The sequence below is a fragment of the Agrobacterium sp. 22-221-1 genome (genome assembly GCF_053522445.1).
The window spans coordinates 1-57,671 of record NZ_JBNWCL010000018.1; the positions used below are offsets into that span (position 1 = coordinate 1).

At 58.2% G+C, this 57,671-nt stretch carries 44 protein-coding genes and 1 pseudogene (1 of these 45 running past the window's edge); 39 read left to right on the plus strand and 6 right to left on the minus strand.

From position 1 onward, the window contains the following. On the plus strand, window positions 1–201 hold a 201-nt coding region (locus ACQZ5N_RS21410), incomplete at its 5' end, for a helix-turn-helix domain-containing protein (RefSeq protein WP_448734042.1). Between the two features lie 23 nt (window positions 202–224). Here ACQZ5N_RS21410 and ACQZ5N_RS21415 read toward each other — a convergent pair. Together ACQZ5N_RS21415 and ACQZ5N_RS21420 are read right to left on the minus strand one after the other, a co-directional pair. Beyond that, window positions 225–1,499 (minus strand): HAMP domain-containing sensor histidine kinase, encoded by a 1,275-nt coding sequence (locus ACQZ5N_RS21415; RefSeq protein ID WP_448734043.1) that lies wholly within the window; start codon window positions 1,497–1,499, stop codon window positions 225–227. Continuing rightward, a complete protein-coding gene (locus tag ACQZ5N_RS21420) occupies window positions 1,499–2,182 on the minus strand; it encodes a response regulator (RefSeq protein ID WP_425644170.1) in 684 nt (227 codons plus the stop codon). Before ACQZ5N_RS21420 ends, ACQZ5N_RS21415 begins: the two co-directional genes overlap by 1 nt. A gap of 147 nt (window positions 2,183–2,329) precedes the next feature. On the opposite strand from ACQZ5N_RS21420, the gene ACQZ5N_RS21425 reads away from it, so the two are divergent. From ACQZ5N_RS21425 to ACQZ5N_RS21455, 7 genes are all read left to right on the plus strand, one after another. Next, on the plus strand, window positions 2,330–3,769 hold the full coding sequence (locus ACQZ5N_RS21425) for an efflux transporter outer membrane subunit (RefSeq protein ID WP_425644171.1): 1,440 nt from the start codon (window positions 2,330–2,332) through the stop codon (window positions 3,767–3,769). Then, window positions 3,769–4,842 carry an efflux RND transporter periplasmic adaptor subunit gene (locus ACQZ5N_RS21430; protein WP_448734044.1) on the plus strand — a complete coding sequence of 358 codons (1,074 nt, stop codon included), beginning with the start codon at window positions 3,769–3,771 and terminating at the stop codon, window positions 4,840–4,842. The genes ACQZ5N_RS21425 and ACQZ5N_RS21430 overlap by 1 nt, the downstream gene beginning before the upstream one ends. After that, window positions 4,839–7,925, plus strand: coding sequence for an efflux RND transporter permease subunit (locus ACQZ5N_RS21435; protein WP_425644173.1), 3,087 nt, complete (start codon window positions 4,839–4,841; stop codon window positions 7,923–7,925). Before ACQZ5N_RS21430 ends, ACQZ5N_RS21435 begins: the two co-directional genes overlap by 4 nt. Before the next feature lie 812 nt (window positions 7,926–8,737). Then, a complete protein-coding gene (locus ACQZ5N_RS21440; RefSeq protein WP_448734045.1) occupies window positions 8,738–10,939 on the plus strand; it encodes a TonB-dependent hemoglobin/transferrin/lactoferrin family receptor in 2,202 nt (733 codons plus the stop codon). 382 nt (window positions 10,940–11,321) lie between these two features. Next, a complete protein-coding gene (locus ACQZ5N_RS21445) occupies window positions 11,322–11,987 on the plus strand; it encodes an invasion associated locus B family protein (protein WP_448734046.1) in 666 nt (221 codons plus the stop codon). Between the two features lie 237 nt (window positions 11,988–12,224). Then, the gene (locus tag ACQZ5N_RS21450) at window positions 12,225–12,686 is read left to right on the plus strand and encodes a hypothetical protein (RefSeq protein ID WP_425644177.1); all 462 of its coding nucleotides are present in this window, start codon (window positions 12,225–12,227) and stop codon (window positions 12,684–12,686) included. Window positions 12,687–13,460: 774 nt separating this feature from the next. Then, window positions 13,461–15,161 carry a carboxylesterase/lipase family protein gene (locus ACQZ5N_RS21455; protein WP_448734047.1) on the plus strand — a complete coding sequence of 567 codons (1,701 nt, stop codon included), beginning with the start codon at window positions 13,461–13,463 and terminating at the stop codon, window positions 15,159–15,161. A 492-nt stretch (window positions 15,162–15,653) separates the two neighbouring features. Here the strand turns inward: ACQZ5N_RS21455 and ACQZ5N_RS21460 are convergent, their stop codons facing one another. After that, window positions 15,654–16,481, minus strand: a complete 828-nt coding sequence (locus ACQZ5N_RS21460; RefSeq protein ID WP_425644181.1) for a GntR family transcriptional regulator — start codon at window positions 16,479–16,481, stop codon at window positions 15,654–15,656. Between the two features lie 153 nt (window positions 16,482–16,634). Here ACQZ5N_RS21460 and ACQZ5N_RS21465 point away from each other — a divergent pair, with 153 nt between their 5' ends. The 11 genes from ACQZ5N_RS21465 to ACQZ5N_RS21515 all read left to right on the plus strand — a co-directional run bounded on the left by ACQZ5N_RS21465 (window position 16,635) and on the right by ACQZ5N_RS21515 (window position 29,261). Next, the gene (locus ACQZ5N_RS21465; RefSeq protein ID WP_425644183.1) at window positions 16,635–17,618 is read left to right on the plus strand and encodes an SIS domain-containing protein; all 984 of its coding nucleotides are present in this window, start codon (window positions 16,635–16,637) and stop codon (window positions 17,616–17,618) included. Window positions 17,619–17,816: 198 nt separating this feature from the next. Then, window positions 17,817–18,683, plus strand: coding sequence for a PfkB family carbohydrate kinase (locus ACQZ5N_RS21470; RefSeq protein WP_425644185.1), 867 nt, complete (start codon window positions 17,817–17,819; stop codon window positions 18,681–18,683). A 110-nt stretch (window positions 18,684–18,793) separates the two neighbouring features. After that, window positions 18,794–20,857, plus strand: a complete 2,064-nt coding sequence (locus ACQZ5N_RS21475; protein WP_425644187.1) for a hydantoinase/oxoprolinase family protein — start codon at window positions 18,794–18,796, stop codon at window positions 20,855–20,857. Further along, a complete protein-coding gene (locus ACQZ5N_RS21480) occupies window positions 20,850–22,550 on the plus strand; it encodes a hydantoinase B/oxoprolinase family protein (protein WP_425644189.1) in 1,701 nt (566 codons plus the stop codon). Before ACQZ5N_RS21475 ends, ACQZ5N_RS21480 begins: the two co-directional genes overlap by 8 nt. 156 nt (window positions 22,551–22,706) lie before the next feature. After that, window positions 22,707–23,720, plus strand: coding sequence for a TRAP transporter substrate-binding protein (locus tag ACQZ5N_RS21485; protein ID WP_425644191.1), 1,014 nt, complete (start codon window positions 22,707–22,709; stop codon window positions 23,718–23,720). 69 nt (window positions 23,721–23,789) lie between these two features. Beyond that, window positions 23,790–24,341: a TRAP transporter small permease gene (locus tag ACQZ5N_RS21490; RefSeq protein ID WP_425644193.1), complete on the plus strand. Its 552-nt coding sequence runs from the start codon at window positions 23,790–23,792 to the stop codon at window positions 24,339–24,341. A gap of 22 nt (window positions 24,342–24,363) precedes the next feature. Next, on the plus strand, window positions 24,364–25,668 hold the full coding sequence (locus ACQZ5N_RS21495; RefSeq protein ID WP_425644195.1) for a TRAP transporter large permease: 1,305 nt from the start codon (window positions 24,364–24,366) through the stop codon (window positions 25,666–25,668). Between the two features lie 32 nt (window positions 25,669–25,700). After that, a complete protein-coding gene (locus ACQZ5N_RS21500; protein ID WP_448734048.1) occupies window positions 25,701–26,141 on the plus strand; it encodes an NAD(P)/FAD-dependent oxidoreductase in 441 nt (146 codons plus the stop codon). Window positions 26,142–26,164: 23 nt separating this feature from the next. Continuing rightward, window positions 26,165–26,938 (plus strand): aspartate dehydrogenase domain-containing protein, encoded by a 774-nt coding sequence (locus ACQZ5N_RS21505; protein ID WP_448734049.1) that lies wholly within the window; start codon window positions 26,165–26,167, stop codon window positions 26,936–26,938. A gap of 62 nt (window positions 26,939–27,000) precedes the next feature. Beyond that, window positions 27,001–27,969, plus strand: coding sequence for a threonine ammonia-lyase (locus ACQZ5N_RS21510; protein WP_448734050.1), 969 nt, complete (start codon window positions 27,001–27,003; stop codon window positions 27,967–27,969). 50 nt (window positions 27,970–28,019) lie between these two features. Beyond that, window positions 28,020–29,261 carry a pyridoxal phosphate-dependent aminotransferase gene (locus tag ACQZ5N_RS21515; protein ID WP_448734051.1) on the plus strand — a complete coding sequence of 414 codons (1,242 nt, stop codon included), beginning with the start codon at window positions 28,020–28,022 and terminating at the stop codon, window positions 29,259–29,261. A gap of 262 nt (window positions 29,262–29,523) precedes the next feature. On the opposite strand, the gene ACQZ5N_RS21520 is transcribed toward ACQZ5N_RS21515, so the two are convergent. After that, entirely contained in the window at window positions 29,524–30,051 is a 528-nt protein-coding gene (locus ACQZ5N_RS21520) for a MarR family winged helix-turn-helix transcriptional regulator (RefSeq protein ID WP_448734052.1), read from the minus strand. A gap of 154 nt (window positions 30,052–30,205) precedes the next feature. Here ACQZ5N_RS21520 and ACQZ5N_RS21525 point away from each other — a divergent pair, with 154 nt between their 5' ends. The 12 genes and pseudogenes from ACQZ5N_RS21525 to ACQZ5N_RS21580 all read left to right on the plus strand — a co-directional run bounded on the left by ACQZ5N_RS21525 (window position 30,206) and on the right by ACQZ5N_RS21580 (window position 43,297). Continuing rightward, window positions 30,206–30,757, plus strand: a complete 552-nt coding sequence (locus tag ACQZ5N_RS21525) for a flavin reductase family protein (protein WP_448734053.1) — start codon at window positions 30,206–30,208, stop codon at window positions 30,755–30,757. Window positions 30,758–30,797: 40 nt separating this feature from the next. Beyond that, window positions 30,798–32,099 (plus strand): oxidoreductase, encoded by a 1,302-nt coding sequence (locus ACQZ5N_RS21530; protein WP_448734054.1) that lies wholly within the window; start codon window positions 30,798–30,800, stop codon window positions 32,097–32,099. Between the two features lie 296 nt (window positions 32,100–32,395). Next, on the plus strand, window positions 32,396–33,715 hold the full coding sequence (locus tag ACQZ5N_RS21535; RefSeq protein WP_448734055.1) for an MFS transporter: 1,320 nt from the start codon (window positions 32,396–32,398) through the stop codon (window positions 33,713–33,715). A gap of 32 nt (window positions 33,716–33,747) precedes the next feature. Beyond that, entirely contained in the window at window positions 33,748–35,127 is a 1,380-nt protein-coding gene (locus ACQZ5N_RS21540) for a carbohydrate porin (RefSeq protein ID WP_448734056.1), read from the plus strand. Between the two features lie 32 nt (window positions 35,128–35,159). Next, entirely contained in the window at window positions 35,160–35,567 is a 408-nt protein-coding gene (locus ACQZ5N_RS21545; protein WP_448734057.1) for a nuclear transport factor 2 family protein, read from the plus strand. A 30-nt stretch (window positions 35,568–35,597) separates the two neighbouring features. Then, a complete protein-coding gene (gene gstA / locus ACQZ5N_RS21550) occupies window positions 35,598–36,200 on the plus strand; it encodes a glutathione transferase GstA (RefSeq protein WP_425644217.1) in 603 nt (200 codons plus the stop codon). A 197-nt stretch (window positions 36,201–36,397) separates the two neighbouring features. Beyond that, window positions 36,398–37,297, plus strand: a complete 900-nt coding sequence (locus ACQZ5N_RS21555; RefSeq protein WP_425644219.1) for a VOC family protein — start codon at window positions 36,398–36,400, stop codon at window positions 37,295–37,297. A 58-nt stretch (window positions 37,298–37,355) separates the two neighbouring features. After that, window positions 37,356–38,915, plus strand: a complete 1,560-nt coding sequence (gene mhpA / locus ACQZ5N_RS21560) for a bifunctional 3-(3-hydroxy-phenyl)propionate/3-hydroxycinnamic acid hydroxylase MhpA (RefSeq protein ID WP_448734058.1) — start codon at window positions 37,356–37,358, stop codon at window positions 38,913–38,915. Then, on the plus strand, window positions 38,893–40,050 hold the full coding sequence (locus tag ACQZ5N_RS21565; RefSeq protein ID WP_448734059.1) for an MFS transporter: 1,158 nt from the start codon (window positions 38,893–38,895) through the stop codon (window positions 40,048–40,050). The genes mhpA and ACQZ5N_RS21565 overlap by 23 nt, the downstream gene beginning before the upstream one ends. Window positions 40,051–40,054: 4 nt before the next feature. Then, the gene (locus ACQZ5N_RS21570) at window positions 40,055–40,978 is read left to right on the plus strand and encodes an acetoacetate decarboxylase family protein (protein WP_448734060.1); all 924 of its coding nucleotides are present in this window, start codon (window positions 40,055–40,057) and stop codon (window positions 40,976–40,978) included. Between the two features lie 13 nt (window positions 40,979–40,991). Next, complete coding sequence (locus ACQZ5N_RS21575) at window positions 40,992–41,840, plus strand: fumarylacetoacetate hydrolase family protein (RefSeq protein WP_448734061.1); 849 nt, start codon at window positions 40,992–40,994, stop codon at window positions 41,838–41,840. Window positions 41,841–41,852: 12 nt separating this feature from the next. Further along, a pseudogene (locus ACQZ5N_RS21580) lies at window positions 41,853–43,297 on the plus strand (aldehyde dehydrogenase). A gap of 75 nt (window positions 43,298–43,372) precedes the next feature. On the opposite strand, the gene ACQZ5N_RS21585 reads toward ACQZ5N_RS21580, so the two are convergent. Beyond that, window positions 43,373–44,023 carry a GntR family transcriptional regulator gene (locus ACQZ5N_RS21585; protein WP_448734062.1) on the minus strand — a complete coding sequence of 217 codons (651 nt, stop codon included), beginning with the start codon at window positions 44,021–44,023 and terminating at the stop codon, window positions 43,373–43,375. Between the two features lie 171 nt (window positions 44,024–44,194). Between ACQZ5N_RS21585 and ACQZ5N_RS21590 the strand changes: the two genes are divergently transcribed. The 6 genes from ACQZ5N_RS21590 (at window position 44,195) to ACQZ5N_RS21615 (ending at window position 51,988) form a co-directional block, all read left to right on the plus strand. Beyond that, window positions 44,195–45,511 (plus strand): ABC transporter substrate-binding protein, encoded by a 1,317-nt coding sequence (locus ACQZ5N_RS21590; protein WP_448734063.1) that lies wholly within the window; start codon window positions 44,195–44,197, stop codon window positions 45,509–45,511. Further along, window positions 45,508–46,470, plus strand: a complete 963-nt coding sequence (locus ACQZ5N_RS21595) for a carbohydrate ABC transporter permease (RefSeq protein ID WP_448734064.1) — start codon at window positions 45,508–45,510, stop codon at window positions 46,468–46,470. Before ACQZ5N_RS21590 ends, ACQZ5N_RS21595 begins: the two co-directional genes overlap by 4 nt. Continuing rightward, window positions 46,470–47,324 carry a carbohydrate ABC transporter permease gene (locus ACQZ5N_RS21600; protein WP_448734065.1) on the plus strand — a complete coding sequence of 285 codons (855 nt, stop codon included), beginning with the start codon at window positions 46,470–46,472 and terminating at the stop codon, window positions 47,322–47,324. The genes ACQZ5N_RS21595 and ACQZ5N_RS21600 overlap by 1 nt, the downstream gene beginning before the upstream one ends. Before the next feature lie 42 nt (window positions 47,325–47,366). Continuing rightward, on the plus strand, window positions 47,367–48,410 hold the full coding sequence (locus tag ACQZ5N_RS21605; RefSeq protein WP_448734066.1) for a mannonate dehydratase: 1,044 nt from the start codon (window positions 47,367–47,369) through the stop codon (window positions 48,408–48,410). Between the two features lie 25 nt (window positions 48,411–48,435). Continuing rightward, the gene (locus tag ACQZ5N_RS21610) at window positions 48,436–49,509 is read left to right on the plus strand and encodes an ABC transporter ATP-binding protein (protein ID WP_448734067.1); all 1,074 of its coding nucleotides are present in this window, start codon (window positions 48,436–48,438) and stop codon (window positions 49,507–49,509) included. 253 nt (window positions 49,510–49,762) lie between these two features. Continuing rightward, window positions 49,763–51,988: a methyl-accepting chemotaxis protein gene (locus ACQZ5N_RS21615; RefSeq protein WP_448734068.1), complete on the plus strand. Its 2,226-nt coding sequence runs from the start codon at window positions 49,763–49,765 to the stop codon at window positions 51,986–51,988. A gap of 1,061 nt (window positions 51,989–53,049) precedes the next feature. Here the strand turns inward: ACQZ5N_RS21615 and ACQZ5N_RS21620 are convergent. Beyond that, on the minus strand, window positions 53,050–55,119 hold the full coding sequence (locus tag ACQZ5N_RS21620) for a TonB-dependent receptor (RefSeq protein WP_448734069.1): 2,070 nt from the start codon (window positions 55,117–55,119) through the stop codon (window positions 53,050–53,052). 298 nt (window positions 55,120–55,417) lie between these two features. Here ACQZ5N_RS21620 and ACQZ5N_RS21625 point away from each other — a divergent pair, with 298 nt between their 5' ends. Both ACQZ5N_RS21625 and ACQZ5N_RS21630 read left to right on the plus strand, forming a co-directional pair. Then, the gene (locus ACQZ5N_RS21625; RefSeq protein WP_448734102.1) at window positions 55,418–56,194 is read left to right on the plus strand and encodes an IclR family transcriptional regulator; all 777 of its coding nucleotides are present in this window, start codon (window positions 55,418–55,420) and stop codon (window positions 56,192–56,194) included. 1,075 nt (window positions 56,195–57,269) lie between these two features. Continuing rightward, a protein-coding gene (locus ACQZ5N_RS21630) for an efflux transporter outer membrane subunit (RefSeq protein WP_448734103.1) crosses the window boundary here: on the plus strand, window positions 57,270–57,671 show its 5' end (the start). The gene runs 1,011 nt beyond the window's last position; 402 of the gene's 1,413 nt are visible here — the first part of the coding sequence; the start codon lies at window positions 57,270–57,272; its stop codon lies off the right edge, out of view.

Below are 57,671 nucleotides of genomic sequence, written 5' to 3' on the forward strand. Positions count from 1 at the left end.
GCCCTCGCTGAAAACATGCGAGGGAAGGTTGGAACATGGGTCAATTCTCAATGGAAATATCACGCCACGCCGGGTCAGTTCTCAGTGGCAATCAACAATATAGCTATCAACTGGGGCTTTAACGACATCAGTCACTTCAATCGTTCTTTCAAGGCCGCGTTCTCCCTGACACCCACACAATGGAGGCGCGCGTCAGGCTGAGTCAAACCTCCATCACAGTTCTACTAAGAATTGCGGTTCCATCGGCGAAGTTCAAAAGCAACCGCCAAACCGCCCCCTTCAGCGATAGTAGCTGTGACACGTCCGCCGTGCCGTTCGACCGCCTGCCGGGTGATTGCGAGACCTAACCCGTGGCCGTCGAGGGCAATACCGTTTTTTCCGCGGCAGAACGGCTGAAATATTCGTTCGAGATCGGATGCAGGAATTCCTGGACCTTGGTCCGTAACGAGGACGTGCAGGGTGTCGTCCTTCACTTGCGTGCGGATGGAGACCCGTGAGCAGTCGAACGTAAATTTCACGGCATTGCGGATGATGTTTTCGAGCGCCCGATAGATCAATTCTCCGTTGACCTCGGCAACGAATGATGGCGCGCCCTGGTGAGTTATATCAATTCCGCGCGCCTGGGCCTCGAATGCCGCATCGGCGACGATGTCGTTCAGAAGATCGATGACATCGAGCGTCTGGACCTCCAGGCTTTCCTTCGACCTGTCCCTCAGCCGGGCGAGCGTGAGGATCTCGTCGACCAGTCCGTCGATGCGCTCGACCTCGCGCTCCATACGCTCCATCATGACGTCGAGCCTGGCCGGATTCTGCCGCAACACACCAATCGCTGCCTGAAGTCGTGACAATGGTGAGCGTAATTCGTGCGAGACGTCATGGAAAAGGCGTTCCTGGGCGCTCTGAAGCTCCTGGAGGCGTTCGGCACTGGCGTCGAAATCGTGCACAAGGGCAGCAACTTCATCCTTACGACCGTCTATCGTGTCGCCGATCCGGATATCGAAGCGGCCTGAAGCAAGCGCGCGCAGCCCGCTGCGCAGATGAATGACTGGCCGGATAAGATAGCGAGCGAGCCAGTAAGCCGCGACAGCAGCGGCGAGCAATGCGGAGATCCAGGGCGCTATCTTGGGCCAGGCTTGAGAAACGAGTCCTGGCTCTGGCCTGTGAAGCGCGATACGATAGCAGACGCCTTCGCTTTCGATAGTTCGTTCGTCCACACCCGGTTCGGCGGAACAGCCTGCGGACATTTCAATTCGCGATACCGACAAGTCAACAGGCATGGGAGCGCGCGCGGCTTCCCGCGTGAAGGCGCTGGCGGCATCCCTGCCGTCTCGCGTCAGAAGCTGCGATGCGACGTCGAGCGCGAAGGCCTGGCGTCCGCGCTCGATCTCACGCGAGAACGGCGCGAGCTCAAACAGGGTTGAAACCGCGAAGAGAACTGCTATCGATCCCGCCATGGTAAGCCAAATGATAATGAAGAACTTTCGGAACAGCTGTTGCATCATCGGTCCTGCAGTAGCTGGTATCCTTGTCCCCTTACCGACTGAATCCAAGATTGGCCATCTTCCCTGGTGCCAAGCTTGTGACGTACGCTACTGATGTGGACATCAATGCGGCGATCAAAAGCCGTCAGAGGCCGGCCAAAAGCGCGTTTTGAAATATCCTGCTTCGAAACGAGTTGGCCAGCGCTACGAGCCAGTACTTCGAGCAGGCTGAACTCGGTACCGGTGAGATCGAGTGGTTTGCCACGCCATTCGGCGGACCTGCTTGCCGGGTGCAGGACGAGGCCGCCGGCATGAAGGACTTCCGCCGCCGGTGCCGAGCGGCCGGCGCGACGAAGGATTGCGCGCAGCCGCGCCGCAAGCTCGCCGGGAGAGCACGGTTTTGGCACATAATCGTCGGCACCGAGGTTGAGACCGGCTATCCTGTCTGCGTCGTCACCCTTGGCCGTCAGCAATACGACAGGCACCGCACTCGTTCGCCTGATCCGCCGAAGTAGCTCGATGCCGTTCATGTATGGCATCATGATGTCGAGCACGATGATGTCTATGGCATCGGACGATGCCATCCCAATCGCGGCACGACCATCGGCGGCGGTCCGCACCTCAAAACCCTCCTCAGCGAGATACTCCTTGAGCAACACCGTAAGTTCGACATCGTCGTCGACCAGAAGAACAGTTTCCATCTTGTGCGTCCATTTTTCCTGCTACTGGCACATACAGAAATTCGCGCGGCGATGCATCGGATTTACATATCTTTACCTTATCTTGACGGCACCTTACGCTTGATCGGCTAAATCCGCCAAACGTTTAGTTAATCGCAAAGGTCCAGAATGGCGGCGGCACATCGCAGTATAGTCATCACGGTCGCAATTTGCCTGACCGTATCGGGCTGCGCCAGTTTCACGGAGCTGCGTTCATCTGATCTCAAGGTTGCCAATGTCTGGCATGCGACGCTCCCGCATGATGGCAGGACGTCCGATCTGGTCTCCTGGTGGTCGAGTTTTAACGATGCGTCGCTCAGCGGACTTTTGCTCGCGGCGCAGCAGGAAAATCCGGATCTGGCTTCGGCGGCCGCCGACATCGAAAGCGCGCGGGCGACGTTGGCCTCCTCACGGGCGAGCCTGTTCCCTGGAGTCGACGGTTCGGTCTCCGTGGAACGCTCCGGAACGAATGGCGACGCCGCCAACCGCGTTGCGGCGGCAACCACATCGAGCGGTGCTCTCGACGCCTCCTGGGAGATTGATCTGTTCGGCAAGAACAGGCAGACAAGCGAAGCGGCGCGCCTTCGGGTTCACGAGCAGATTGCCAACTGGCATGACGCGCGCGTCTCTCTCGCGGCCGAAGTGGCTGACGATTACATACAATACCGGGCATGCCGGCAGCTTGAACGGTCCTACAGCATCGAACTTGCCTCGCAACGGGAAACAATCCGGGCCACGGAAACTGCCGCCACTTCCGGCCTGACATCCAGTGCGGACCTCGCGTTGGCGCGGGCAAGTGCTGCTTCCTCCTCGTCGACGCTGATCTCGCAGCGCGCCGAATGCGAGCTCCTGGTCAAATCGCTGGCTCAACTGACTGGCGGCGATGAAACGCGGGTCCGGCAGCTTTTGTCCAAGGGCAAGACTGATATCCCGACACCGAAAAACCTGCGGATAACGTCTGTGCCGGCTCAAACGGTACGGCAGCGTCCGGATATTGGCGCTCTTGAGCTGGAGCTTGCAGCATCCATTGCCGACATTGGCGCCGCCAAGGCAGACCTATATCCGAGTTTGAGCCTCGGCGGTTCTGTGACGATCAGCAGCTCGACGCTGACCGGCCAATCGCTGCCATGGTCCTTTGGACCGGCACTCTCCATCCCTCTTTTCGATGCCGGATCGCGCCGCGCGGCGGTCAAGAGCGCGATCGCCGACTACGACAAGGCCGTCGCCAGCTACAAATCCGGTGTCCTGAATGCGATTTCGGAGGTCGAAACCGCCCTTGTGCGGGTGGATAGTACGCGTAGGCAGATTAGCGATGCAGTCACCGCGGCCCGCAATTACCGTATTTATTTCAACTCGATCGATACCAACTGGAAGGCTGGCGGCGCGAGCCTGCTCGACCGGGAGGAGGCCCGGCGCTCGGCGCAGTCGGCGGAGATCACACTGATCGAAACGCGTCGCGATGCAGTACGCTACTGGATCGCGCTCTACAAAGCCTTGGGCGGAGGCTGGAACGCCAAGATGGCTTTCCCGGCTCAAGGCCAGGCAAAAAAACAAGGAAATCTTCATTGATGCGGTCCGTATATCTTCTGGCTGCCCTGCTTGCCGGGGCGGGTTTTGTTTGTGGCGATAGAACTGCCCGGGCGCAACAAAGTGAAGTGGCTGCCCTTACCGTTGCCGTCACGAAACCTGCGGAACGCCAATGGGCCGAGACCGTGCCCGCGAATGGCTGGCTCAAACCATGGCATGAGGCTATCATCGCGTCGGAGATCGGCGGCCTTCGCATCACCGAGGTTCTTGCCGATGTCGGCTCGGTAGTCTCGAAGGGCCAGCCCCTCGTCAGGCTCTCAGATGAAACAGCCCTTGCCGATCTGCGCAAAGAAGAGGCGGAACTCGAGACGACAAAAGCAGACCTCGCCAAGGCGCAGGCAAATGCGGACCGGGCACGCCAGGTCAAAGGCAGCGGCGCGCTGTCGGATGAAAAGGTCACCGAATACCTGATCGCGGAGCAAACCGCTGTCGCCAGCCTGGATTCCGCCCAAGCTGAACTTGAAAGCCAGAAGATTCAAGTCAGCCAGACGACGATCATGGCGGTCGATGACGGATTGATCACATCCCGTTCGGCGCAGCTTGGCGCCGTCGTCTCGTCCGGCACCGAGCTCTTCCGGCTGGTGCGGCAGCAGCGCGTCGAATGGCAGGCAGAAGTATCGGCACGCTATCTCCCTCAGATTAAGGCAGGTCTCGGCGCCGCGATCATCGGCCCGGGCAAGAGGCGCATCGTGGGGACGGTAAGGCTTGTGGGGCCGACGATCAGCACCGACTCTGGCCGCGCGATCGTCTATGTGTCGCTGCCGCCAGAAGATCATCCGCCCGTCGGCCTCTATGTGTCAGGGCAGATCGAGCTTCAGACGACAAGCGCGCTGACCGTGCCGGAGACGGCGCTCGTGTTTCGCGACGGTATCAACTATCTCTTCACCGTCGGCCAGGATCGGCGCGTCGCGCGTGTCAGGGTCGAGACCGGCCGCCGCAACGATGGCGAAGTAGAGGTTCTTTCCGGCCTCGACCGATCCGCCGAGGTCGTAATATCCGGCGGCGCATTCCTGTCCGACAACGCCTTGGTAAAGGTGGAAGGAGAGGCGCAATGAACTTCTCCGCCTGGTCGATCCGCAATCCCGTTCCGGCGATCCTGCTCTTCGTCCTCTTGACTGCAGGCGGCCTGCTTGCCTTCGAACGGCTTGCGGTACAGAACTTTCCCGACATGGACCTGCCGACGGTCAAGATCACAGCTTCACTGGAAGGAGCCGCTCCGGCACAGCTCGAGACCGAGGTCGCGCGCAAGATCGAGGACAATCTCGCCTCGCTCAGCCTGCTCGACCATATCACGACGACCATCACGGACGGCTCGGTGTCGATCAGCGTGTCGTTCAAACTGGAGAAGGACAGCGAAGAAGCGCTCAACGAGGTCCGCAATGCCGTGGACAGTACCACGGACCTGCCTTCGGCGATGGAGTCGCCGAGCGTAACAAAGGTGACAGTACAGAGTTCGCCGCTGCTCACCTATGCCATCCGTTCGACACGGCTCAACGAGACGGAACTTTCCTGGTTTGTCGACAACGATATGACGAAGGCTTTACTTTCCGTCTCCGGTGTCGGCGAGGTGAGCCGGGTCGGTGGCATCGATCGCGAGATTCATGTTGATCTCAACCCTCAGATCATGGGGTCGCTCGGGATCACGGCGGCAACGATCTCGTCCAACCTGAAATCGGTTCAGGCGGACACTTCCGGCGGTCGCGGCGAGATCGGCGGCAGCAGACAGACGATCCGAACGCTCGGCGCCGTCGCCTCGCTGGAGGAATTGAAAGCTATCGCGATCCCGCTTTCGAATGGGGAACTTGTACGCCTCGACGAGATCGGCGAGGTCACGGACAGTTTTTCCGACCGTACGTCGCTCGCCTATCTCGACGGACAGCCGGTGATCGGCGTGCAGGTCAAGCGCTCGAACGGCTTTTCCGACACAGGAGTCGCCGCCGACGTCGAGGCCGCGATGAAGACGTTTGCCGCCGCCAACCCCGATGTCGAAATCGTCGAGGCCTACAGCACCGTCGGTCCGATCATCGAGAACTACGACGGCTCCATGCACATGCTCTACGAGGGCGCAATCCTTGCCGTCGTGGTGGTCTGGCTGTTTCTGCGCGATTGGCGGGCGACTTTTCTTTCGGCCGTGGCCCTTCCGCTGTCGGTCATCCCGACCTTCCTTGCGATGTATTTCGCGGATTTCAGTCTGAATACCGTGACGCTGCTCGCGCTCTCCCTCGTTGTCGGCATTCTGGTGGACGATGCGATCGTCGAGGTCGAGAACATCGCGCGCCACCTCAACATGGGCAAATCGCCGATGGACGCGGCACTCGAGGCCGCAGACGAGATCGGTCTTGCCGTCATCGCCACGACCTTCACCCTCGTCGCCGTCTTCCTGCCGACCGCCTTCATGAGTGGTATTCCCGGCCTCATCTTCCGCCAGTTCGGCGTCACCGCCGCGGTGGCGGTGCTGGCCTCGCTTCTCGTCGCCCGTCTGCTCACCCCAATGATGGCCGCCTATATGATGAAAGCCCATCCGACGAAGGAGACGGAGGACGGCCGCATCATGCGGACCTATATGGCGGTGATGAAAGTCTGCCTCGGTCACCGGAAGCTGACGGTTCTTGGCGTCTGCGTGTTCCTCGGCCTCTCGCTCTCGACGATCCCGCTGCTGAGTTCGGGGTTCCTGCCGGCCTCCGATGACGCGCAGACGAAAGTCACCCTCTCACTGCCACCCGGCAGCACGATTGAGCAGACGGACGCGGCGACGCGGCGTGCCGCGGACATCATCGCCAAGCTGCCGGATGTTACCCGCGTGTTTTCGGCGGTTGGAAGTGCCTCGTCCGGCGCCGGGATGGACTCATCGACGACAAGTGACGTTACTTCGGCGACGCTCGTCGTCAACCTGACTGCGATCGGCGACCGCGACCGCAAGCAGTCCGAGATCGAAAACGATATCCGCGAGGCGCTCGCCGTACTGCCGGGCGTTAGGGTCGAGGTTGGTACCGGTGGCAACGGGACGACGCTCGAAATCACGCTTGCCAGCGACGATACCGATGCTCTCGATCAGGCTGGCAGCGCGTTGGAAGAACAGTTGCGCACGCTACAGGGCATCGGCGCCGTCACCTCCAGCGCATCGCTTCAGGCGCCCGAAATTCAGATCGTGCCCGATTTTACGCGTGCGGCAGCGCTCGGCGTCACGTCCGAGGCGGTTTCCGAAGCGGTTCGCGTGGCCACCAACGGCGATTATTCCTCGTCGATGGCGAAGCTCAATCTGCCGCAGCGGCAGGTTTCCATCCGTGTGCGCCTGGATCCCGACAACCGGACGACCCTGGACGACATCGCCAGCCTCCGCGTGAGCGGCACGAACGGCAACGTCGATCTCGGCTCCATCGCAGACATTCGCATCGGCGGCAGCCCATCCCAGATAGATCGCATCGACCGTTCGCGAAACATCACCCTCTCGGTCGAACTCAACGGCCGCATCCTTGGCGACGTCAACCGGGAAGCCCAGGCGCTGCCCGCGCTCAAGAACCTTCCACAGGGCGTTCGGCTCGTCGAACAGGGTGAGCTGCAGCGCAGCTCCGAACTGTTCGAGAGCTTCGGGATCGCCATGGCGATCGGCGTCTTCTGCATCTATGCCGTCCTGGTCCTGCTCTTCCATGATTTCCTGCAGCCCGTGACGATCCTCATGGCTTTACCACTGTCGCTTGGCGGAGCCCTTCTGCCGCTCGTCATCACCAGTACGAGTTTCTCCATGTCGGCGGTGATCGGATTGCTGATGCTGATGGGCGTCGTAACCAAGAATTCTATTCTTTTGGTCGAATACGCCATTATGGCAAGGCGTGGTGGCATGTCGCGTTTCGATGCCCTCGTCGACGCCTGCCACAAGCGAGCGCGTCCAATCGTGATGACGACGATCGCGATGGGATGCGGGATGCTGCCGGTGGCCTTGAGCCTTACCGGCGGCGACGGAAGTTTCCGGCAGCCGATGGCGATCGTTGTCATCGGTGGGCTGCTCACCTCCACCTTCCTCAGCCTGCTCGTCATCCCCGTCATCTTCACCTTCGTCGATGACTTCGAGAAGCTCCTCAAGCGGCCGTTTCGCAGGGAGCAGATAGAAATAGAAGTCGTAGCTAAGAAATCGTCTTGAAAGGTAAGGCATACAGCGCAAGAGCTTTCGGAAAAGCCGTGAACTGGATTATGTGATGCAACACTAGCCTCAAAGCGAGCGGTACAATAAATTCCGTTTCGGAGAGCCACAAGTACCAGGACAATACACCCCAGCGCAGCGTATTGCCGCGCTGGCATCTGTCATGCCGGGTTGGAGTGGTATGGAACTCCTTTGGCTCAGACATCTTCCATGCGCTTTGGCAGAGTCGTTGAGGGCACCTTGGAAAAAGAAGTGAAAACCGGACGAACCGGTCAATGTCGCGGCCATCACAAGGATCGGGGTGCCGCGAAACTCCCGCCATGAATCGCTCAGAAGCAAGCCAAGATTGGTAATATCGTGGGGCGGGTGACTGTCATCAGCGGCTTCCAGGGTTATCGCGAAAGAGTGAATTTAAAGGCTGATTTCCTGCGCAATATTCCTACCTGTACAGGCATGCCCCCCGGCCGACTGTTGACCACCAGTGACGGGATTCTGCGAAAAGATCTTTCAGAACATTGTACTGTGTGCCTCATGAAAACGGCTTGCGGCGATGCCGATTTGAATATCGATCGTCTCGCAGATTACGGGAGTGCCCCGATATTTTCATCTGCACGTAGCGGGCATGTTGCGCCTCCGCAACAGACAGGATCAGGAAATATTTCCTAATATTTCTGCGGCGATTTATATCTTGAGGTTCTAAGTCATGTTTTCGTAGCTTTTTCAGGGGCCGCGCTGCAGCGACGCATCTGTTAAACCTCAGCCCTATCGTGGTCTCTCGAAACGCAATCTCCTGACGTCCGAAAGGAAATCCCATGTCGATCCAAAAGTCTCGTTCGAGACTGCTGACCTGCTGGGCACTTGCTCTTTTATTGTCACCCAGCCTCACCATCGCTCAACAGGCAGCTTCCTCAGATGAGGAGACCGTTTTGAAGCCGATCGTCGTCAAGGGTAATCGTGTCAGAAGGGGGGATAACGATCCTGCCAAGGGGACCATAGCCGATACGCCCCTTGCGACGACGACGGGCAAAAAGACGATCAATGAGAAGGATATTCAGAACCTCGACGATCTCGGCAACACAACCGAGCCCGGCGTCAGTTACGTCTCCGCCAGCAAGAGCGTCAATATTCGCGGGCTGGAAGATGATCGTGTGGTAACGACCGTAGACGGGATATCCATTCCTTACCTGCCGGACATGGTCTGGAACGCAGACGGGGGAGCCGATACCTACGACTTCACCTCTCTCGCAAGTGTCAGCATTCTGCGCGGCGCCGATTCCAGCCGCGCGGGATCGGGAGCCCTTGGCGGCGGTGTCGTGCTCAGAACGATTGAGGCAGAAGATCTGATCAAGCCAGGCAAGGATTGGGGAGGTTTCGTCAAATCGGGATATGACGGCTCCGACCGGTCTGTTTACGGCTCCGCGGCGGTCGCCAAACGGATTAACAATACCTCGATCCTGTTCCAGGGCAGTTACAAGAAGGGGCACGAGAAAGAAACCCAGGGTTCCAGCGATATCACCGGCAGCAGCCGCACGGTTGCCGATCCGGCGGACTACCATACGACAAACGTTCTCTTCAAACTTCGTCATGACATAGAGGGTGGTCATCAGATCGGCCTCACCGCAGAACAGTATCACACCGAAAAAGATACCGATAAACGCTCCTCCTATTCATCGACCTATACATCGTATGACTATCATACCGAGACGACCCGCCGCCGCATGTCTTTGGATTACAAGTACGATGCCATTTCGGAAGATGCCCTGATCCGGGATATCAAGGCATCCCTCTATTACCAGAAATTGCAGAAGGAGGAAGGTTATCTCGCCTACCGGACGACCAACCCGGTCGGCGACTATGGCAGAACCTCGGACACTGAGGAAAGCTCCGTCGGCTTTACGGGAACGGCAAGCGGTCTTTATGAAACCGGCTCTTTGCGCCACGACGTGAGGGTTGGGATCGATGCATCCTTCTTCTGGACCCACCAATATACGACCGGCATCGACAGTTGCTCGACCAACTATGTCAGCGCCTGCGCCTATTACCATACCAATCAATCCGACACGCCTGACGTCCAGGGTGTCAGGTTCGGTGCCTATCTGGACGACCGGATTGAAATCGGTGATAGCGGCCTGTCTCTCACACCAGGGATGCGGTTCGACTTCTTCGACTACCGGCCGCAGTCTTCGGCAGAATATGAAGCCAACGATGGTTACGATGGCTTGCCGGATGCGGTGAGCGACTTCGGCTTCTCTCCGAAGCTGAGGGCGGAATACGAATTGCATCCGGAGGTAACCTTGTTTGCGCAATGGGCGATGGCATTCAAGGCTCCAACCGTTGCCCAGCTTTATGGCAATTACGATAATGCGCCCTACTACAGGACGATCGGCAATCCTGACCTGGAAACGGAGATCGGAAACGGCTTTGAAGTCGGCGCCAACCTTGGGGACGAAGAGTTTGGCGGCCGTTTATCCGCTTTTTATAACCGGTATCGTAACTTCATCGACACCTCACTGACCGCGGAGTCCGGCTATTCTTACGGTACATACCGTTATTACAATCGAAACCGGGTGCGTATCTATGGCCTGGAGGCACAGGCGCATAAGGCATTTGATAACGGCTTCAGCCTTCGGGCCTCGCTTGCCTATGCGAAAGGGGAAGATTTGGATAGCGGAGAGGTGCTGGCATCGGTTCCGCCGCTCAAGGCCATCGTCGGCATCGCCTATTCCAGGGAAACCTGGGGGCTTGGCGCTGACTGGATCGGCGTCAAGGGTGTCGCGAGTGACTCGACCGCAAGCTTCAAGGCTCCGGGCTATGGGATTGTCAATCTGACGGGATGGTGGGCACCCGAACAACTGAACGGAGTACGCCTGCAAGCAGGAATCTACAATCTTTTCGACAAGGAATATTACGATGCGCTCGAGACAAAGGACGTGACCTCGATCACATCCACGAACCAGTCGTTCTATTCCGAACCCGGTCGTTATTTCAAACTATCGTTGATCAAGACGTTCTAATAGGCATTGCGGTGCGCGTGCACTCGGCACCGCGGACGCTGCAGCGAGGCGTATAGTCGGATCGGCCAGTTTTTCCAATAAGTATCCAGCAAAGCCGTCCGATAACGCAACTTACCCGGCACTTTCAACGGTGCTGTCAAAGAAGAAGGTTTTGTCAATCGGGCACGATAGCAAAGATTTGCATTATTTGTTTACAAAAAAGGGCTTTGCGAAACCGATAGACATGTCCCGGCCGCATGAAGAACACATGCGAAGCGTACGTCTTGTAGATGTTGCTTAATCTCTCGGCAATAGGTCTCGCCAAGGCGTCGCGCGTGCCCCCGCCAATACCGCCAGTGATAACCCATGCCACAAATCAAGCCTGCTTGAAACGGAAACCTTGATGAACAAACACGCCCGATTTCGAATAGCAGCCCAGATGATGGCGGTTCTGCTCCCGCTTCAAGGACTTGCCGTCCAGCCTTCGATCGCTTCAGCAGTCTACGGTAAAGTCGCCGACCTCAGCCCCGGGATCCTTGCGCAGACTTCAGTCGAGACCGACGGCGTGGGTGGCTCACAATCCGGAGCAATGGAGGTTTTGCCCATTCTGCCCCAGGGCGCAGATTCTCTCAAGGAAACCTACGGGGATTGGGCGTTGGAATGCAAGGCAGAGCAGACAGCGGTAAAATGCGCCGTGGGTCAGTTTCAATATGATCAGAAGAACGGTACCGCCGCCTTTGCCATGGAGGTATTTCTTGCTAGGAATGGCGCTATACGCATACAGGTTCTCGTACCGTTCGGCATGAAGCTTTCCGAGGGTATCCGTCTGCAGCTCGACGATGAACCGGATGAACGGCGGTTGGACTTCGACACCTGTGTCAGCGATGGATGCCTCACCTCGATCATGCTCTCAGGTCAGGACATGAACGCAATGACCAAAGCTCAAATCCTCAAGGTTTCCGGCGTTCACTACACGAGAGGTCAAAACCTGACTTTCCCGACATCGCTCAAGGGATTTTCCGCAGCGATCGCGCGCCTGGAAAGCTTCCGGAAGGCGACCGGTTTTTGACGCGGGGTCGCTTCGTGCATCAATCCATAAGAGCGCCTCTGTCTAAAGCAGGCTCTTCGCTTCTGAAAACAGGCTGCTGGCAACATGTGCTTCCATCGGGGGTGCGGCCACCTGAACAGTTGCCTCAAGATAAATCTCTTCCACGTTCTATATCCTCGCCAGCCTCGGGCAGTGCCAGGTTCTAACCGGTGGGTTAGTCACGGACTGCCTCGGTCAATTCAAAAAAGGAACACTATGATGCGTCGCTACCTCTCCGGCCTAGCCGTCCTGTTCGTCATGATGACGCCGCAAATGCTTGCCGCGCAGGAGACAGTCGGGGGCAACCTGTCGGCCCAGGCGGCTGCAATTGTACGCCAGCTCGGTCTTTCCGATATCGACGTCTACAACAATCCCGGCCACGGTGAGCACGTCCGCGGCAAGCTACCGGACGGAAGCTGGGTGAAAGTCGATTTCGATCGCCGACGAGCGCTTGAAGAAGTGGAAAGCGACGACCATACCGGGTTCAAGGCGAAAGCGGTGGAGTCGCTCATTCCCGCCGCGGTTCGCGCCAGCCCTTCCTATCCCGCGGATGCCCTGTTGTGGAAGGTGGAGTTCGATGATGACGACCGCATCGAGATGAAGGGGCGCCGCACGGACGGAATGCGGTTTGAGGCGGAGTTCACGACCGACGGGCGCCTCGTGGAGATCAAGAAGGATTGAAACCGTCGCTGATACAGAAGTTTGCTGGAGGAGCCTGTAAGGTGCATCTGATCTTCAGAATGGAGATCGAAATGTTGACGAGACGAGAGATCCTGAAGATTGGCGGGGGTGCAGGGCTCGTGTATCGCGCCTCCGATTTTTCGAGCCCGCTTTCCCTCGATCGGATGCCCTGATGTTCGACAAGGGCAAATACACCGAACTCGCCACGAAGGCCTCCACCGGTGCCGGGGGGAAAACAGGTCGCCTACCGATTCTTCAATGCGCTTTTCTATGTCGTGCGTCCGGTCTCCCGTCTATCAAAGCCTCACCGTTAGCGTCCCGGAGAGCATCGACGGTAGATTAATCGACTCCACGGATGCTGCACTGAGCCTGTTCGATATATGGCGGCTTCCGCGGCTGAGGCGACCGAAATAGACGGAGCCTCGCATGACCGGCATGGCGGGCGGTGCGTCCATTCCGGCACGGGCGACGCATCAGCACCCGCTGTCGCCTGACGGCTGCCATCCCTACACCGTATTTCTCCAGTCATTCGCCGCATTCGGCCCCGACATAACGCGGATCGTTATACGACAGGGTGATGTTGTCTCGTTCCTGTCCGGTCGATGCCGCGCTGGTATAACTGATTTGCCTTCCGCAAACTTGCGGGCGCGTGTCGTGTTATTTAAGATTTGTTTGTGCTGCCGGTTTCGGGCGTGCATCGTGCCGGTGACGTGAGAAAAGGACGCTGTACCGTTTCCCGTCGAAACAGCAAAGAAGTCATTCCGGGAGGATATCGTGGATGAAAAATCAAGTTTGAAACAGCCTATTCGACATTGTAGGGCGGTAGTTGGCCTTCTGCTTGGCGCGGTCTGGGTGCTGGGGCAGGGTTTGAGCGGGACAGCGAACGCCGCGCCGATCACCGAGGCGTCCGTGACCGGCGGAAAAGTGCAAGGGGTAGCGAGCGATACGGCGGGCGTGACGCAATTCCTCGGTATTCCCTTCGCCGGCGATGTCGGTGGAGAAAACCGCTGGAAGCCGGCACCGCCAGTGAAGCCTTGGGAAGGTGTTCTGGTCGCCGACAAATGGGGCAACCAGATACTTCAGGATCTCAACAATTTGAGCGACGCGCCAATTAGCGACAAGGGCTTGAACCTGACGGTTTGGACGCCGGCCCAAGACACCGACGACAGGCTGCCTGTCTATATGCTCATTCACGGCGGCGCCAACCGGTTGGGTTCGGCCGCTATGAAGGATCTCTATGCAGCACAACTGGCCGCGAAGGGCGTCGTCGTCGTTTCTGTCCAGTACCGTCTGGGTGCGCCCGGATGGTTGTCTCTGCCGGAGATGGCCAAGGAAAATCCGAACGGGCCAAAGGGTAATTTCGGCGTTCTCGATCTCGTCGATGCACTGAAGTGGATACAGACGAATATCGGCGCCTTCGGCGGCGACTCCGGCACCATTACGATCGGCGGACAGTCGGCGGGTGGCGAAAACACGGTGGCACTGCTGAGGACACCCTTAGCGAAGGGCTTGTTCAAGCGGGCGTTCATCCAGTCGAGCTTCACCGGCTTCCTGCCCGGTAAGATCGTCGATTTTTCCAAGAAGTCGCGGGACAATCAGGAGGCGCTGAACAAGGTCTTCGGCAAGGAGACGACCCTTGCCGATTTGCGGGCTATCGGCAGCGAGACGTGGCTGGAAAAATGGAAGGGCGGAAAGGAAACCCTGTTCGGGGTGATGGCGGGCACCGTGGCCACGAACCAGTTCTACACCATCGATGACTACGTCTTTACCAAGGACTCCGTCAACCTGTTGCAGCCCGGGGATTTCGATGGCCTCGACATCATCATCGGCCAGACGGCAGATGAATATACCAGCCTGCGGCCGAACGACTTGAAGATGACGCGGGAAGAGCAGCAGAAAGCCATGCTCTCGGCCATTCGTCCCCATCAGGCCGGGAATGTCGATGAGAAAGTCTTTCCTCTTTACGCAACCGACGATCCGACCGAAGCCTATCGTCTGTCGCTGCGAATGCTCAACGACTATATGTTCGAATATGTGCGAGTGGGCGCGGAGTTCGCCAAGTCGCACAGCAACGCCAACGTCTATCTCTATTATTGGGATCACTGGCCGCCGGGAAAGGACCAGGGTTTTCGACGGGCCTGGCATGCCGCGGACAACTGGTACTTCAACGGCTCGATCCGTGAAGGAAATTCCACCCAACTACCATGGACCGACCCCGATTACGCCGTGCGGGACATCGCCGTGACCTATCTGGCAAATTTCGTCAAGACCGGCGACCCGAACGGATACGACGTACCACACTGGGGCCAGGTGACGGCGAAATCAGGCGGGCAGTTCCTTCGTTTCCATGAGGGCGAAGCGACGATGCGCACCTCGACGATCTACCCGACGAGAGACGCCTATCTGCGAAAGAAGGTTCTCGAAGGTTTAGGCATGACAGAAGCGGAACTGGACGGCGAAGCGAAGCACCCTTAACGAGGGGGATGGGATGAATAAGATCCAGCCGCTACATGATGGTCATGATTCCGACGATCCTGCTGGCGGCTTCTGCCGCCGGTCAGACTTTCGTCAACCGGATCATCCCGTACTGAAATGCACGATAGCTTCCGAATCTTGCGATCCCCGACGTCGGCAAGGACAGGGTTTGGCCATGGTATCTTGCGGAGTGAAAGATCGGAAAGATCTGCGTCGCATTCACTCCCTCCAGCGGCCGCAAACCCGCATCCTGTGCCGGCGATATTATGTCGAGGAGTTCACCGACGAAAAGATAAGGTCGCGCTGGCATAAGTTCCGCAAGGACGGCGTCTGCGCGCGTTGTGGCAAAGGCTACCTCGAAGAAATCCAGGGTATGGGAGTGTCGCGGAACCTGATCTCGGCGGTGACCAACCAGTGCCCGGATCAGTATGTGAATCAGGCGCCGCCTCCTGCCTGCCGTATAGGTTCGCAATCTGCAGGGGAAACACACGGCTATCGACTGGATCGCTCCTTTTCGTTGGTTCGGAAGACAACTAGTTTTGGATTGTTCAAAGAGTTCATGTACTCAATCGCTCGTCCATCGCTCGTTTCCACTTTCAGACGGAGCGAGAGGGCGGCCGAGCCGGAGGGTAGGTCCAAGAGCCTGCTCTCAAGATCATTGAGGTAGGATATCGTGATCGTCCGCTCGGCATTGATGGTTTCGTATCCATAGCGGCTCTTCAGCAGTGCGTAGAGCGACTGGCTCGCGACGAGATCTTCGGCGGTGAGATCCGGCACCAGTTTGGTGACTAGATAGCTCTTCTCGATGCAAAACGGCTTGTCGTTGATGCTCCACAGGCGGCGAAGTATCGTCACCTCGTCGGCCTCATCGATGTGAAGGCGCTCCGCCATGCGTGCACCCGCCTTCTCGACATGGAAATGCAGCAGCTTATTGCTTGGCACGCCACCTTCTTCCGTAATCACCCTGCCGACACCCATGGAACGGTAGATGTCGAGTTTGCGCGCCACCTTGGCGGCGGCAACGCGTGTACCGCCTGTGCCGCTGCCTTCCAGCAAACCGCTCTTGATGAGATTGTTGACTGCCCGCCGGACAGTCGCTCGGTTTATACCCAGCGTTTCGGCAAAGTCGCGCTCTGAGGGGATACGATCCCCGGGACCATATTCCGATGACGACAGCAGCGATTTGATGTGCAGCTCGACCTGTTTGAACAAGGGTCCGCGATCTGCGGAGTCGCCCTCAGCGGGTTTCAGGATTTTGTGTTTTCGTGCCAGCTTCAGGTCGGTCGCTGTCAATGGGTGGCCTATCGATGGTTTGGTCAAGATTCACCCTGTTACAATGGTTGTCGATGCCGACGATGTCAATAAATTGCAAATGGCACGAAATCTGGTCTAGTATATGTTGATCTGGATTATAATCTGGTATATTAATAGCGCATTCCAACAAACGATCGCCTCTAACCAACAGGTCGAACAATGCAACCAAGCCAGATAGAGACTGCCATTCAAGCTTGCCTGTCGGCAGTCGCCGAACGCGAAACGGTTTCAACGATCTATTTCGTCGCCTGCGGCGGCTCGTTCGCGCAGATGCACTTGCCGAAATACGCTGTAGACCGGAATTCGTCGACCATCGTCGCAGAAACCTACAATTCGGCCGAATTCATTGCGCGGAACCCGGTTCGCCTCAACGCTTCGAGCGTCGTCATCCTGTGCTCCAGTTCGGGCAATACTCCGGAAACTGTAGCGGCCGCAGCCTTTGCCCGAAAGAAGGGCGCCTACACGATCGGCCTCACGACGAAGCCGGAATCCGAGCTCGCGCAGGTTGCCAATTCCACCGTTCCCTATGTGTCGACCCCGCTTATCGGTAACCAGGATGCACCCTCGGGAATTATACTGCGGATCGCGTTCGGCATCGTTCACGCCCGTGAGAATTCACCGAAGGCTACCGCGCTTCTTTCCGCCTTGGGAAAAGTCGGAGACATCGCCGCGGCCGCGCAAACGGCCCATGCCGAGGTTGCTCGCGAATGGGCAGAACGCAACAAGCGCGAAGCAACGATCTACACGATGGCTTCCGGCTCCAACTGGGGTGTTGCGTATTCCTTCTCCATCTGCATTCTCCAGGAAATGCAGTGGATCAACTCGCAGGCGATCCATTCCGGCGAATATTTCCACGGGCCGTTCGAAATCACCGATTTTGACACCCCCATTCTGCTTCTGGTCGGGCTTGGCCCGACGCGACAGATGGACGAGCGCGCCCATCGGTTTGCCGAGAAATATTCCAGGAATGTCCTTGTCCTTGATGCCGCCAAAATCGACATGTCCGGCGTCGATCCGGATGTCGCGGAATATATCACCCCGCTTATCTTCCAGCCGCTCATGCGCATCTATGCAGTCGAACTTGCGGAGCGCCGCGGCCACCCGCTGACCGTTCGTCGCTACATGTGGAAGATGGAATACTGATTAATATGGGTGTCGGCCGCCTCGCGCGGCCGACACGTCTTTGATTTGCATGCGGGCCTGGGCCGCCGACCGTCGAACCGGTGAGTTTTGATCTTGATCTGGCTTAAATTTGAATATACCAAGTTAGGTGTCGTAATTAATCTGGATCGCTAGTAACTGGACCAGATTGACCGCTGAGGTAAGAGGATGGATGCCTTCATGCGAGACGGTGTGCCTTCGCTTCTGGGAATTGGTGACAACACTGTCGATGTCTATGTCGACAAGGGCTGGATGTTTCCTGGCGGAAACACGGTCAACGTGGCGGCGATGTGGGCACGCCTTGGCGCCGCTGCTGCTTATCTCGGGTGTCTTTCCTTCGATCGGTATGGCAGCCTGATCTACAGCGCCCTTGCCGAAGAAGGCGTCGATCTCTCCCATTGCCGACGCGCTGAAGGCCCTAATGCCTGTGCTCTTATCGGCCACGATCACGGGGATCGAATGTTTCTCGGCTCCAGGCCGGGTGTCCGTGGCGACTTTGCGCTCACGGAAGACGATTATCGCTATATGTCGTCCTTCAATGTCGTTCATACCAGTATTCACAGCGGGCTTGACCAGCATGTCGCGGCGATGGCTGACTGCGCCTCGCTGCTTTCCTACGATTTCTCCAACCGATGGACCGATGAACACCGCGACCGGATGGCTCGTCATGTCGATATTGCCTTCCTGTCTCTGGGTTCGATGGCGCTGAGTGACTGCGAGCTCGCTTTGCGGCGGTGGGCCGACGCCGGTTGCAAAACGGTGGTCGGGACACGCGGCGCGCAAGGATCGCTGGCGCTTCATGATGGACGCTTGCACGCTGCCGCAACCAAGCCTGCTTCTGTTGTCGACACGCTCGGTGCGGGTGACGGTTTCGTGACCGGGTTTCTTCTGGAGTGGGCAGTTTTGTCCGACATTACGCGCGCATTGGATCGCGGTGCCCGGAATGCTGCGATGACTTGCAGTGTCATGGGTGCGTTTGGCCATGGCGTGACCTTCTCGACATTGCCGGACGACCTTCCGCCCCGTCGCGCGATCGCGCGGGCATGACTTCGCTAAGCGGACCGGCGTTGGGGCTGGTCCGAAGGCGGTGAAAACGATCGATAAGCCGGAGCAGCTTTTGATGCACGCATCCAGCACTGATAAAAAGGGGTCCCTCATTGAACTGGATTATCGGTGTAGACGTCGGCGGCACGTTTACGGATTTTTTCGCTTTCAATGCCGGTAGTGGCGAGAGCCGGTACTGGAAGCGTCCATCGACGCCCGATGACCCCGCCCGGGCGATCATCAGAGGCCTCGATGAGTTGAGCCGTGCGCACGGTATCGATCTCACCACGGTCTCACGCCTCTGCCATGGCAGCACGGTTGCTACCAATGCCCTCATTCAGCGCCGGGGTGCGCCAGTCGGCCTTGTGACGACCAAGGGCTTTCGTGACGTTCTGGAAATCGGCCGACAGACCCGTCCGGCAATCTTCGATCTCCATCTGGATCAGCCGGCTCCCCTCGTTCCGCGCCGTCACCGTTTCGAGATCGATGAGCGCATCATGTCGGACGGCACGATTCACAAGCCGGTCGACCGTGAAAGTCTCGCGGATGTGATCGAAAAGATTCGCCGCGAAAACCTCCCCGCCATCGCCGTCTGCCTGCTCTTCTCGTATCTTAACCCGGACCATGAGAGACAGATCGGTGCGGCGATCAGCGCGGCGCTACCGGATGTCGCCGTCTCGCTGTCCAGCGAGGTCCAGCCGGAATTCCGCGAATTCGAGCGCTTCACAACCACGGTCGTCAACGCCTATTTGCAGCCACGGCTTGACGCCTACATCACGACCCTCATTGATACGCTCGGCAAGGCGGTTCCAAATGCGAGGGTAGGCATTAACCAGTCGAGCGGCGGCCTGATGTCACTGACGACCGCACGTGCCTTCCCTGTCAGAATGGCCTTGTCAGGCCCGGCGGCGGGAATCGTCGGCGCCATAGAGATCGCCAAGGAGGCCGGATATCCGCACGTGATCACCCTGGATATAGGCGGCACCAGCGCCGACGTCGCTCTTATTCGCGACAACGCGGCCGACCTTTCGAATGGCCGTGACGTCGACGGGTTCCCGATCCGATTGCCGATGATCGACATCGCCACCGTCGGTGCAGGGGGCGGCTCCATCGCCTGGTTCGATACGGACGGTCTATTCAAGGTCGGACCGCAAAGCGCAGGAGCGGTTCCCGGCCCCGCGTGCTACCAGCGCGGCGGTACTCTGCCGACCGTTTCCGACGCAAATCTGATCCTCGGGCGTTTGCCGGCGACGCTAATCGACGGCGAGATGACGCTCGACCGCGGGCTTGCCGTGCAAGCCTTGAGAACAGTCGCCGATCCAATGGGTAAAACCGTCGAGGCAACGGCGCTTGGAGTTTTGGAAATCATGACCGGCAACATGGTGCGCGCTATTCGCACGATGTCGGTTGAACGGGGCCACGACCCGCGCCGCTTTGCCCTGATGCCCTTTGGCGGCGCCGGCGCGCTGCATGCCCGTGATGTCGCCGTTGCACTTGGCATCGGCGAGATCATCGTGCCTCTGGCTCCGGGGATCGTCTGCGCCCAGGGGCTGACGGACGCGAAGTTGCAGGAAAGCTTTGTCGTCAGCAATCCGGTCCTTTGCGATGATGGGGCTTCGGAGCCTGTCGCCTTGATCGTTGGCGAGCTTGTCAGCGCCTGCGGCGCGTGGTTCGAACGCGAACAGATCGCCCATTGCGACAGAAGCATCGATCTCACGGTGGATGCTCGCTTCAGGGGACAGAACTACGAACTTAACATCACGCTTGGGCAAACCCGCTGCGCCGGGGCACTGGAGATTTCCCAGATGGCAGAAATCAAGCAGCGCTTCCTTGTCGCCCACGAACGGGCATACGGTTTCGCCGACCGGCAGGGCGTTGTCGAAATCGTCAATTTCAGGGCTGTGGCGCATGCGCCGCTCGGCGTCGCCCGGCCGCCCAGGAAAGCGATAACCTCCGAGCGCCGCCCAAAAGCGGCACAATCCCGCGACGTCTGCTTCGCAATCGGCAGGACCATCAGTACTCCGGCCTTCCATCGCGCCGACCTCGAACCCGGTGATATCATCGACGGGCCGGCAGTCATCGATCAGATGGATGCGACCACCGTTATCTTTCCGGGCGATGTCGCTCATGTCGATACGTTCAGCAATATCATCATCAAGGTTGGCCAGGATGTCTGAAATCGAGACCGCGCTTCACGATCCCATCACGCTGGAAATCCTGTCGAATGCCTTGCGTTCGGTGGCGGACGAGACCTTCGCCGCCCTTCAGAAAAGTGCCTTTTCCACGAACATCAAAGAACGGCACGACCATTCGACAGCACTGTTCGACGCACATGGCCGACTGATTATGCAGGCCCAGAAGTCCCTGCCGCTGCATGTCGGCGCCATGTCCGGCACTGTCGCGAAGATCGTTGAGAAATACGGCGGCGACATTCATGAAGGCGACGTCTTCGTGGCCAACGATCCGTATGCCGCGTCAGGCACGCACCTACCCGACATCTGCATCTCGTCTCCCGTTTTCTTTGATGGTGAACTTATAGGATTCAGCAGCACGACTGCGCATCACGCCGACATTGGCGGTGCCAGCGTTGGCGGCTCGTCGGCCGGTATGACGGAGATTTTCCAGGAAGGGCTGCGGATCCCCATGCTGCGCCTGTTCTCCCGAGGAGAACTCAATCATGAGATTTTCGAGTTATTGCTGCTCAACGTGCGCCGTTCGGAAGAGCGTAAAGGCGACTACAATGCCCAGTTCGCAGCCGTTGCACTCGGCGCCAAGCGCCTGAAGGAAATGTGTCAGCGATACGGGGTCCGGTATGTGGTGGCCGCGTTCGATGAGATCATCACACGCACCAGCCAACGTATGCGAAAGGCGATCGAAGCCATCCCCGAAGGTGAATACAGTTTTTCCGACGTCGTTGATGACGATGGCATGGGTAACGAGAACATTCCCCTGTCGGTACGGATCGTCAAGACATCCGACCGGCTGCTCGTGGATTTCGAAGGATCGGCCCCACAGACCGCTGGCAACATCAATTCGCCTTGGGCCGATACTGTCGCGACCGTCATCTACGTGCTGAAATGTATTCTGGATCCGCAGATCCCCAGTAATTATGGGCTTTTCTCGACGGTTGACATCGTCGCTCCCAGCGGTTCGATCGTGCGTGCCGAGTTTCCCGCCTCGGTTACAAACCGATCGACCACCGACCAGCGTGTGGTCGACATCATGATCGGTGCGCTTGCGCAGGCCTTGCCGGAAAAGGTGGTCGCGGCCTCCAACGGCGCCAATACCGGCGTCTACATTTACGGCACCGATCATCGTACCGGCAAGCCGTTCTACTTCTTTGAGACGATGGGTGGCGGATTCGGTGCGCGCCCTGACAAGGACGGCAAGGATGCGGTCCAGGTGCATACGACCAATACCGCCAACACGCCGGTGGAGGCGCTGGAACGGGAATTTCCGTTGCTCGTCGAGGAATATGCCGTGGTGGAGAATTCCGGCGGTGCGGGACGCTATCGGGGCGGCTGCGGCCTTCGGCGGGTCATTCGACCTCTCGGTCAGGCCTGCACATTCGGCGGAACGGGCGAGCGCTTCACGAACCACCCCTGGGGGGTGTTCGGGGGCCAGCCCGGTGAAATGGGCGGCTTTTCGATCCGCAACGCTGACGGAAGCTCGACCCGCCTGCCGAACAAGATCCCGAAAGTGACTGTCGGAACCGATCAGGCAATCGTCATGCAGACGGCCGGTGCAGGCGGCTATGGCCACCCGTCCGGGCGTCAGACGCAGGCTGTAAGGACGGACATGCTCGACGGGCTTTTTTCGCGCGAATACCTGGAAAGTCACTATCCGGCGCAGTTGGAAGAGATCGAGTGAAGGCGGTCTTTTGAAAGCAGGCCAGTACTCCCAAGAGCAAGAAACAAGAGGTGAATTGAAGAACCAGTCATCATCCAGTTCAAGGCCACAAGTTCAAATTTCAACCGCGGCATAGCTTCTCCTTGCGAGAGCTTCAGACCAATAAGGGGAACGGAAATGAACATTCACAGAAGGCAAATTCTCAAGGTTACGGCCAGCTTCGCGGCCGGCATGGCCATGTCGTCACTCCCGGGCTTCGCACAAGGGGCCAAGAGGACCTGGGATATGTCCGACGAGTACAACCTCACCGGCATGACCGGGCAGGTCAGCACTTTCTTCGTCAATGAGATGAAGAAGCGCGTCGGTGATGAACTCGAAATCGTCTATCATGGTGGCAAGACGTTGGGCTTCCGCTCCGTCGATCATTTCGACGCTGTCCAGGACAATTCTGTCCCGTTGGCGATTACCCAGACGAGCCAACTCGGTGGCCAGAATGCCCTGTTTGAACTGACCTCCATCCCTTTTCTCGTCAAGGACCTGAACGAAGCACGGCTGCTTTGGAAGATTTCCAAGCCGGAATTCGCAAAGCTCTTCGAAGACAATGACATGATCGTGCTGTTTGCCGTGCCGAATGCACCAAATGGCGTTCATTCGAAAGTTCCCCTTGAGACCGTTGCCTCGTTGAAGGGGCTGCGGCTGCGCACCTACGACGCTATCGGAACGAAGACTTTCGCTGCAGCCGGCGTCTCTCCCCTGCAGATCGCTTTCGGGGATCTCATTCCGCAGCTTTCCACCAACGGTATCGACGCGGTGCTGTCGTCGGCGGAGGCCGGCGTGCAGTTAAGCCTCTGGGACTATCTCAACACATTCACGGCACTCAACTACGTCATGCCGCTCTTCATGGCGCATGCAAACAAGGATGCCTACGGCGAGCTTTCGCAAAAGGCACGCGATGCGTTTCAGGACGTGTCCGCCCTGACGGACGATTACGCCTGGACGCTCGTCAACGAGAGCATCGAGTCAAGCTATACCAAGCTGGAAGCCCATAAATACAGGGTAGTTCGTACAGCGTCTCCCGAGGTGCTCGCCGCCCTTCAAAAGGCCGGGGAGCAAACGAAAGCAGACTGGCTTCAAAAAATGGGCGATCGGGGCACAAAGATCCTGGCTGCTTTCGATGCGGCAAAGGCCTGAGCGGGAGAGGGCAGGCGTCGATCGAGACGACCTGCCCTGGCCTCCTTTTGCATAACCAAGGATCAGACTATGGCCACCGATAACTCCCAACCCTTCGATCATTCACCCCCGTGGTTCGCTGCACTGAGGGCCGTGTCGACCGGCTTGAACCGGATCGGGGCAACCATAGCGGCGGTCATACTCGTCGGAATGGTTCTGCTGATATTGACCGAGGTCGGACTGCGGTTCTTTTCGCGTTCCACTTACATGACCGATGTGCTTGTCGGTTACGGGCTTGCAGCAGCGACGATGCTGTCCATGGCCTGGGCAACGGAAAAAAGCTCAATGATCCGCGTCACCATCGTGCGACGGAACGTAAGCAGGCGAGGCAAGTGGATCCTCGATTTCTTCTCGGTCCTGTTCACGATTTTCATGTCCGGCCTGCTGGTCTTTTATGGCTATCGCAGCATGCTGCGCAATTTTATTGGCGGACGGCTGAGCGAGCACTTCATCCCGATCCCGCTATGGATACCCGACGTTATCTTCCTGAGCGGCTTCGCGTTGCTGATCTTTCATCTGCTCGTGCGTCTGATTGAGCTCTTCACCGACGGCGTGTCGGAAGAGTCTGACCTGGAACTCTGAATCACGCCGTTGAGGAACCAACATGACACCGATCGTCGCTTCGCTTGTTCTTTGCGTGGTTATCTGCCTCGTGCTCGCCACGGGCGTGTGGATCTTCTCCGGTCTGTTGCTGACCGGTTTCATTGCGCTCTATTTCATTCAGGGGTTTCCGCTCGACCGGGTGGGCTCCATTGCCTTCCGGGTCGTGTCGTCAGGCGCCATATCCTGGGAGCTTGCGGCCGTGCCCATGTTCATTTTCATGGGCGACGTCGTGTTTCGCACGGATATCTCGCAACGCCTTTTCAACGGAATTGCGCCGCTGACCAGGCTTGTTCCGGGCGGCTTGCTGCACACCAATGTCCTTGGTTGCACGCTCTTTGCCACTATCAGCGGTTCCGGGACGGCAACGACCGCTACGGTCGGACGGATCACGATCCCTGAACTGATGCGCCGCGGCTACGACGTCACGCTTGCTTCCGGGTCGCTGGCGGGAGCCGGCACTTTCGGACTGATGATCCCGCCCTCCGTTGCGATGATCATCTACGGCGTTCTCGCCGAAGTGTCCATCGCCAAGCTCTTCGTCGCCGGTGTGCTTCCAGGTATCATGCTTGCTGCTCTTTACTCGGGCTACATCATCCTGCGTGTTCTGATCAACCCGAAGCTGGCTCCGGAAGCTGCTTCCGAGGACGAGGCTGGCAGTATCCTGGAAGGCATTGCCAAGCTGATGCCTTTCCTCATCCTGATCTTCATTGTCCTGGGGTCGATCTATTCCGGCCTTGCGACCCCTTCCGAGGCAGGGGCCGTAGGTGCTGCCGGCGCCATCGTTGTCGCGATGGCAACCCGACAGTTTTCTGTCGCCATGTTTGTCGAGGCCTTGTATTCGACAGTGCGCATGTCAGCGATGATCAGCGTTCTCGTCTTCGCGTCAGGTTTCGTTTCAGCCACGATCGCCTATCTGCATATCCCCGAGGCACTGACCGCATATATTGCCTCCTTTGACCTCGGCCAATACGGGCTGCTCGTCGTCCTCGTCGTCTTCTATATCATCCTGGGGACTTTCCTGGACGGCCCGTCGATGACCGTGATGACGGTGCCAATCGTCCTCCCGATGGCCGTGAGCGTAGGGCTCGATCCGATCTGGTTCGGTATTTTTCTGGTCATCATGATCGAGTTGAGTTCGATCACCCCACCGGTTGGTCTCAACATCAACATTCTGCAGGGGCTCACGGGACAAACGTTCGAGCGCACTCTCTCTGCCGCGATGCCGTTCTTTGCGCTGCTGTGCCTGGGAACCGCCATTCTCGCGGTATTCCCTCAGATCGCTCTCTGGCTTCCGAGCCTGATGTAAAGCCTCGCGGCATTCTATTGCGGATAGCGAATATGCCCGTCTACCCGGATCGGACTGAAACGGACGTGACGTTGCCGAAGCGGAGCGATGTTGCTGTTATCGGAGGCGGCATCATCGGTCGAGAGATCGCGCATCATGGATCCGCTCCCTCACGTTGGGTGATCCGAAGTGCCTGGCGGACGGCGGCTCAGACGTTTCCGCGGATCGCCGAGCTTACAATGCTGGAGAACTGGGTGGGGTTGATCGACGTCACTCCCGACGCCGTGCCGGTGATTTCGCAAGTCGAGGCAACGCCAGGGTTGCTGATCGCCTCCGGCTTTACCGGACATGGCTTCGGCATAGGACCGGGCGCTGGCCATCTGGCGGCCGACCTGGTGACGGGTGACCGGCCGATCGCCAATCCGATCCCCTTTCGGCTGGAACGGTTTCGGCACCGGGCGTACGCCGTGAACAACCATACGGCAATACAGTAGTAATCGGACGGAAGGTGAGAGCGATGGACAAGACACGTTATCGGGTAGGGATTATCGGCGGAGGAACTATCGGCCGGGCAATATTGGAAGACCTGGTCACATCGAGGCTAGCCGAGGTTGACTACGTGCTGGTTTCCGGTCGGCGCGGCGACCGCGATCTCGGTTCCTTTTCGGGGGCAGTCCTGACTGATGTCGACGAAGCGTCAGCGCGCCCGGTGGATCTGGTGATCGAGGCGGCATTGCCCGAAGTACTTGCCCGCGTGGCGCCGACCATGTTGCAAAACGGCAATGTCTGCGGCTTCAGTTGCACCGCATTGGCTGATCGGGGCACCGAAGCGGCGATCCGGCGGGCGAGTGGCACGTCCGGCTTCAGTTACTACGTTCCGCATGGAGCGATTCTGGCGCTCGACGGTCTTGCCGACGGGCGTGACGTCATAGAGACGGTCACGATCACCACGGCGAAGAGCGGCAAGAGCCTCGGCATGGATGACGCGGTCGAAGGTGTCGTCTTCGAAGGGGCGGCACGCGATGTCTGCGCGCGGTTTCCGCGCAATGTGAATGTTCATGCTGCGATCGCACTTGCCGGGATAGGTTTCGACAGGACCGTCAGTCGGGTTGTCGCCGTCCCTGGTCAAGAAGCGATGGAGCACCGTGTTGAGGTGACGGGGCAGGGGTTCACATGGGATATCCGCGTCTCGTCACAGTCGCTTGGTGGCGTTACCGGTGCCTACACACCTCGTTCGGCCATCGGCTCGGTGCGGCGCATCCTTGCGCGTGGCGGCCTGACGATCGCCTGAGCGCCCTTTGCTTTGGCGTGTTCTGCGCCGAGCTTTTCCAGCGTCGACAGAGGAACGAGAGTTTGACAGATATAGCATTGATCAAGGCGGCGGCCGAAAGCATCAAGGGAAAGGCACGCCTCACGCCGCTCCTTAACTCGCCGCTGCTTGATGAAGTGGCCGGAAGGCGAGTATACGTGAAGGCCGAATGCCTGCAGAAGACAGGTTCCTTCAAGTTTCGTGGCGCGTGCTCAGCCGTTTCCGCTCTCCCGCAGAATACCCGCTACCGTGGTGTCATCGCCTTTTCCTCCGGTAATCACGCCCAGGGTGTTGCGCTCGTCGCCAGGATGCACGGCATCCCCGCCGTCATCGTCATGCCGGCCGATGCGCCAAAAACCAAGATCGCCAACACCCGCGCCTATGGGGCCGAGGTCGTGCTTTATGATCGCAAGGCGGAAGACCGTGAGTCCTTAGGACGACGGCTCGCCGGTGAACGCGGCCTGACGCTGATCCGCCCCTTTGACGATCCTCAGGTGATCGCGGGCCAGGGCACGATCGGACTTGAGCTTGCGTGCCAGCTCAAAGCGGAAGGTGTCCATGCCGGTGACGTCCTTGTGCCGTGCGGCGGAGGCGGCATGAGTTCCGGCATTGCGTTGGCGCTTGAGCAGGCTGCACCCGATCTGAGGGTGCGCACATGCGAGCCGGAAGACTATGACGATGTGGCCCGCTCACTCGCCGCAAGGACGCTCCTTGGCAACGAGGGATATCCGCCGTCAATCTGCGACGCCATCGTGACGCCCCGACCAGGAGAGATGACCTTCCCGATCCTGCAGCGGTTATGTGGTCCGGGCCTTTCCGTCAGCGATGAGGAAGTGTGTGCCGCCATGATGCACGCCTTCACGCATCTCAAGATTGTCGTAGAGCCGGGCGGCGCGGTCGCATTGGCGGCCGCGCTCTTTCGCAAGGACCTGATCGCCGGCGACGCCATCGCCGTGGTCGCGTCCGGCGGCAATGTGGACCCGCAATTCTTCAGGACCGTGTTGCCCGTCTGAGCGCACGGAACCGGCGCAAGGAACCCGTCAACACCCAAGGAACCGACCCTATGACTTCAGTTATTGAAAAATTCGAGAAACTGGCAACCGACAATGCCCCGGGCCAGGAGGTCCGGCAGAAGCCGGTCGCGCTCGACAGCCTGCTCAGGGGCGAAAAGCTTGTCGGCCGGTTGGTCGATTTCTCGCACGGCGATGTCGACGCATTTTCGCCGACACCTGGCGCCTTCGAGCGCTTTTCCAACGGCGTCAGGGAAGGAGGAAAACAGGCTTACACGGAATATCGCGGCAAGAAGGAGATCCGTGAGACTCTTGCCGAACGGCTTGCCGCGTTTACCGGCGCCCCTGTCCACGGCGGCGATGAGGTCATCGTCACACCCGGCACGCAGGGCGCATTGTTTCTGGCGGTTGCCGCAACTGTCAGCGCGGGCGACAAGGTGGCGATCGTCCAGCCCGACTATTTTGCCAACCGCAAGCTCGTGGAGTTCTTCGACGGAAAGATGGTCCCCGTTCAGCTCGATTATCTGAAGGAAGAAAGTCGCGCTGGTCTCGATCTCGATCAACTGGACGACGCTTTCAGGTCGGGTGCCAGGGTCTTCATATTCTCAAACCCCAATAATCCGACGGGAGCGGTCTATTCTCCCGAGGAAATCGGTCAAATCGCCGCACTCGCGAGCCGTTATGACGCGACGGTCATCGCCGATCAGCTCTATTCGCGGCTCGTCTACAATGGTGGCGGCTACACCCATCTGCGTGCCGCTGACAGCGTCAACCCTGAGAATGTCGTGACAATCATGGGACCCTCGAAGACGGAGTCGCTCAGCGGCTACAGGCTCGGCGTCGCATTCGGAGCATCGCGGATCATCGAACGGATGGAGCGGCTGCAGGCGATTGTCTCGCTGCGCGCGGCAGGCTACAATCAGGCGGTCCTCAACACTTGGTTTGCCGAGCCGGACGGCTGGATGGACGAGCGCATCAGACTGCATCAGGCAATCCGCGACGATCTTCTGGGGCGGTTCAGGGCTGTTGATGGCGTACGCGTCCGTTCTTCTCAAGCTGGAAGCTACCTCTTCCCGCAATTGCCGCCGCTTTCGGTCTCGCCTACCGACTTCGTGAGAATCCTGCGGTATCAGGCGGATGTCATCGTCACCCCGGGCAGCGAGTTCAGTCCGCACACATTGACCAGCATGCGGCTCAATTTTTCGCAAGATCATCCTGCAGCTGTGGCTGCCGTGGACAGAATTTCCAATCTCATTGTACGGTACGGGTGCGCGTCCAAAAGGTCGACCGGCTGAGCAGGTTGATGAAGTTGTGCATAAAGCAACACCCGGGTTTGAAAAACCTTTCGCGAAGCGCTGCGCGGATGCTCACCAAGCTGGCCGGGACGCTCTTGCTATCCTGTCCCCGCCAGGATTCACCATCATTGCTACTTGTGGACCTCGGCAATGCCAATCCATCAGCGGATTCATATCCCGCCACGCCGGGGACAGGATCGGGAATCCTCTCCCCGGTTTGCTTTGCTATCGCCCCACGCGATTGGATCCCTTTCCACGAAACTTAGGATGGCAGAATGGAAATCAACTTCGATAGTGTTTTGATGAGGTTCTGGCGTTCTGAGTTTTCCAGCGCGCGAATCCCCTGAAGAAGATGGGACTCCCTCGCCACTTCCGCTCTCGTTCGGTTTAATAGCTCCCGGCCAGCCTCGGTTATCTCGACGTAGATCGTGCGTCTGTCGGACGGATGGGGGACACGAGTGAGGTAAGATTTCTGTTCCAATCGGGCCAGTCGTCCAGTCATGGCGCCGGTTGTCACCATACAAAGGCTCGCCAGATCGCTCGGCCGCAGCGGACGGTTCTCGGGGCGCTGAGCGAGATGAGTGAGAACGTCAATTTCCCCAACTCCGACATCGAATGGGACAAGGATCATCTGCAACGATTCCTGATCCAACAAATATAAATGTCGTATTCGCATGGCGATTGCTATTGGTGAACTGTCATCACCGGGAAAATCACTTTCCCATTGTCGCACAAGATCATCAAAGACCTTCTGGGCCTGGGGACTGGGCGGGTCACTCGTATCAAACATCTAAGGTAAATCTCCGAACGTTCCCAGTCGTAGCAAAGCCGAGCACCATGCGCAAATCACCGACCGCCCGACGATGGCTATTGCATGCGTTGAAGAGCGCTTGACAGAAGATATTTTAGCACTAAGCTACATGTAAGCAACATGGGAGGTGTTGATGAGATCAGAGCAGTGTGCAGTTTCCGGTGATCGACAATACGACCCGTGTTTAGAAGGGTCTCCCAATAAGGAACTGCTGAAAGCAGCCTTTGGAAGGCTGCCTTCCGGCGTCGTGATCGTTACAAGCGTATCAGCTGACAATCAGTTCACAGGCGCAACGGTCAGTTCCTTCAATTCTCTCTCTCTTGATCCGCCATTGGTCGCTTTTGGTCTCACGCAATCTTCGAAGACATTAGCCGCCATTTTGCGATTTCAGCACTTTGCAGTACACATTGTATCTGAGCCAAACCGTGATCTCGCACTGCAATTTGCATCGGGATCGAGGACCAAGTTCGACGGCGTTCCCTGCAGGCTTTCTGCGACCGGCGTTCCGATCCTTTCGGGATTTGACGCTTCATTCGAATGCATTCTCGATACCGCACAGGTAGCCGGAGACCATCAGCTTCTCATTGGCCGAGTTCTTTCGGCGTCGGTAGAAGATGACTGTGGGGCGCCGGTGGCTTGGCTTCGCCGAGACTTTCATTCGTGCTTGCCGCTGTCCACAGTTTGACCGCAGGCAAGCAGCGGCCATATCAAAATGAGGGAAAATCATGAATATGACCATCAAATCGCTCGATCGATGCGCGAACTCAGGCGCATTAGAATCTCCGTATACCACTGACGTGGGTCGTGAGATCCGCAAAAAGGCGGCCGACCTTGTTCCTCTTTTGCGCAAGAACGCCCTGGAGGGGGAAGCGCTTGGTGCGCTGACGCGGGAAAGCCTGGAGGCGCTCAATGGGATCGGTGCCTTTCGCCTCACGCTTCCGAAGGACGTTGATGGTTTTGCACTCGGTGCGCGCGATGTGGTGGAAATTGTCAGCGAAGTCGCACGCGGCGACGGAGCTGCTGGCTGGATAATATTTGTGGCGGGTGGGTTGCGCAACATCCTCGCCTTTCCGGATGATGCCGTAAAGGAGATATTCGACTGCGGTCGCGAATGGATTGGACCACTTGCAGCGGGAGCCTCGATCTTCGCGACCAAGGTGGGCTCCGCGCGCCGCGTCGAGGGCGGCTGGATGGTCAGTGGTGCGTGGCATTTCGGTAGCGGCTGTAAGCATGCCAAGTGGATTGCCGTTGGCGTCGACTATGAACAGGTGCCGGGCCAGTCGAGCCGCGCGATGGCCATCCTGAATGCCGATCAGGTTGAGATCATCGACAACTGGCATGTGATGGGCATGAAGGCGACGTCATCAAACAGCCTGACGGTCAAGGAAGAGCAGTTTGTACCGGACCGTCGCTTCATGGACATGCGCGACTTTCCGGTGCGGATGGATGAGACCCGTCGGCGCTACAGCGGATTCGCCAGCAAGTTCGGCGCACGCGGCCTCATGCTTTTAACCAATCTTACGCATATGGCTATTGTCCTTGGAATGGCCCGAGGAGCGCTGGAATGCTACATCGAGATGGCCAAGAAACAACAGCCATTCAATCTACCCTATCCGCGAGTCGCCGAAATGGCATCGACGCAGGTATGTGCAGCCAAGGCCTACGCCATGATCAAGATGGCGGAAGCAGTCACCTATCGCAACGCCGACACGCTTGATCGCCATGCCCTGGAGTGCATCGAGATTTCCCCCGAGCAGGAACAGGCAATGATGATGGAAGCCGTCTATGCCACCAATTCGCTCGACGGGGTGATCGGCATGCTTCAGCTTAGCATCGGTTCGGCGACCGCTAGCGAAAATAATCCAGTACAGCGATTTGCTCGCGACGCGCGCGTCGCACTGCTTCACGGTGCCGTTCGCCTCGATCCAACGGCAGAAATCTTCGGGCGACAACTCATGGGAATAGCATCGTTCCCGATGTTTGCGGGCGGGCTGCCCGACCGGGCGCAGTCGGCGCCGGTGCCCTAAGTTTGTACCCGCGCGGTTGGAGGCTGTGCGGGTCATTCAAGAAGGAGAGAGGCCCGCAACAGGGAGTATGGTGAAATCCATCGACGCGGTTTGCCCGCGACCTACGCAATAGCTTGCGCGACGGCATCATCATCTATCTCGATCCGGCCGCGGAGATCTTATGCGACGGATCATGGGGAACCGTTCCCGGTGTTTGTGAGCGGCCAGTCCGGCCGGTCGCAGACAACCGCGGTGCTTTAAGTCCCTATCCGCGCAGTTGGAGGCTGCGTGGGCTTACTTGAAGAGGAGGAAAGACGTTGGAACAGGGAGTGAGGGTGCATGCCGTCAATAGGCCGGCGGCACGAGGTTTCGAATACAGCGCTGACGCCTGGCGAGTGTTAAGCGCGCTGTGGCTTGTAGTGCTTCTGGTCGTGGCGGTGCCGAGCGCCGGCATTTCCGTCATCAATGCCCAGATGATCGTCGATCTCAATCTCGATCGCTCAGTCTTTGGATTGGGTTTCGGCATGTTCGTCATGATGATGGGCTTCCAAGGCCCGGTCGTCGCAATTTTCATACGGAAGTTCGGGTATCAACGCACAGTCACGTTCGGCTGTACCGTTCTGCTTGTCGGGTCTGTCATCATGGCTGCGTTCGTCAACACGGGCTGGCAATATGTTGTCGCTTTCGGTGTGATCGTCGGGACCGGCGTGTGCGTCGCGGGCATGCTGCCGGCCCAGGCGGCAATCGCCCGGTGGTTTCATGTTCGTCGGGCGCTTGCGGTTTCGGTGGTGCTGTCGGCGATTGAGTTCGGCGGCTTTCTGTCGCCGCCCGCGCTCGATCGACTGCTGGCAGTGTCGAACAACAATTGGCGTCTTGGCTGGTGGGTCATTGCGGGACTTTCGGTGATTGCCCTTTTGACGGCACGCTTGGTTCTCAACGAGCGACATGTCGAGCGCCTCATCGCCCATAATCCGACAGGAACTGATATGCCGGGCGACACGAATGTTTTCAAGAGCCGGATTCACTGGACCTTGAAGCAGGCGGTAAAGACGAGATCCTATTGGCTCATACTTGCCTATATGAGTGTCGCGGGTGTCGCCTGGGTTTTCCTGATGGCACACGGGGTCGTCCATTTACAGGATATCGGCTTTTCCTCTACCGAAACCGCGATGGCGATGGCGATCACTATCATTGCATCGTTCATCGGTAATATGACGGCGGGAATAATGGGAGACCGCATATCGCCGGCAATCATTGCCGCTGGAGGCATGGCACTGGTCGCGGTCGGGTTTTTCCTGCTGATGCACCCCCAGGGATTCACCGGAATCTGGTTATACGCTATCCCCGCCGGCGTCGGTTATGGAGCTTCGCAAGTCTGCCTTATGGCGTTGCTGGGCAACTATTTCGGCAGGGAATCCTTTCCGTCGATGTTCGGCTCGATGATGCCGGTATCCACTCTGTGCGCAGCATCGGGAGCCGCCGGTGCCGGTGCGATTTTCGACCAGACAGGATCATATGGCTTGATGTTCAACGTCATCCTCGGGCTCTGCGTGGTTGCGTCACTCGGCATTTTGCTCGCCTCGCCTCCAAAACTTTCGAACACCGACAGGAACCAGGCCGGAAAAGTGGCCGGCTAATGACACAGGTCAATCATCCTTGGGAGGGGAAAATGCGCCTTCGGTTCAGCTATGCCATACCGGCTGTTCTTATGAGTGTGGTCACGGCGTCAGCAGACGACGCCGGCCTTGCGATCACCGTGCCGGCGATCAATCCAATCGGTGGGATTCAAGAGCCTGTCTTCGTCGGCCCCTTATCGACGACCGGTCAGTGGCTTCACGACAATGGCATCGATATCAACCTTGATTACGTGAACATCTACCAAAAAGCTCCGTCCTTTGGCTTCGAAGGAGGATCTTCAGCGAATTACGGCATGTTCATCTTCGGCGCTACAGGGAACCTGACACCCGATCTCAGGGTTAAATGGGTGGAGACGATCAACTACCCGTCCTACAACGTCGACAACTACCTGTTCGACCTGTCGAATGCATTCTTTCCCGTCCCGGTCGTCGACTCTCGCACCGATCTGACGCGGCTGACGCTCGAAGCGGATTTCATGGATGACCGGCTTCAGATCGAAGCGGGTAGAATGGGCTTGTCCCAGGACTTCATGAAGCGCGGGTTCTGTGGCGGGTTGGGGTGCCTGAATTCTACACTGGCGATCACGCTCAACATGCCAGGAGAATCGTTGGCTGTCTGGGGCGGGCGAGCAGCCTACAAGTTCAACCCCAATACGGCTGTGGGCTTTGGGATCATCGAGGACAATCAGGATAACTGGCAGGAGGGAAGCGGTTGGGATTGGAGTAAAGGCGATGCGGACGGCTTCATCGCCGTCGCGAACCTCACCCACGAAGAATCGTTCTTCGACAGCCCCAAGCCATTGAAGTACGAGGTGGGTGCTTATTATCGTTCCTCGCGATACGAAGATGCGCTTTACAACTCCGGTTGGGGTAATCCAACCTTTGGCGCCACGCCGACGATCGTTGAACATGAAGGTACCCCTGGCGTCTACGGCCAGGTCCGCAAGGTGGTCTGGAGCGCACCCGGCACAGACCCCATTCCAGAGCACATCGCGCTGTATGGTGGGGTTTTTCATACATTCGGTGATGGTCAGGCCTATCCGTGGGAAGCCTATGCAGGCGTCGAATATTCCGGCTTCTGGTCGCAAAATCCGCTCGCCACCATCGGCGCATCCATCCACTATATCGGACTGAGCGAGAAGCGTGCGCAATACGAGCGAAACGCGCGACTATTCTTTTCCGGCATCGATGAGGAGCAGCCCCGTGACACGTTCATGTTCGATGTCCATGGAAGCATTGGGCTCTTCGAACGGGGAATCCTCGACATTGGCGCTGCATACATGGTGAACCCTAACACTTCCGCGCTCGCGGACTATTCCACCAGCCGGCAGAAGGACGGTTTCGTGTTTTACGCGACCCTTGCCTTCGACATCAGCGGAGGACTCGGGCTCTCCCCATTGCGCCGACCATAAAAGTCGTGCGCGCACACGAACAGGACGAAAATATGGAACAGGAAAATAAGGAACAGCTGGAACGCAACAAGCGCCTCGTTCGGGATTTCTACCGCCGTGTTTTCGACGGCCAGAATCCAGACGCGGTGAGGGACTTCGTTACCGAGGACTATCGCCAGCACTGCGATCACATTCCGAGTGGTCTATCCGGGCTCGAAGACTTCGTCAGGACCATCTTTCCCGACGGCCCGATTCCCGAGCCTGAAGAGATGCGTATTTCTCCGGCCTTCATCATCGCCGAAGGAGACATGGTGGTCATCGCCGCCCATCTTCCCCAGCCCGAGCCGGATGGCAGCGGCAGGATGTACGACCATTTCGTATTTGATGCCTTCCGCATTCGCGACGGCAAGCTGTCCGAGCACTGGAGCAGCGTCAACAAGATCGCGCCGCCGCAACATTGATACCACAAGAAAGATAACTGGAGTGAGTACATGAAACTATACCAGGTTCCCGGAGCCTGCTCGACCGCCTCGCGGATCGTTCTGGAAGAAGCAGCCATACCCGTAGACCTCGTGGATGTTGATCTGCGGACAAAAAGTCTCGGGGACGGAACGAGCTATCTGGACGTCAATCCCAAAGGACAGGTTCCCGCGCTTGTTCTGGACAATGGCGAGGTCCTCACGGAGGGCGCGGTGATAATGCAATATGTTGCCGATCAGGTGCCGGCCTCAGGATTATTGCCGCCCCTCGGCGAATTTGACCGCTATCGCGTGCTCGAATGGACAAACTACATCGCCACCGAGTTGCACAAGACGTTCTCGCCGCTCAATCGGCCTAATACGCCAGCGGAGTATCGCGATTTGACAAGGACGATGTTCCTTCCTCGGGTCTTCGGGGTGATCGAGGGCCGTCTCGCCAATAGCCCTTATCTGGCCGGCGAGGCCTTCACGATTGCCGACGCCTACGCTTTCGTCGTGCTGGGCTGGGCGGACAGAGCCGAACTCGATCTCTCGGCTTGGCCGGCAATCGTCGCCTATTTGAAGCGGATCGGCGAACGCCCATCGGTCCGAAAAATACTGGACGCGGCGATCTGAGACTTTTTGATCTTCCGATTGGTGAGCCGCATGGCATGCGGCTTTGTTACATGGGGGCTGAACCTGCTTGCCCAGACCATCTCCGGAAACAGTCTACAGCCCAACAAGGTGCGGGTCAGGGCCGTTTGCGAACTCGAAAGAGAAGAAGGCGGAGCCGGGAGCCGGGAACGAGCATTCATTCAAGAGTAGGAACCGAAATGACATACTTAATTCGACAGATGGGACATGTGGTCATCTCCTCGCCCGATCCAGTCGGTGCTGCTAAAGATCTTTGCGACGTCGTCGGCCTTCGCATCACCGAGCAGGAAGACGACACGGTTTATCTCTCGAGCAACGATCGCCATCACGAGGTGACTTACGTCAAGGGCGACGGCAAGGCGGTCGCCTGCGGGCTGGAGGCGGTCGGCAGCGATGCTGTCGACGAAGTAAAGCGCCGTGCCCTGTCCGATGGTCTCACGGTGCTCGACGACAAGCCGCTCGGAAAGCATTATGAAAAGGCCGTGCGCCTTGTCGCGCCGGGCGGTACGATCTTCGAGGTTCACACGCCGATCGCCCGCAACCAGCCGCGCCGCTACAATTATTCGACCCCGGGGGCGCGCCCCCGCCGCATCGAGCATATCAACGCTTTCGCGCCGGATACGCTCGCCTTCGGCGAGTTCTGCGAGAAGGTTCTCGGCATGAAGCTGTCCGACCAGACCAGGGAGGACGGCCTGCGCTGGTATCGGGCCGAAGACGGGTTTCACCACACGATCGCCATGGGGCCGGGCGAGAGCGGATTGCACCATTACGCCTTCGATCTCCATTCGCTTGAGGATCTCGCGGCAATCGCCGACAATCTGACGCTGAAGGACAGGGCCCTGGTCTGGGGGCCCGGCCGACACGGAGCGGGCGGAAACATCTTCACCTATTACGCCGATCCGCATGGCTGCCTGGTTGAAAATTCTATCGAACTCGACCGTATCGACAATGACTCGACCTACGAGCCCCGGACCTGGGACATTTCTGAAGGACTGGCCGGTCGCTGGCTTAATCTCTGGGGCACGCCGCCGACACCCGGCTTCCTGCGTCCGGGCATCGCCTTCGATCCGGACTTCTGAACGCGCGGCGTCCGCAGCGGCGCGGTCTGTCGGGACCGGTTAAAAGGGAGGAAAAGTCATGACGCAATACGACGTCATCATTGTCGGCTATGGACCTGCGGGAAAGGTACTCGCCCGACAACTCGTCGATGGCGGGCACACGGTGGCTGTGGTGGAACGCTGGCCGGAACCCTATCCGCTGCCCCGGGCGATCGGCTACGACCACGAGATAAAGCGCATTTTTCATGCGCTTGGTATCGCCGACAAGGTCGCCGCCATTTCCCGGGAAATGGGACATTATGTATGGTACAACGCCGACTGGAAGGTGCTGATCGATATCGACGAAACGCGAGACTCGATCTCCGGCGGCCCGACGGGATATACGTTCAACCAGCCTGAGCTGGAGCAGATCCTTCATGATGATCTCCGACATCGCGACGGGATATCTTATTATCTCGGCATGGAGGCGGTCGCGGCGCGCGATACGGGTGATCGCGTCGAGGTTGGGATAGCCCGCTTCGACGCGCAAGCCCTGACCGTCGATCGCTCCGAAACAAGCTGGCTTTCAGGACGCTACCTGGTGGGGTGTGATGGAGCCAGTAGCTTCGTGCGCCAGCTAATGGATGCGCCGGTGACCGACCATGGCTTCGATGAAGCATGGCTGGTCGTTGATGTTAGACCGAATGACCCGGAAAAACTCACCATCCCCCATGCCGCCCAATGGTGCAATCCGGCGCGCCCAACCACGATCGTGCCGAGCGGCGTTCTCAACAGGCGCTGGGAGTTCATGCTACATCCCGGTGAGACTCCTGCCGACATGTGCCATACGCAGAGGGTTTGGGAACTTCTCTCTCCATGGCTCTCACCTGACGATGGCGAGCTCATTCGCAGCGCCAGCTATCGCTTCCGTTCGCTTCTGGCGCGAGGCTGGCGCAAAGGCCGGATGCTGATTGCCGGGGACGCCGCACATCTCATGCCGCCGTTCATGGGACAGGGAATGTGCGCCGGGCTGCGTGACGCCTGGAACCTCGGCTGGAAGCTCAACCGTGTTCTGGATTTCAGCGCCGCCGACAGCCTGCTCGACACCTATGAGGCCGAACGCTCTCCCCATGTTGACGCGGTGATCAGGATATCGATGGCCATGGGTCAGGTGATCTGCGTGCCCGATCCGGAGGCCGCTCTCTCCAGGGACAACGCCTTCTTTGCCGGCATCTTGCCGCCTCCACCCGTTTTTCCGCCATTGTCGGGCGGCATTACGGCCCGCGATTCCGATGGCGGGCCGATGGGCTTTGCCGGCGAGCTTCTGCCGCATGACGATCTGGAGCGCGATGGCGTCAAGCTTCGCCTAGACGATCTGACCGGCCGCCACTTCGCGCTAATAACACGCATCGCTGCGGACGAGGAGCGGCTGAGAAGGCTCGGCATTCGCCAGGTCGTGCTCGGCGAGCGGGGATGGCGCGACATCAATGGGCGCCTCTCGGGCTGGCTCGAAAGCCGCGGTTGCGTCGCCTATGTCGCGCGGCCGGATTTCTATGCTTTCGGCTCAGCCGTGAATACCGACGAGATCGATGCCTTGATGGCAGCCTTTGAAGTCCTGGGGGGAGGAGGAAACAAACATGTCATCAATGAAGTCGCGTAACGCGACCGTTGCGCTTATTTTCGGACATATCGCGGGCATGATCGATCTTGCCGCCCTACCTGTGTGGGTGGGTACGCTCTCGGTCGGCTTCGGGCTCGGGAACACCCAGGCCGGCGGTTTGGTCACTGCCTTCCTGATCGGCGTGGTCCTGGCCAGCCTCGTGGTGGCGCGGGTGTTTCACACTCTCCCAGGCCACCTGGTGGCGCCGGTCGGCTACGGCTGCAGCGCCGCCTGCCTTTTCGCGATGTCGCAGCTTGAGCCGGCTTTCGGTACCTTTCTCATGCTGCACGCCCTTGCCGGCATCGCCACGGGAGCGGCGCTTTCAACCACACACGGCACGATGGGCCGGACAGACAATCCGTTGCGCATCTTCGCCCTCGGCTCGGCCGGTTTCGGCGTGTTCGCGCTCGTCTTTCTTGGCACCGCGCCAGCGGTGGTCGCCCACAGCGGGCCGGCAACGTTTTTCGTGATTGTTGCAGCGATCATGGCGATAGCCGCATTCGTGACGCTGGTCTTCTTTCCCAGGGAGCGCAGCGCGCCGGGACATGCACCTGCCACCGCTCCCATTCCCGCGGATGTCTGGCTGGTGATCGTCGGCGTGATGCTGATGAACTTCGTGCAGGCACTGACCTTCTCCTATGTGGAGAGGATCGGCATGGCGAGAGGTTATGCAGAAGGAGAGGTCCAACTGGTCCTCCTCTCCATCGGGATCGTCAACATGTTCCCGGCGCTGGTCGCCGCCGCGCTTCAAGGACACCTGCCGCCGCTTAAAGTGGGTATTGCCGGCGCGATTGTCCAGGCTCTGCTATCGATACTGATTACCGGTCCCGACGCGTTCCTGCTTTACGCGATACCTTCGCTTTTTTTGGCGGCGGTGATGATCTTCACACACACTTTCCTGTTTGGCTTCCTCGCCAAGGCGGACCCTTCGGCGCGCGCAACGGCCGCCACGCCAGCCATGACGATGTCGGGCTCGGCGATCGCGCCGCTGCTGGGAGGCTTGTTGTCGGACATGATCGGCTACGAAGCGATCGGCTTCACGGCGGCTCTCGCCGCCTGCGTGACGGTGACGCTGTTTGCCCGCGCGAATTCGTCCGTCCTCCCCGCCGGCCGAGCCAATTCCAGTACGACGTGAAATTTTGCTGCTGAACTTTTATGGAGATGAACTCATGGGTTTTACACCTCACCCCGACCACCGCTACCGGATGCCCGTTGTCTTTGGGCCTGCGGTCGGCCCACGCCAGAAGCCAGGTGGAGGGATGTGGTCGCCAGAAGAAACCGGCATCATGAATGCGGAATGGATGGCGATCACCTACCGCACGGATGCCGAAAAGCTGAAAGCCCTTCTGCCGCCCAGCATGAGCCTGCGCGGCGAGCCTCTGCTCAGCGTTTCCTGCGCCTGGTTCAAAAACCTCTACTGGCTCGCCGGTCGGGGCTACGGCATCCTGTCGCTCGATTTTCCGGTGACTTACAGTGGCAAGACGGAAACCCTCGACGGGTCCTTCTGCCCGGTTATCTGGGAGGGGCAGCCCGAGGCGATCCTGACCGGCCGCGACGAAATGGGTTTCCCCAAGCTTTTCTGTGACATGCCGGAAATTGCCTGGGATCGCGAGAAGGGAACGGCCTCCTGCGAAACGTCATGGTTCGGCTTCAAGTTTTTCGACATCGCGCTGACTGGCATGATCGAGGATGATGCGCCGCCCAGCCTGCCCGGTTCGGGCGGTGGTGCGGCCATGTACTACAAATACGTGCCGCGAACGAACCCGCGCAAGGGCGCGGGCGCGGATGTCGCCTATGTCACCACGCCAGCGCCGCGGCCGGGAGAAGGGCGGCCCGACGCGATCAGCTTCGACGGTTACGACTTCAGGCGATGGAAGGCGAAAGGTAGGTTTAACTGGCACCGCGCCACGTTCGAACAACTGCCGACGACCTTTCACATCGTCAATACGATTGCTGACCTTCCATGCCTCGAAATTGTCAAGACCGAGATGGTCGCCTTCTCGGGACCTGGCATTGGTGTGTCGGTGAACAGCATCCGGCCGGTCGACCCGGCAACCGACTGAACAGGAGAGACATATGAAACTTGCAAGATTTTCCGTCGAGGGGAAGACGAGGCTTGGAAGGGTCGAAGGAGAGTACATCTTCGACCTTACGGCTGTCGTACCCGACTTGAATGGCTCCATGAGGCATCTGATAGAAAGGCTGCAGGATTTGCGGTCCGCGGTACAGGCAATCAACGCACCCTGCTTTTCTCTTTCCGAAACACGTCTGCTTGCACCGATTGACGACCCCCGCAAGTTTCTTGCGATTGGCATGAATTATAAAGCCCATGCCGAGGAGGCTGCGGCTGCCGGGATCGCGACCCCGAAGTCGCAATTGTGGTTTAACAAGCAGGTCACCTGCATCAACGGCCCCTTCGACGACATCGTCATCCCCAGCGTTTCCGAAAAGGTGGACTACGAAGCCGAACTGGGTTTCGTCATCGGCAAGCGATGCCGACATGTCGGGCGGGAGGAGGCGCGTTCCGTTGTTGCCGGCTATTTCGTCGCAAACGATGTCACCGCGCGCGACTGGCAATTCCGCTCTCCCACCTATACGCTCGGCAAGAGTTTCGACACGCATGGACCCATCGGGCCGTGGATCACGACGGATGACGAGGTCGCCGATCCTCACGACCTAACCCTTACCCTGTCCCTCAACGGTAAGGAGCGTCAGCGGACCTCTACCGGCGACATGATCTACAATATCTGGGATCAGATCACATATCTTTCCACCGTGATGACACTTGAACCAGGCGATATCATAGTCACAGGAACACCATCGAACGTTGGAATTGCGACAGAAACATTCATGAAGCCGGGCGATATCGTCCGCGTCGAAGTGGGCGGACTTGGCACGATCGAAAACCGGTTTATCTCGGAATAGGAGAAACTAGCGATGAATGTCGAACTTCTGATCTCCGGCAAGAGCGCTGCTGCAAAAGGCAACCGGACCTTCAACCGGATCAATCCCTATAATCAACAGATTGCTTCGACTGTGGCTTCGGCCTCGCTCGATGATGCTTTGACAGCCGTCGCCGCAGCTCATGCCGCTTTTGAGCCCTGGGCCGTGATCGGGCCTCACGAGCGGCGAAAGCTGCTGCTGAAAGCCGCCGACCTGATGGAGATGCGTCTCCAGGATTTCGTCGCCATTACGATCGCGGAAACGGGTGCGACCGGGGGGTGGGCCGGCTTCAACGTAACGGTTGCGGCCAAGATGCTCCGGGAGGCAGCTTCGATGACCACCCAGATTTCGGGTGAGATTATTCCGACGGAAAAATCCGGCTCCCTGTCGATGGCGGTTCGTCAGCCAGTCGGCGTGTGCCTGGGAATTGCACCCTGGAATGCTGCGGTGATCCTCGGCACGCGCGCGGTCGCCATGCCGCTTGCATGCGGCAATCCGGTAATCCTGAAAGCATCGGAAATGTGCCCGGCGACCCATATGATGATCGGCCAGGTGCTTAATGATGCCGGGCTGCCTCCTGGGTCGTCAACGTCATCACGAATGCGCCGGAAGATGCCGGCAAGGTCGTGGAAGCGCTTGTGCGGGCGCCCGAGGTGAAAAGGGTTAATTTCACCGGCTCGACAAAGGTCGGCCGTATCATTGCCAAACTTTGCGCCGAGGAGCTGAAACCCAGCCTGCTGGAACTGGGAGGCAAGGCGCCTTTCATCGTGCTGGACGATGCGAATATGGAAGGAGCGGTGAACGGCGCCGTTTTCGGCGCCTACATGAACATGGGCCAGATCTGCATGTCCACAGAACGGATCATCGTAACAGAAAGTATCGCCGATCGATTCGTCAGCGCACTTGCCGAGAAAGCTTCCAGCCTTCCAGCCGGTGACCCGACGGACACCAACGTATTGGGTGCGCTGGTCAGCCAGGAAGCCGCGGAGAAGATGGAGGAAATCATCGCCGACGCCGTGGGCAAGGGGGCAGAACTTATCTCCGGGGGCGGGCGTCGCGGGTCCGTGGTGGAGGCAACCGTCCTCGACCATGTCACCGCCGACATGCGCATCTATCACGAGGAGTCCTTCGGTCCGGTCAAGCCGGTGATCCGCGTGGAGGACGCTGAGGAAGCGATCAGGGTGGCCAACGACACGGAATATGGTCTGTCAGCCTCGCTCTATTCCCAGAACATTCCGCAGGCGCTCAAACTGGCCGCGCGGATCAAATCCGGGATTTGCCACATCAACGGCCCCACCGTCGCCGACGAGCCGCAGATGCCGTTCGGAGGCATGAAGTCGTCGGGATGGGGGCGCTTCGGTGGCAAGGCCGCAGTCGCCGAGTTCACCGATCTGCGCTGGCTGACGATCGAAGACGCCAGGCAGCGCTTTCCCTTCTAACGCATCGGCAGCGCCAATTTTTCAAACAGTCCTGCGCCGGCCCGCCTGACCGACCGGCTGGGGCATCGTCGCGGGTCAGCGGGTCAGGAGGCGGTGGAGGACGTTCTTCAAATGGCGGTGAAGCGCCTCGATCGCACGTTCCACGTCTCGATCTCTTAGCGCCACGACGATGTCCAGATGCTCCTCCATCGACCGTATCGTGTTGACGACATTGACTGCGTCCGGGTTGAGCAGCCTTAAAAGATACATCTTCTGCGTAAGCCTCTGATAATTTGCGGTGATCTGCTCGTTATCGAAAGCCGCCACGAAGCCGCCGTGAAAGCGCTCTTCGAGTTCCCGAACCGGCGTGACAAAATCCGCAGGCTGCCTGGAGCATCTGACAAGCTCTATAATGGCGGCGTGTGCGTGCAGCATATCGTCGATCCAGGCCGAAGGAAGGCCCTCCGACAGCCGACGAAGACCTTCCGATTCCAGTAGTTCCCGAAATTGGAACGTGCCCCCGACGAATTTAACGTCAGGATAAAAAATACTCACGCCGAGGCGTTTGCGGACCTGGATCAGCCCCTCCGCCTCCAGAAGCGTTATCGCTTCACGCAATGGTGACAGGGACATTCCTAATATATCGCATAACTCTTCCAGCCGGAGCGTCTGCCCAAGTTTCAGACGGCCTTCCAGAAGTGCTTCGACAAAAGCAACGAATCCAGGGTTGGTGATACCGCCGTGCATAGCAATTCCTCTGTTGTTCAGCTCATTTAACGGCGACGACGCGGGTTGTCACGAAAATAAACAGGTTGCAGACGGTTGACAGACCATTTTAATGCCGGATAAAGGAACTTAAAACCGATAACAAATATATTTATTTCGGGGATATATGCGGTTTTTGGAGGAGGGTGAGACATGAAAACATTCGAACTGTCGCGGCGCACGTTTATGGCTGGTTCCGCAAGCGCGGCTTTGACCGCCAGCGTGGGCTCGCGTGCTGCCTCGGCTCAGACGCCTGCGAAGCTTGGTGGAAAGCTCACCTATTGGGGAGGCCTGATCTTCTCCGACGAGGCCAACAGACTGCTTTCACAGACCATTTCCGAATGGGGAAAATCTAACGGCGTTGAAACCGAGGTCGTGATGATAAACCAGAACGAGACGGTGCAGAAGGTTTCGGCGGCAGTGGCTTCAAACACTATGCCCGATGCTCTTGACCTGCATCTTGATCTTCTGCTTCCCCTGTCGATCCAGGGCGTCTTCCTGACGATCGACGATATCTACAAGGCGGTTGGCGAGGCACAGGCAGGCTGGTATGAGGGCGTCGACAAGGCCTGTGACACCTCCCGCGTCGCCGGAGGGCGTACTGGTCTTCCTTTCGGTATCAGCGGCAACCTTCTTCTTCGCCGGAAGGACCTTCTGGAAGCCGCTGGCTTCAACGAGGCGCCGAAGACATGGGACGAACTGGTTGAGCAGGCGTCGGCGATCGGCGGCCAGGGCCTCTTCGGCCTTGGGCTGGCCCTGTCGAACGTCGGTGACGGAAACGTCCAGATCAACGTCATGCAGTCCTTCGGTGGCCGCATCGCGGACGATGCCGGAAAAAAGGTTGCGATAAAATCCGCCGAAACGAAGGCCTATCTACAGTGGCTGAAAAATGCCTGGGACAAGAAGGTGTTCGCGCCCGGCAACGCCACCTGGGACGGCGCAGGCGACAATCAGGCCTATCTGTCCGGCCAGGTGGCGTTCATTGCGAATACGGGTTCGGTGGGGGTTGCGGCAAAGTCGCAGGACCCAGAGCTTTACGAGGGATCGGCATTTTCGCCCCTGCCGGGCGGACCGAAAGGCGTGATCTCGCCAATTATTCCGCAGCTTCGCGCGATCCCGAGAAGCAGTAAGAACCCGGAGGCGGCAAAGGCGCTCATCCAGCATCTGTCCCAGCCGGAATTCATGAATGCCTACTACAAGGTGGCGATCTACGGACCGGTGCTCAAGAAGCAGCGCGATCTCGCGGCATTCTCGTCGAACGATCCGATCCACGACGCGCTTTTGGCGCTGGCGGAAACGGGGACGGCTCCCGCCTATCCGGACGTCTACAACGCAGCCTACGGTGAAGTGTTCAACAACTACATCATTCCCAAAATGGCCCAGCGGGTCGTTATCGACGGCTGGGAGTTCGACAGGGCGATGAATGACGCCCAATCGCAGGCGCAGGCGATCTACGACAAATACAAGTGACGATCTGGACCGAGGCGCCAACAAACTATCGGAAGAAGATCATGAAATCCAATGTCGTGCCCGTAAACCCGACCAAGCCCGAAAGTTTCGGCGCCCACCTGCGGGCAAACTCCTTCGCCTACCTGCTCGTCGCCCCCGTCGTCCTGCTCATCGTCGGCCTCGTCGCATACCCTTTTATATTTGCGATCGCCGTCGCCTTCACCGACAGGATGGTGGGCAACGAAGGCGACTGGGTCGGCTTGGCGAATTTCCGATATCTGGCGCAGACTGCCATCTTCAAAAGCGCCATCACCAACACGATCATCATTGTGTTGGTCACCGGGATCATGAAGTTCGGGGTCGGACTGGGTCTGGCGCTTCTCGTGAACCAGCAGATTCCCGGCCGCGGCTTGTTTCGCGCCTTCCTGATGCTGCCTTGGGCCATGCCCGCCTTTGTGGCATTCCTGACATGGCGCGTGCTGTATCAGCCCGTCGGCGGAGGCATCAACATGATCCTCACGCAGACGGGCTTGTTCCCACATATCGTCGACTGGCTCGGCCAGCGTTCGACGGCCATGCCGGCCGTTATTCTGGCCTCGGTCTGGCGTGGCTTTCCCTTCTGGTTCGTCAGCATTCTCGCCGCTCTTCAGTCCATCCCGAAAGAACTTTACGAGGCGGCGCGCGTCGACGGGGCAAATGCCTGGCAGCGGTTTCGTGATGTCACGATGCCCGGCATCCGGCAGGTGCTGATCATCACCGCGCTGTTGTCTTCCATCTGGACCGCCAACGCTTTCGAACATGTCTGGCTGCTCACCCAGGGAGGGCCCTCGGATGCGACCACGGTATTCCCGGTGCTTGCCTATCTCGGCATGCAGACCCAACGCATAGGCGAGGCTGCCGCTGTATCGGTCGCGGTGCTTCCCGTCCTGGCGCTTCTGGTCGTGGCGGCAACCTTCCTCATGCAAAAGGACGACGACTGATGTCTGCAATCCAAAGCGAAACTCAAACCCGTGCGGCCACGATCTCCCGTGTCGCGACCTATGCGGCGCTGATCGTCGCCGTTCTGGCGATCCTGTTCCCGATCTACTGGATGGCGGTCACGTCCCTCAAACTGCCGAGGGAAATATACCGGATGCCGTCATTATGGGTGCACACCGTCACCTGGAACAACTACCGCACTCTTCTTTTCGAAAAAGACTTTCTGATCGCGATCCGCAACAGTTTCATCGTTGCCGCGTCGGTCACGATCATATCGATCTTCATTTCCTCGCTGGCCGCCTACTCCATCGTCCGCTTTCGATATCGCTTCAGGGGGATCATCGGAAAGCTGATCCTCTTTGCCTATCTCACGCCGACGTCGCTTCTGTTCATTCCCCTGTCGATACTCATGGCAAGACTTGGTCTTGGAAACACGCTGAGCGGACTGATCCTCGTCTATTTGACCTTTTCGCTGCCACTCAGCACCTGGTTGCTGCAGGGATATTTTAGGAGCGTTCCTCGAGAGCTGGAGGAGCAGGGCCAGATCGACGGCCTGACCCGGTTCGGGGCCTTGATCAGGATCGTTGCGCCGCTATCGGCGCCGGGTATCGCAGCCGTATCCATCTTCACCTTCACGGGCGCCTGGAATGAACTGCTCCTGGCTCTCGTCCTGATAACCTCGGAAAATCAACGGACCGCCCCGCTGGCCCTCAACTACCTGATCACGAGCGATACGCTTCCGTGGGGACCGCTCATGGCAGGAGCCGTGATTTCATCCGTTCCCCTCATGCTTCTTTATTTCGTCGCGCAGCACTTCATGGTTCAGGGCCTTACCGCCGGGTCCGTGAAGGGCTGAAACCGAAGATTTCGCAAACTCAAATAACAAAGGACATAGACAATGGGTATCCGGGTAGCCGTCGGACAATTCAACGAACTAACGGATGAAAAGCTCCGGTTCGCGGCCCAGATCGGGGCAAGCGGGATTCAGATGAACACTCCCCTTCTTCCAGGTGACGCCCGCTGGGAGGAAAAGGACATCCGCGCCCTCGTCGACAAGACAGAGAGTGCCGGTCTGAAACTTGAGGCGATCGAGAACGTCCCGGTGCATTTTTACGAAAAGGTCATGCTCGGCCTCGATGGAAGGGATGAGCAGATCGAGAACTACTGCCACACGATCCGGTCGGTCGCCCGCGCCGGCATTCCGGTCCTTGGATATCATTTCATGCCCAATTCGGTCTGGCGAACCGACAGGTCTGCGCCGGGGCGCGGGGGTGCGGGAAACACCCGCTTCGACATGGCGGCGGTGGATGCGGTCCAAGGGATTGACGGGCTGAAGCAGTTCCTGCCCACAACGCTTGGCCGCCAGTCGGTTATGCCGCTTGCGCCGAATGGCGAAATTCTCGTCACCGAAGACCAGATGTGGGCCAACTACGAATGTTTTTTGGGCGAAGTTCTGCCGGTCGCGGAACAGGAAGGCATCAAGCTTGCGTTGCATCCCGACGATCCGCCGGTGCCGATGCTCGGTGGTGTCGCCCGGCTTTTCTATAAACCGGAAAACTTCATGAAGGCTTTCGAGTTAAGCAATGGCAGCCCCGCGTGGACGTTGGATCTGTGCCTCGGCTGCTGCTCAGAAATGGCTGGCGGAAAGGAAGACGTTCGCCGCATGATTGAGTTTTTCGTGCCGAAAAAGGCAGTCTCCTACATTCATTTCCGCGACGTGCAGGGAACGGTGCCGGATTTTACCGAGTGCTTCATCGGAGAGGGAAACTTCGACCCGGCCGAGGTGATGATCCAGCTTCAGAAGGCAGGTTTCGACGGCTTTCTGCTGGATGACCACGTTCCCCAGATGGATGATGACACCCCGTGGAACCACCGGGGACGCGCCCACGCCATCGGTTACATGCAGGGACTGATCCGAATGGCCGAGCTAATAGCCGCCTGACCCAAACAGAAAATGAGTGAATGACATGGCTACTCTCAATCTCGAAGCGGTCCACAAGGCCTACGGCGCCCATCCCGTAATCCACAGCATCTCGATTGACATCGAGGACGGAGAATTCGTAACCTTGGTCGGCCCCTCGGGCTGCGGCAAGTCCACATTGCTGCGAATGATTGCCGGGCTGGAAGGCATCACGACCGGGCGGATCCAGATCGGAGGACGCATCGTCAATAATGTTGCACCTCGCGACCGTGATATAGCGATGGTTTTCCAAAGCTATGCCCTCTATCCCCATAAGAACGTCGAAGAGAACATGGGATATGCGCTCAAGCTCGCCGGGCGGCCAAAAGAGGAAATAGCCGCGAGAGTGCGGGAAGCGGCGGAGCTTCTGGCCCTTACGCCACTTCTGGCCCGCAAGCCGGCCCAGCTTTCGGGCGGCCAGCGTCAGCGTGTGGCGATGGGCCGAGCGATTGTCCGTGATCCGAAAGTTTTCCTATTTGATGAGCCACTTTCCAACCTCGATGCAAAGCTCAGGGTTCAGATGCGCACGCAAATAAAGGAACTGCACCAGCGCTTGAAGACAACTACGGTCTATGTGACGCACGATCAGATCGAAGCGATGACCATGGCCGACCGGATTGTCGTGATGCGCGACGGCTGTGTGGAGCAGATAGGAACGCCCCTCGAACTCTACGATCGCCCCTTGAATACCTTCGTGGCGACCTTTCTCGGATCGCCGTCGATGAACCTAATCAAGGGCTGGCTGGAAGCGGAAGGTTTCGTTACCGAAGATGGCACCACGATAGCGCTGCCGCCATCGTCTTTTCCCGCAGTGAAATACGGTCATCCCGTTACGCTCGGCGTTCGGCCTGAGGACCTGTTTCTGTCCGGAAACCTTGGAAATGCGACGATAAACGCCCTGCTCACGGGCGTTGAGCCGACAGGCGCCGAGACGATGCTCGTGTCGCGCGTCGGCGGACAATCTATCGTGGCTCTCGTGCGTGATCGATATATGTCCGAGTTGGGCGGATCGATCACTCTGAGTTTCGATATCTCCAAGCTACATTTTTTCGACGCCGACAACGGTCTTAGACTGCCTTAGCGCCTACACATATCGGCCAGCACGGGCACGTGTCGCACAGCGACGCGGAACCTGAACGCTAAATCCTTTGGCGTATGCGACGGCTCGAGCCGCGACGCGTCTTTTCTTCTTGGACACGCGAGCATCCCCGGTCTTGTCTGCTCCCGCGCTGAACAGTGCAAATCGACTACCTTCACAGTAATGTTCGCGGCTGTGTTAGCATTGTCTTATCTTTTGAATGTAAAGCTGGCATCATGGCAAAATGGGGGTATCTATGCTTTCGATCAGGAACATGCTCACGACGGTTTTTTTGTTGTTCAGTCTTGCCTTGTGTATACTTTGCGGCAGTTTATTGAGCGCTTCCTATTCCAGTTTTCGAACTTACAGCGCTGTGTCCGCCTATACGGCTGTCAACCGTGCGCTTTTTGACATCCTGCTCGGTTATCGCCTGGAGCGCGGTCACAGTGTGACCGTCCTCGAAGCAACGGTCGAGCAGGGGCGCGCGCGGCTGAAGGATGTCCCGGAGGATCGCAAGATAGTCGACCAAGGCATGTCGGATCTCAGAAAAGCCGAAGCGGGTATACAGTCTGCGGAACTCACGGCCTCTCTGGAGAGAATTAACAGCTTCTTCAAAGAAAACGAAAGCCTTCGCGGTCGCGCCGATGCGCAGTTCCCGATCGAACTCACCCAGCGCGATCCAGCTGTCGGCAAAGCCTATACAAGCTTCGGCAAAGAGTTTCTGCAGGAGCTTGAGGCAGCCTCCGCCATCACGGAGAGCAACATCCGGTCGCTCGACAACACTCTTGTCGATCTGTTGCAGATCCGTGCCGGTGCATGGGCTACCCGCGCGGCCGTCGGTGCGGCATCCATCGTTTTGAACAAGGCGGCGACCACGCAACAGCCTCTCGCTACAAATGATCTCGCAACCCTGATGACGCAAAACGGGCGGTCTTTCGCCAACTGGGACCAGGTTCGTACCCTGGTCGATCATCCCACCACCGCTCAGTTGCTGAAGGACAGCTTTAATGCTGCAGACAACACATACTTCAAAGGACCGCTATGGGACCTTCGCAACTCAATGCATCTCGATCTTTTCAACGGCCAGGGCGCAAAAGTTGCTCTGAAAGACTGGCTGCCTGCGAGCAGCAAAGGACAGGCCAGTGTCGCAGATGTCGCCCTTGTGGCAATGAAACTGCTGGATGAAAAGGCTCAGGCCCTGGCTCAATCCGCTCTTAAAGCCGTGGCTCTATACCTCGTCGTATTGCTGGGGGTGATCGCGATGACGATCGTTGGAATGTCTATCGTTATTTGGCGGGTCACAATCCCCGTCACCCGCCTGACCGAATGCATGAATGTTCTTGCGCAGGGAAATCGTGATGTGATCGTTCCCGGCGGAGAGAGGACTGACGAAATCGGCGGAATGGCACGGTCGGTCGAGGTATTCCGGCGGGCCGCTACCCGGAATGCTGAACTGGAAGCGGAAGCGATCGAGAACAGCCGCAAAGCGGAAGCCGAGCGCCTGAAGATTGAAGAACGGGCAGCGGCGGAGGCCGAAATCCGCCTGAACAAGGCGACCGGCGCATTGGCGACGGGGCTCAGGAAACTGGCGTCAGGCGATATGCTGTGCGAAATTCACGAGGCATTCGCACCCCAGTTCGAAGCACTGAGAAAGGATTTCAATTCGTCTGTCGCTCAGCTTAGGGAGGTATTGCTGGCCGTCGCGGATTGTGCTGGTAATGTTCACGGCGGTTCCGGCGAAATCTCGATGGCATCGAACGATCTAGCCAGACGCACGGAAAGCCAGGCCGCTTCGCTGGAGGAAACGGCTGCTGCGCTGGAAGAAATCACAGTAAACGTCCACACAACCTCCGTTCGCACGGCCGAGGCTCGCGATCTAGTCCAGGACGCGCGGAAAACGGCGGACCGTTCCGGCGAAGTCGTTGGAAGTGCCGTCAAGGCCATGGGAAAAATCGAACGGTCTTCCAGGGAAGTCATCCAGATCATCAGCGTCATTGACGAGATCGCGTTCCAGACTAATCTTCTTGCGTTGAACGCCGGAGTCGAAGCGGCCCGGGCGGGAGACGCCGGGAAAGGCTTTGCCGTCGTCGCTCAGGAGGTCCGTGAACTCGCCCAGCGTTCGGCTCATGCAGCTAAGGAAATCAAAACGCTTATCACTAATTCCGAAACCGCTGTTTCAGAGGGCGTGAAATTGGTTGGCGATACGGGTAAAGGTCTGGGCGACATCGTGTCTCTCATCGAGGCGATAAATAAGCATATGGATGCGATTAGCACTGCGGCGAGAGAACAGGCCTCGGGGCTGAAGGAGGTCAATTCTGCGGTCAACCATATGGATCAGGCAACGCAACAAAACGCAGCGATGGTGGAAGAAATGAACGCCGCGAGCTTCGGCCTCGCGCAGGAATCAGAAAAGCTGGCTCAAATGCTTTTGACCTTCCGCACATCCGCCAGTTCAGTTGTATCGAACGCTCGTGCGGCATGAAGGTGAAAATATGGAGCCCTTGGACGCTTCTACCGAGTGGTTGATGCCCGTGAGAAGGTTCTTTTGAGGGCGTAAGGCATCATGCGTCAATTTCCTCGTGCTATTGTGCCGACGTTGTGCGACCTGGAGATTCAGTCTCGCCGAGGTGCCGGTTCGAGCCGAAGGTCGGACAAGAGACGCGTTCGATCCTCAATCTGTCGCGGTCGAGACGGGCTTCTCCCTGGTTCGGGAATCGGGCGGGTCAACGCCTAGGGCATCGCTGGCAGAAAGTTTCTGGAGACGCGCCGACGTCTGCTGTTACCTGTCGCCGGGGTGACACGCCCCGGACAACTGGGAAATTCCCCTCATGGCAAAACTTCTCAGGCCGGTAGCGGTCCGCATAGATGACGATCGTCGAACGCCTGCGGCGATGACGAGGCTTCGAACGTAGCCCGCTGGCAACATTTTTTTGCCAAATAGGCGTGCGCGCTGGGAACGAAGCCACCGAACAGTCTGTCGTGGCAATTTTGTCGACAAGTAAAGCAACACGACAAAATTTCCTAAATTCGGCTTCGCCGGCGGGGCCTTCCGAACACCAGCCATGCCGACAATGCTTTGCCGCTTCCCTTGGCGATCCTGTTCCTGCCGTGCTCGAAGGAGCGCCGGACAATCGTAGCGGATTACCAAAACTTTGGCCATGCGCGATGGTGACAACAGATCGACCCAAGATCGCACTCCTTGCAATCCTGGGTTTTTGAAGCCTGTTGCGCAGGCCTGTCGCAATTCCGGCCGACGTCTCGCCCAAGGCCGAAACTTTGCGATCCTGACTTTCGGTTGTCGTATAAAAATCCGGGCGGTGACACCCATCCTGTCTGCGTCAAGCAAACACTGAGATGACCGTTAAAAACGTGCCAATCTTTGCCTGATACGTAACGCGGGGGCGCATTTGTCCCCACGTTAATCCGGACCGGGCACAGACGGGCATTCAGGCCGTTTTTCAGAATTTCTCAGCCTGCTTTCCAAAAATGAGGCCTTCGGAGATTGCTTCGAAGGCCCTTTTGCTTTTCAGCCTAGACGATGGCTTAAAAACTCCCTCGAACACCGATGCCGAACATGCGCGGTTCGGTCATGCTGGCCTCGATGCCGCCAATGCCGCGGTTCTGTTGCATATAGGTGGGCGCGCGCTCGTCGAAGACGTTCTTGACGTAGGCGTAGACCTCAAGCTCTTCCTGGAACTTGTAGCTCGCCCGCACGTCCGCGATTGTATAAGGGTCGATCGCATAGGTCGCCGTGTTGGCCGTATCAGAATAATAACCGTCGGTATGACGGACCTGACCGGAGACGGTGAACCTGTCGGTCACATCCCAGCTTGCGCCAATGCTGAACATGTACCCCGGTGATTTCGCGAATTCATTGCCCGCATAGCTGCTGTTGCTGGAGATTTCGTCGATCTCGGTCTTCAGCACGCCGACACTCGCCTTCAGCGTCAGATTGTCGAGAACCTGGTAATCGGCACCGACTTCGAGACCGTAGGCATGCGCCTTCTGCGCATTGATTGTATAGGACTGGGTGACACCCGAAGAGATGACGACCGGAATGTTAAATTGGGCATTCGTATAGTCCATGTAGAACAGGTTGCTGTTAAGCGTCAGCCGGTCATCCAGCAGCTTCGCACGCGTATATAGCTCGTAGTTCCAGATGGTTTCCTTTTCGAAGGGCAGCCATTGTCCTGACGAGAGATTCAGCGAAATCCCGCCGGGATTGTAACCGCGACTGATCATGCCGCCGACAGTCCAGTCGTCGTTCACCGCATAGGCAAGCGACACCTTGGGTAGCAGTTCGGAGAAGGTCTCGTTATAATCCACCGCCTGCGCCGAATAGACGGAGCGGCCCGTACGGTGGATCTGGTCGATCTGGTAACGCAGGCCGCCCGTCAGGGTCCACTGGTCCGTCAGACGATAGCTCAGCTCGCTGAAGATGCCGAGATTGTCCTTGGTGTCGTCGAATGTCGAAATGCTGTTGTTGTAGGTTCCCTTTAGATAAAGAATCTCGTCGGCCTGCGTGTGGGCGTAATAAATGCCCACGACGCCGCTCAGCACGTCTTCCTGATCACCGAAGGTCACGCGGGATTCGTGGGAAGCGTTCGTCTGGTCAATATCGGCATCGCCATTATTGACGACACCCACCCTGCGGCGCGCATCGGAAGCGGAGAATTGCGTCTGGTTAAACAGTTTCACGCCATTCTCGAAATCGTAATTGATGTCGAGAATACCGGTGTGGGTGTTCTGGCTCCAGCTTGGCATCGTGGTGGTGACGTGGTTGAGATCCTCGAAGGGACTCGATGCCGCTTCCTGGCTCGGCCGGTTAGAGGCGTTGTAGGAATAGGTCAGCTTGGTCGAAAGACCGGGAATTTCCGACGGTTCCCAGAGAAGCTTGAAGCGACCGTTAAATTCCTTGAAATTCTGGTCCGTTCCCTCATGGGCGAAGGCGGAATTGATGTAGTCGATAAAGGTATCGCGGCCGGAATAATCGATCGCCATGCGCGCCGCCAGCTCGTCTTCGATCAGCGGCCCCGAAAGCGCGAACGAAGCCCGCTTCTGGTGATAATTGCCGATTTCCGCCTGATAGCTGGCTTCGGGCGTAAAGGTCGGGTCCTTGGTGTTGACGAGGATCGCGCCGGCAATGGCGTTGGCACCCTGCGAGGTGGTCTGCGGGCCGCGGAACACCTCAATGCTTTCGACATCCCAGATGGAGGTCGCGCCATAGATGAACTCGTTATAACCGAGATAATGACCGTCGACATTGATCGTCGCGCGCGGCACCGTGCCAGCAAAAAATGCGGTTGAGCCCGTGTTTGGTCCCTGCGTATCCAAACCGCGAATGATCGGGGCGCTGACATTGTCGGTGTAAACGATGTTCGGAATATCCTTGATCGCTCCCGATACGGTCGGGTCGCCGGTCTTTTCCTTTTTGATTTTATCCCCGGATATGACCGAAACGGACGACGCCGTGTTCTTCATGTCGCGCGCCACTTTTTCACCGGTCACGACGATCGGCTTCAGGACGGTGGTGCCCGCCGCCGCCTGCTGATCCTGACCGAGAACCGGCGTCACGAACAATGTCGCCAGCGTCAGAGCGCTGACCCCGCTCATCAAACGACCGCTAGAGCTAAACCCCATCACACACCCCTAAGAAACATGAGTATTAAAGTCATATTCAAGTAACGGAAGCGTTATCTGTTTCGCAATAGAGAATGCGTTCTGTATTGCGGACAAAAAGGCTTCCGTAACGGGATGTGCCATATTTACAACAAAGTTTATGGACCGCGTCCTGCGCATCGCTTGGCGTTTCAAAAGGGAACAGCGCAGCGCAGCCCGCAGAAATCGATTCCGATTCACGCCCCGATGCGTTAGGCATGCTCAACAAACGGGGGGAGCGGGCTTGAACGCCATGGATGACAATGCGGACAATCTGCCGGAAAACGAGGGTGAAAAACGCTCTGCCCTCATTCAGTCGGTGTCGATCGCGGCGCGTTTCCTCAATCTGCTCGCCAGATCGGATACGGCGCTCGCCCTGGGCGAGCTGGCCAAACGCGCCGGCACCGGCCGCTCCACCGCGCATCGTTACATGCAGAGCCTCGTGCGGGAAGGACTGGTGATACAGGATCCCGCCAGCGGCAGTTACGATCTCGGACCCGCAGCGCTGGGGATCGGCATTAGCGCGCTCCGGCGAATCAATCCGGTCGAAACCGCCGGCCGCCAGATGAATGCGCTCGCCTCCAAGATCGGCGCCAGTTGCGGCGTGGCGATCTGGACCGAGCGCGGCCCGACCGTGGTGCGGTGGGCAAGAAGCGCCAGCTTTTCCATCAGCACCGTGGCGCTGGGCGATGTTCTGCCGCTGGACAACAGCGCCTGCGGGCTGGTTTTCCAGGCTTACCTGCCGCCGGACAGGGTGGCCGCGGTGCGCAGGCTGCAACCCGCCGCCTTTCGCGGCTCCCGTCCCGATGCCGGCATTCTGGAAACCATCCGCGCAGTGGGCGGCGCGGAACTCAATGAACATCTGTTCTCTGCCCTCACCGGCAAGGCCGCACCGGTTTTCGACACCCAGGGCGAACTCTGCTGTGTCGTCACCACCGTATCCTTCGTGGCCACCGCCGAGACCGAACGGCATTTTTCCCGATTGATCGAAGCAGCTAGACAGGCGACGGCCGAATCCGGCGGCGCATAAGCCTATTCGGCCAGATGTTCCGCAAAGGTGCGGCGCGGCCGGTATTTAAGCGTGAAGAAAAGCTGGCTCTTCAGAAACAGTGGGGGCCGTGCGAGGGCGGTGATTTATAGTGTGATACTGACCCATGGGCTTGCGGCGATCAGACTTTATTGACCAAATTTGGAGAAATCCTCACGTCGAAATCGAACATATTGATCCAGTTTGCCTGTACGGCAATCAACGCAATGATGAGAACGGCCCACATGATGAACAGAATGATGATCAGGCACAATAAAAGCTGTTGGATGATATCGGGTATCTCCAAATTTCGGCAAGCATGGAAAATGTGAGGCTGAACGGCTTGGAATGGCTCTCGTCATGAAGCGAGCGCGGACGCTGTGCAACCGCGACCTTCTATTAGTGAGGGCAATGGTCAAAATTTCCTTGCAACGCCATATACGCATGAATCTCGTGGGCGAGCACGGCCCCCTCATCGATCCGCAGAACTTCCGTTTCAACCGTTTATCGGGCCGCTTGAAGATAGAAATCGTAGTGGATTGTAGGATGCCGCAAGGGTGGCTCGGGTCATTTGCCGCCATTTCCCGATTGGTCTTGCCGGGCGTGATTGTAGACCGCGCGAAAAATTCTCATGCTTCCGTTCGCGACACAGGGCCATTCTTCTGCGCGATACTATCAAGCCTGAAACCCTGCAGGGCTCAGGCGGGAACTCAATCAGCGGCGTTGCGAGCCATTATTGGAAAATCCCTCGCATGGAAGCTCTCGTTTGTCCTCTCGCTCCCGGTAGCCGTCGCCACTCCACTCTGTGGCTTATTTGGAAGGCCTTCGAGCACCTCTCTTTCAGAGATTTACCCAGTTTTACATCCCCTTAACCGGGCTTAACCCTGGATCGTTTATTAACTCGTTTGAACATTCCGCCGCCGATTGCGGAGACCAGTCCTTCCTCGATCCCCTCGCGCCCTCCAAGTAGACGATTGCTAAGCTCTTGACCTCACTAAAAACAGAAACAACGATACAACGGAAATGTACCGAACGTTTCTCTAACCTGCACGCTTGCCTGACGGCATTGTTGTCGTCAGTGTTGATAGTAAGCGGTTGCACCGTCGGGCCAGACTATGAGGTGCCGGTAATGTCTCTTCCGGCGCTCTGGACAACAGACAGGTCTTCCTCCAAGCCACCCGAACTCGCTCAGTGGTGGAAGCGACTGGGAGATCCGTTGCTGGATCAACTCGTCGCTCAAGCTGTTGAAGGCAACTTGGATGTTTCCGCTGCCAAAGCAAAGATACGGGAAGCCAGGGCGACGATCAAAGAGGAAGCGGGTAGCCTTTTCCCAACGCTTTCTTCTGCGTCGGCAGTCGATCGGGTCCGGAGTGACGCGTCGGTCTACAGCGAGTATAGAGCCGGCTTTGACGCCAGTTGGGAACTTGACTTATTCGGCGGAAACAGGCGGACGTTAGAGGCTGCAAAATATGCGGAAGAC

Excerpts from the sequence above, each read along its gene's own strand:
- ACQZ5N_RS21625 (WP_448734102.1), top strand. The coding sequence starts at position 55,418 with ATGGATGACAATGCGGACAATCTGCCGGAAAACGAGGGTGAAAAACGC.
- ACQZ5N_RS21620 (WP_448734069.1), bottom strand. The coding sequence starts at position 55,119 with ATGAGCGGGGTCAGCGCTCTGACGCTGGCGACATTGTTCGTGACGCCG.
- ACQZ5N_RS21610 (WP_448734067.1), top strand. The coding sequence starts at position 48,436 with ATGGCTACTCTCAATCTCGAAGCGGTCCACAAGGCCTACGGCGCCCAT.
- mhpA (WP_448734058.1), top strand. The coding sequence starts at position 37,356 with ATGACGCAATACGACGTCATCATTGTCGGCTATGGACCTGCGGGAAAG.
- ACQZ5N_RS21530 (WP_448734054.1), top strand. The coding sequence starts at position 30,798 with ATGAATATGACCATCAAATCGCTCGATCGATGCGCGAACTCAGGCGCA.
- ACQZ5N_RS21545 (WP_448734057.1), top strand. The coding sequence starts at position 35,160 with ATGGAACAGGAAAATAAGGAACAGCTGGAACGCAACAAGCGCCTCGTT.
- ACQZ5N_RS21495 (WP_425644195.1), top strand. The coding sequence starts at position 24,364 with ATGACACCGATCGTCGCTTCGCTTGTTCTTTGCGTGGTTATCTGCCTC.
- ACQZ5N_RS21480 (WP_425644189.1), top strand. The coding sequence starts at position 20,850 with ATGTCTGAAATCGAGACCGCGCTTCACGATCCCATCACGCTGGAAATC.
- ACQZ5N_RS21605 (WP_448734066.1), top strand. The coding sequence starts at position 47,367 with ATGGGTATCCGGGTAGCCGTCGGACAATTCAACGAACTAACGGATGAA.
- ACQZ5N_RS21565 (WP_448734059.1), top strand. The coding sequence starts at position 38,893 with ATGTCATCAATGAAGTCGCGTAACGCGACCGTTGCGCTTATTTTCGGA.
- ACQZ5N_RS21485 (WP_425644191.1), top strand. The coding sequence starts at position 22,707 with ATGAACATTCACAGAAGGCAAATTCTCAAGGTTACGGCCAGCTTCGCG.
- ACQZ5N_RS21505 (WP_448734049.1), top strand. The coding sequence starts at position 26,165 with ATGGACAAGACACGTTATCGGGTAGGGATTATCGGCGGAGGAACTATC.
- ACQZ5N_RS21575 (WP_448734061.1), top strand. The coding sequence starts at position 40,992 with ATGAAACTTGCAAGATTTTCCGTCGAGGGGAAGACGAGGCTTGGAAGG.
- ACQZ5N_RS21465 (WP_425644183.1), top strand. The coding sequence starts at position 16,635 with ATGCAACCAAGCCAGATAGAGACTGCCATTCAAGCTTGCCTGTCGGCA.
- ACQZ5N_RS21500 (WP_448734048.1), top strand. The coding sequence starts at position 25,701 with ATGCCCGTCTACCCGGATCGGACTGAAACGGACGTGACGTTGCCGAAG.
- ACQZ5N_RS21450 (WP_425644177.1), top strand. The coding sequence starts at position 12,225 with ATGCGTCGCTACCTCTCCGGCCTAGCCGTCCTGTTCGTCATGATGACG.
- ACQZ5N_RS21615 (WP_448734068.1), top strand. The coding sequence starts at position 49,763 with ATGCTTTCGATCAGGAACATGCTCACGACGGTTTTTTTGTTGTTCAGT.
- ACQZ5N_RS21470 (WP_425644185.1), top strand. The coding sequence starts at position 17,817 with ATGCGAGACGGTGTGCCTTCGCTTCTGGGAATTGGTGACAACACTGTC.
- ACQZ5N_RS21525 (WP_448734053.1), top strand. The coding sequence starts at position 30,206 with ATGAGATCAGAGCAGTGTGCAGTTTCCGGTGATCGACAATACGACCCG.
- ACQZ5N_RS21435 (WP_425644173.1), top strand. The coding sequence starts at position 4,839 with ATGAACTTCTCCGCCTGGTCGATCCGCAATCCCGTTCCGGCGATCCTG.
- ACQZ5N_RS21425 (WP_425644171.1), top strand. The coding sequence starts at position 2,330 with ATGGCGGCGGCACATCGCAGTATAGTCATCACGGTCGCAATTTGCCTG.
- ACQZ5N_RS21430 (WP_448734044.1), top strand. The coding sequence starts at position 3,769 with ATGCGGTCCGTATATCTTCTGGCTGCCCTGCTTGCCGGGGCGGGTTTT.
- ACQZ5N_RS21520 (WP_448734052.1), bottom strand. The coding sequence starts at position 30,051 with ATGTTTGATACGAGTGACCCGCCCAGTCCCCAGGCCCAGAAGGTCTTT.
- ACQZ5N_RS21445 (WP_448734046.1), top strand. The coding sequence starts at position 11,322 with ATGAACAAACACGCCCGATTTCGAATAGCAGCCCAGATGATGGCGGTT.
- ACQZ5N_RS21590 (WP_448734063.1), top strand. The coding sequence starts at position 44,195 with ATGAAAACATTCGAACTGTCGCGGCGCACGTTTATGGCTGGTTCCGCA.
- ACQZ5N_RS21490 (WP_425644193.1), top strand. The coding sequence starts at position 23,790 with ATGGCCACCGATAACTCCCAACCCTTCGATCATTCACCCCCGTGGTTC.
- ACQZ5N_RS21585 (WP_448734062.1), bottom strand. The coding sequence starts at position 44,023 with ATGCACGGCGGTATCACCAACCCTGGATTCGTTGCTTTTGTCGAAGCA.
- ACQZ5N_RS21555 (WP_425644219.1), top strand. The coding sequence starts at position 36,398 with ATGACATACTTAATTCGACAGATGGGACATGTGGTCATCTCCTCGCCC.
- ACQZ5N_RS21540 (WP_448734056.1), top strand. The coding sequence starts at position 33,748 with ATGCGCCTTCGGTTCAGCTATGCCATACCGGCTGTTCTTATGAGTGTG.
- ACQZ5N_RS21440 (WP_448734045.1), top strand. The coding sequence starts at position 8,738 with ATGTCGATCCAAAAGTCTCGTTCGAGACTGCTGACCTGCTGGGCACTT.
- ACQZ5N_RS21420 (WP_425644170.1), bottom strand. The coding sequence starts at position 2,182 with ATGGAAACTGTTCTTCTGGTCGACGACGATGTCGAACTTACGGTGTTG.
- ACQZ5N_RS21515 (WP_448734051.1), top strand. The coding sequence starts at position 28,020 with ATGACTTCAGTTATTGAAAAATTCGAGAAACTGGCAACCGACAATGCC.
- ACQZ5N_RS21415 (WP_448734043.1), bottom strand. The coding sequence starts at position 1,499 with ATGCAACAGCTGTTCCGAAAGTTCTTCATTATCATTTGGCTTACCATG.
- gstA (WP_425644217.1), top strand. The coding sequence starts at position 35,598 with ATGAAACTATACCAGGTTCCCGGAGCCTGCTCGACCGCCTCGCGGATC.
- ACQZ5N_RS21600 (WP_448734065.1), top strand. The coding sequence starts at position 46,470 with ATGTCTGCAATCCAAAGCGAAACTCAAACCCGTGCGGCCACGATCTCC.